The sequence below is a fragment of the Nitrobacter sp. MLSD-S21 genome, assembly GCF_058809865.1.
The window spans coordinates 55,154-110,376 of record NZ_JBXASZ010000008.1; the positions used below are offsets into that span (position 1 = coordinate 55,154).

Annotated in this window: 58 protein-coding genes and 8 pseudogenes (1 of these 66 cut by a window edge); 39 read left to right on the forward strand and 27 right to left on the reverse strand. The window is 59.2% G+C overall.

Features of this window, described 5'->3' with window-relative positions:
* Positions 1-178: 178 nt before the first annotated feature.
* Positions 179-439, forward strand: a complete 261-nt coding sequence (locus AC1RT6_RS17900; protein WP_472791893.1) for a hypothetical protein — start codon at positions 179-181, stop codon at positions 437-439.
* 372 nt (positions 440-811) lie between these two features.
* Here AC1RT6_RS17900 and AC1RT6_RS17905 read toward each other — a convergent pair whose 3' ends face one another.
* Genes AC1RT6_RS17905 through AC1RT6_RS17915 form a run of 3 tightly spaced genes read right to left on the reverse strand, consistent with a single transcriptional unit; the run spans position 812 to position 1,530 of the window.
* On the reverse strand, positions 812-1,087 hold the full coding sequence (locus tag AC1RT6_RS17905; RefSeq protein WP_472791892.1) for a Fic family protein: 276 nt from the start codon (positions 1,085-1,087) through the stop codon (positions 812-814).
* 18 nt (positions 1,088-1,105) lie between these two features.
* Positions 1,106-1,348, reverse strand: coding sequence for a hypothetical protein (locus AC1RT6_RS17910; RefSeq protein WP_472791891.1), 243 nt, complete (start codon positions 1,346-1,348; stop codon positions 1,106-1,108).
* 8 nt (positions 1,349-1,356) lie between these two features.
* Positions 1,357-1,530 carry a hypothetical protein gene (locus tag AC1RT6_RS17915; protein WP_472791890.1) on the reverse strand — a complete coding sequence of 58 codons (174 nt, stop codon included), beginning with the start codon at positions 1,528-1,530 and terminating at the stop codon, positions 1,357-1,359.
* Positions 1,531-2,003: 473 nt separating this feature from the next.
* Between AC1RT6_RS17915 and AC1RT6_RS17920 the strand changes: the two genes are divergently transcribed.
* From AC1RT6_RS17920 to AC1RT6_RS17960, 9 genes and pseudogenes are all read left to right on the forward strand, one after another.
* Positions 2,004-2,372, forward strand: coding sequence for a hypothetical protein (locus tag AC1RT6_RS17920; RefSeq protein WP_472791889.1), 369 nt, complete (start codon positions 2,004-2,006; stop codon positions 2,370-2,372).
* Between the two features lie 99 nt (positions 2,373-2,471).
* Positions 2,472-2,864 carry a FixH family protein gene (locus AC1RT6_RS17925; RefSeq protein WP_472791888.1) on the forward strand — a complete coding sequence of 131 codons (393 nt, stop codon included), beginning with the start codon at positions 2,472-2,474 and terminating at the stop codon, positions 2,862-2,864.
* A 78-nt stretch (positions 2,865-2,942) separates the two neighbouring features.
* Entirely contained in the window at positions 2,943-4,370 is a 1,428-nt protein-coding gene (locus AC1RT6_RS17930) for an efflux RND transporter periplasmic adaptor subunit (RefSeq protein ID WP_472791887.1), read from the forward strand.
* Positions 4,367-7,540 (forward strand): efflux RND transporter permease subunit, encoded by a 3,174-nt coding sequence (locus AC1RT6_RS17935; RefSeq protein ID WP_472791886.1) that lies wholly within the window; start codon positions 4,367-4,369, stop codon positions 7,538-7,540. Before AC1RT6_RS17930 ends, AC1RT6_RS17935 begins: the two co-directional genes overlap by 4 nt.
* 1,107 nt (positions 7,541-8,647) lie before the next feature.
* A pseudogene (locus tag AC1RT6_RS17940) lies at positions 8,648-8,852 on the forward strand (efflux RND transporter permease subunit); the annotation flags it as partial.
* A 242-nt stretch (positions 8,853-9,094) separates the two neighbouring features.
* Positions 9,095-9,373 carry a metal/formaldehyde-sensitive transcriptional repressor gene (locus AC1RT6_RS17945; protein ID WP_472791885.1) on the forward strand — a complete coding sequence of 93 codons (279 nt, stop codon included), beginning with the start codon at positions 9,095-9,097 and terminating at the stop codon, positions 9,371-9,373.
* Entirely contained in the window at positions 9,370-10,311 is a 942-nt protein-coding gene (dmeF, locus tag AC1RT6_RS17950) for a CDF family Co(II)/Ni(II) efflux transporter DmeF (RefSeq protein WP_472791884.1), read from the forward strand. Before AC1RT6_RS17945 ends, dmeF (AC1RT6_RS17950) begins: the two co-directional genes overlap by 4 nt.
* 120 nt (positions 10,312-10,431) lie before the next feature.
* Positions 10,432-10,926 carry a recombinase family protein gene (locus AC1RT6_RS17955; protein ID WP_472791883.1) on the forward strand — a complete coding sequence of 165 codons (495 nt, stop codon included), beginning with the start codon at positions 10,432-10,434 and terminating at the stop codon, positions 10,924-10,926.
* Positions 10,927-10,960: 34 nt separating this feature from the next.
* Positions 10,961-11,107 carry a hypothetical protein gene (locus tag AC1RT6_RS17960; RefSeq protein WP_472791882.1) on the forward strand — a complete coding sequence of 49 codons (147 nt, stop codon included), beginning with the start codon at positions 10,961-10,963 and terminating at the stop codon, positions 11,105-11,107.
* 18 nt (positions 11,108-11,125) lie between these two features.
* Here AC1RT6_RS17960 and AC1RT6_RS17965 read toward each other — a convergent pair.
* Positions 11,126-11,371: pseudogene (locus AC1RT6_RS17965) on the reverse strand (transposase); the annotation flags it as partial.
* Positions 11,372-11,456: 85 nt separating this feature from the next.
* Here AC1RT6_RS17965 and AC1RT6_RS17970 point away from each other — a divergent pair.
* Complete coding sequence (locus tag AC1RT6_RS17970) at positions 11,457-12,482, forward strand: IS110 family RNA-guided transposase (protein ID WP_472791881.1); 1,026 nt, start codon at positions 11,457-11,459, stop codon at positions 12,480-12,482.
* On the opposite strand, the gene AC1RT6_RS17975 is transcribed toward AC1RT6_RS17970, so the two are convergent.
* From AC1RT6_RS17975 to AC1RT6_RS17985, 3 genes are all read right to left on the reverse strand, one after another.
* Positions 12,455-13,054: a transposase gene (locus AC1RT6_RS17975; protein ID WP_493029579.1), complete on the reverse strand. Its 600-nt coding sequence runs from the start codon at positions 13,052-13,054 to the stop codon at positions 12,455-12,457. The genes AC1RT6_RS17970 and AC1RT6_RS17975 overlap by 28 nt on opposite strands.
* Positions 13,051-13,434, reverse strand: a complete 384-nt coding sequence (locus tag AC1RT6_RS17980) for a helix-turn-helix domain-containing protein (protein WP_472791879.1) — start codon at positions 13,432-13,434, stop codon at positions 13,051-13,053. The genes AC1RT6_RS17975 and AC1RT6_RS17980 overlap by 4 nt, the downstream gene beginning before the upstream one ends.
* Before the next feature lie 558 nt (positions 13,435-13,992).
* Entirely contained in the window at positions 13,993-14,535 is a 543-nt protein-coding gene (locus AC1RT6_RS17985) for a chlorite dismutase family protein (protein WP_472791962.1), read from the reverse strand.
* A gap of 141 nt (positions 14,536-14,676) precedes the next feature.
* On the opposite strand from AC1RT6_RS17985, the gene AC1RT6_RS17990 reads away from it, so the two are divergent.
* The 5 genes from AC1RT6_RS17990 to dmeF (AC1RT6_RS18010) all read left to right on the forward strand — a co-directional run bounded on the left by AC1RT6_RS17990 (position 14,677) and on the right by dmeF (AC1RT6_RS18010) (position 18,376).
* Positions 14,677-15,135 (forward strand): recombinase family protein, encoded by a 459-nt coding sequence (locus AC1RT6_RS17990; protein ID WP_493029567.1) that lies wholly within the window; start codon positions 14,677-14,679, stop codon positions 15,133-15,135.
* Between the two features lie 33 nt (positions 15,136-15,168).
* Entirely contained in the window at positions 15,169-15,315 is a 147-nt protein-coding gene (locus AC1RT6_RS17995; RefSeq protein ID WP_472791877.1) for a hypothetical protein, read from the forward strand.
* 735 nt (positions 15,316-16,050) lie between these two features.
* Positions 16,051-16,251, forward strand: a complete 201-nt coding sequence (locus AC1RT6_RS18000; protein ID WP_472791876.1) for a hypothetical protein — start codon at positions 16,051-16,053, stop codon at positions 16,249-16,251.
* A 559-nt stretch (positions 16,252-16,810) separates the two neighbouring features.
* A complete protein-coding gene (locus AC1RT6_RS18005) occupies positions 16,811-17,089 on the forward strand; it encodes a metal/formaldehyde-sensitive transcriptional repressor (protein ID WP_472791875.1) in 279 nt (92 codons plus the stop codon).
* Between the two features lie 9 nt (positions 17,090-17,098).
* Complete coding sequence (dmeF, locus tag AC1RT6_RS18010) at positions 17,099-18,376, forward strand: CDF family Co(II)/Ni(II) efflux transporter DmeF (protein ID WP_472791874.1); 1,278 nt, start codon at positions 17,099-17,101, stop codon at positions 18,374-18,376.
* Between the two features lie 510 nt (positions 18,377-18,886).
* Here the strand turns inward: dmeF (AC1RT6_RS18010) and AC1RT6_RS18015 are convergent.
* Both AC1RT6_RS18015 and AC1RT6_RS18020 read right to left on the reverse strand, forming a co-directional pair.
* Positions 18,887-19,096, reverse strand: a complete 210-nt coding sequence (locus tag AC1RT6_RS18015) for a hypothetical protein (RefSeq protein ID WP_472791873.1) — start codon at positions 19,094-19,096, stop codon at positions 18,887-18,889.
* The gene (locus tag AC1RT6_RS18020; RefSeq protein WP_472791872.1) at positions 19,086-19,358 is read right to left on the reverse strand and encodes a nucleoside phosphorylase-I family protein; all 273 of its coding nucleotides are present in this window, start codon (positions 19,356-19,358) and stop codon (positions 19,086-19,088) included. Before AC1RT6_RS18020 ends, AC1RT6_RS18015 begins: the two co-directional genes overlap by 11 nt.
* A 279-nt stretch (positions 19,359-19,637) precedes the next feature.
* On the opposite strand from AC1RT6_RS18020, the pseudogene AC1RT6_RS18025 reads away from it, so the two are divergent.
* Positions 19,638-20,257: pseudogene (locus AC1RT6_RS18025) on the forward strand (class I SAM-dependent methyltransferase).
* A 64-nt stretch (positions 20,258-20,321) separates the two neighbouring features.
* Here the strand turns inward: AC1RT6_RS18025 and AC1RT6_RS18030 are convergent.
* Complete coding sequence (locus tag AC1RT6_RS18030; RefSeq protein ID WP_472791871.1) at positions 20,322-22,733, reverse strand: heavy metal translocating P-type ATPase; 2,412 nt, start codon at positions 22,731-22,733, stop codon at positions 20,322-20,324.
* A 52-nt stretch (positions 22,734-22,785) separates the two neighbouring features.
* Here AC1RT6_RS18030 and AC1RT6_RS18035 point away from each other — a divergent pair, with 52 nt between their 5' ends.
* From AC1RT6_RS18035 to AC1RT6_RS18100, 14 genes and pseudogenes are all read left to right on the forward strand, one after another.
* Positions 22,786-23,061, forward strand: coding sequence for a metal-sensitive transcriptional regulator (locus AC1RT6_RS18035; RefSeq protein ID WP_472791870.1), 276 nt, complete (start codon positions 22,786-22,788; stop codon positions 23,059-23,061).
* An 86-nt stretch (positions 23,062-23,147) separates the two neighbouring features.
* On the forward strand, positions 23,148-23,624 hold the full coding sequence (locus AC1RT6_RS18040) for a hypothetical protein (RefSeq protein WP_472791869.1): 477 nt from the start codon (positions 23,148-23,150) through the stop codon (positions 23,622-23,624).
* Between the two features lie 77 nt (positions 23,625-23,701).
* Positions 23,702-24,001, forward strand: a complete 300-nt coding sequence (locus tag AC1RT6_RS18045; RefSeq protein WP_472791868.1) for a hypothetical protein — start codon at positions 23,702-23,704, stop codon at positions 23,999-24,001.
* A gap of 9 nt (positions 24,002-24,010) precedes the next feature.
* On the forward strand, positions 24,011-25,471 hold the full coding sequence (locus tag AC1RT6_RS18050; RefSeq protein WP_472791867.1) for a TolC family protein: 1,461 nt from the start codon (positions 24,011-24,013) through the stop codon (positions 25,469-25,471).
* 11 nt (positions 25,472-25,482) lie between these two features.
* Positions 25,483-26,844 (forward strand): multicopper oxidase family protein, encoded by a 1,362-nt coding sequence (locus tag AC1RT6_RS18055; protein ID WP_472791866.1) that lies wholly within the window; start codon positions 25,483-25,485, stop codon positions 26,842-26,844.
* Between the two features lie 436 nt (positions 26,845-27,280).
* A complete protein-coding gene (locus AC1RT6_RS18060) occupies positions 27,281-27,910 on the forward strand; it encodes a c-type cytochrome (RefSeq protein ID WP_472791865.1) in 630 nt (209 codons plus the stop codon).
* A 388-nt stretch (positions 27,911-28,298) separates the two neighbouring features.
* A complete protein-coding gene (locus AC1RT6_RS18065) occupies positions 28,299-28,964 on the forward strand; it encodes a GNAT family N-acetyltransferase (protein ID WP_472791864.1) in 666 nt (221 codons plus the stop codon).
* A 261-nt stretch (positions 28,965-29,225) separates the two neighbouring features.
* A complete protein-coding gene (opgC, locus tag AC1RT6_RS18070; RefSeq protein ID WP_472791863.1) occupies positions 29,226-29,438 on the forward strand; it encodes an OpgC domain-containing protein in 213 nt (70 codons plus the stop codon).
* A 236-nt stretch (positions 29,439-29,674) separates the two neighbouring features.
* On the forward strand, positions 29,675-29,749 hold the full coding sequence (locus tag AC1RT6_RS18075; RefSeq protein WP_472791961.1) for a hypothetical protein: 75 nt from the start codon (positions 29,675-29,677) through the stop codon (positions 29,747-29,749).
* Positions 29,750-29,923: 174 nt separating this feature from the next.
* Positions 29,924-30,364: an IS66-like element accessory protein TnpA gene (tnpA, locus tag AC1RT6_RS18080; protein ID WP_472791862.1), complete on the forward strand. Its 441-nt coding sequence runs from the start codon at positions 29,924-29,926 to the stop codon at positions 30,362-30,364.
* Positions 30,361-30,717: an IS66 family insertion sequence element accessory protein TnpB gene (tnpB, locus tag AC1RT6_RS18085; protein ID WP_040674336.1), complete on the forward strand. Its 357-nt coding sequence runs from the start codon at positions 30,361-30,363 to the stop codon at positions 30,715-30,717. Before tnpA ends, tnpB begins: the two co-directional genes overlap by 4 nt.
* 70 nt (positions 30,718-30,787) lie before the next feature.
* Positions 30,788-32,320 carry an IS66 family transposase gene (gene tnpC / locus AC1RT6_RS18090; protein ID WP_493029569.1) on the forward strand — a complete coding sequence of 511 codons (1,533 nt, stop codon included), beginning with the start codon at positions 30,788-30,790 and terminating at the stop codon, positions 32,318-32,320.
* A gap of 88 nt (positions 32,321-32,408) precedes the next feature.
* Positions 32,409-32,862: pseudogene (locus AC1RT6_RS18095) on the forward strand (multicopper oxidase domain-containing protein); the annotation flags it as partial.
* 1,172 nt (positions 32,863-34,034) lie between these two features.
* A complete protein-coding gene (locus AC1RT6_RS18100; protein WP_472791861.1) occupies positions 34,035-34,364 on the forward strand; it encodes a hypothetical protein in 330 nt (109 codons plus the stop codon).
* A gap of 463 nt (positions 34,365-34,827) precedes the next feature.
* Here the strand turns inward: AC1RT6_RS18100 and AC1RT6_RS18105 are convergent, their stop codons facing one another.
* The 3 genes and pseudogenes from AC1RT6_RS18105 to AC1RT6_RS18115 all read right to left on the reverse strand — a co-directional run bounded on the left by AC1RT6_RS18105 (position 34,828) and on the right by AC1RT6_RS18115 (position 37,424).
* On the reverse strand, positions 34,828-35,232 hold the full coding sequence (locus AC1RT6_RS18105) for a four-helix bundle copper-binding protein (protein ID WP_472791960.1): 405 nt from the start codon (positions 35,230-35,232) through the stop codon (positions 34,828-34,830).
* Positions 35,233-35,496: 264 nt separating this feature from the next.
* A pseudogene (locus AC1RT6_RS18110) lies at positions 35,497-35,676 on the reverse strand (ATP-binding cassette domain-containing protein); the annotation flags it as partial.
* Between the two features lie 299 nt (positions 35,677-35,975).
* On the reverse strand, positions 35,976-37,424 hold the full coding sequence (locus tag AC1RT6_RS18115) for a calcium-binding protein (protein ID WP_493029570.1): 1,449 nt from the start codon (positions 37,422-37,424) through the stop codon (positions 35,976-35,978).
* Between the two features lie 349 nt (positions 37,425-37,773).
* On the opposite strand from AC1RT6_RS18115, the gene AC1RT6_RS18120 reads away from it, so the two are divergent.
* Complete coding sequence (locus AC1RT6_RS18120; RefSeq protein ID WP_493029571.1) at positions 37,774-38,121, forward strand: hypothetical protein; 348 nt, start codon at positions 37,774-37,776, stop codon at positions 38,119-38,121.
* 12 nt (positions 38,122-38,133) lie between these two features.
* Here AC1RT6_RS18120 and AC1RT6_RS18125 read toward each other — a convergent pair whose 3' ends face one another.
* Together AC1RT6_RS18125 and AC1RT6_RS18130 are read right to left on the reverse strand one after the other, a co-directional pair.
* Positions 38,134-38,298, reverse strand: a complete 165-nt coding sequence (locus tag AC1RT6_RS18125; protein ID WP_472791857.1) for a hypothetical protein — start codon at positions 38,296-38,298, stop codon at positions 38,134-38,136.
* 45 nt (positions 38,299-38,343) lie between these two features.
* The gene (locus tag AC1RT6_RS18130; protein ID WP_472791856.1) at positions 38,344-38,613 is read right to left on the reverse strand and encodes a hypothetical protein; all 270 of its coding nucleotides are present in this window, start codon (positions 38,611-38,613) and stop codon (positions 38,344-38,346) included.
* Between the two features lie 236 nt (positions 38,614-38,849).
* On the opposite strand from AC1RT6_RS18130, the pseudogene AC1RT6_RS18135 reads away from it, so the two are divergent.
* From AC1RT6_RS18135 to AC1RT6_RS18145, 3 genes and pseudogenes are all read left to right on the forward strand, one after another.
* Positions 38,850-38,997: pseudogene (locus AC1RT6_RS18135) on the forward strand (NAD(P)-dependent oxidoreductase); the annotation flags it as partial.
* Between the two features lie 177 nt (positions 38,998-39,174).
* A complete protein-coding gene (locus AC1RT6_RS18140) occupies positions 39,175-39,345 on the forward strand; it encodes a hypothetical protein (RefSeq protein ID WP_472791855.1) in 171 nt (56 codons plus the stop codon).
* Between the two features lie 103 nt (positions 39,346-39,448).
* Positions 39,449-39,899, forward strand: a pseudogene (locus AC1RT6_RS18145) (DUF411 domain-containing protein).
* 52 nt (positions 39,900-39,951) lie between these two features.
* Here AC1RT6_RS18145 and AC1RT6_RS18150 read toward each other — a convergent pair.
* The 11 genes from AC1RT6_RS18150 to AC1RT6_RS18200 form a co-directional block, all read right to left on the reverse strand.
* A complete protein-coding gene (locus tag AC1RT6_RS18150; protein ID WP_472791854.1) occupies positions 39,952-41,097 on the reverse strand; it encodes an acyltransferase family protein in 1,146 nt (381 codons plus the stop codon).
* A 420-nt stretch (positions 41,098-41,517) separates the two neighbouring features.
* Positions 41,518-41,919: a copper-binding protein gene (locus AC1RT6_RS18155; RefSeq protein ID WP_472791853.1), complete on the reverse strand. Its 402-nt coding sequence runs from the start codon at positions 41,917-41,919 to the stop codon at positions 41,518-41,520.
* A gap of 146 nt (positions 41,920-42,065) precedes the next feature.
* Complete coding sequence (locus AC1RT6_RS18160) at positions 42,066-45,263, reverse strand: efflux RND transporter permease subunit (RefSeq protein WP_472791852.1); 3,198 nt, start codon at positions 45,261-45,263, stop codon at positions 42,066-42,068.
* Complete coding sequence (locus AC1RT6_RS18165; RefSeq protein ID WP_472791851.1) at positions 45,260-46,780, reverse strand: efflux RND transporter periplasmic adaptor subunit; 1,521 nt, start codon at positions 46,778-46,780, stop codon at positions 45,260-45,262. The genes AC1RT6_RS18160 and AC1RT6_RS18165 overlap by 4 nt, the downstream gene beginning before the upstream one ends.
* Positions 46,781-47,164: 384 nt before the next feature.
* Positions 47,165-47,458, reverse strand: coding sequence for a hypothetical protein (locus AC1RT6_RS18170; RefSeq protein WP_472791850.1), 294 nt, complete (start codon positions 47,456-47,458; stop codon positions 47,165-47,167).
* 333 nt (positions 47,459-47,791) lie between these two features.
* Positions 47,792-48,433 carry an NrsF family protein gene (locus AC1RT6_RS18175; RefSeq protein WP_472791849.1) on the reverse strand — a complete coding sequence of 214 codons (642 nt, stop codon included), beginning with the start codon at positions 48,431-48,433 and terminating at the stop codon, positions 47,792-47,794.
* On the reverse strand, positions 48,430-48,984 hold the full coding sequence (locus tag AC1RT6_RS18180; RefSeq protein WP_472791848.1) for a sigma-70 family RNA polymerase sigma factor: 555 nt from the start codon (positions 48,982-48,984) through the stop codon (positions 48,430-48,432). The genes AC1RT6_RS18175 and AC1RT6_RS18180 overlap by 4 nt, the downstream gene beginning before the upstream one ends.
* A 280-nt stretch (positions 48,985-49,264) precedes the next feature.
* Positions 49,265-50,074, reverse strand: a complete 810-nt coding sequence (locus tag AC1RT6_RS18185) for an IS5 family transposase (protein ID WP_472791847.1) — start codon at positions 50,072-50,074, stop codon at positions 49,265-49,267.
* A 474-nt stretch (positions 50,075-50,548) separates the two neighbouring features.
* On the reverse strand, positions 50,549-51,058 hold the full coding sequence (locus tag AC1RT6_RS18190) for an outer membrane beta-barrel protein (protein WP_472791846.1): 510 nt from the start codon (positions 51,056-51,058) through the stop codon (positions 50,549-50,551).
* Complete coding sequence (locus AC1RT6_RS18195) at positions 50,994-51,425, reverse strand: outer membrane beta-barrel protein (RefSeq protein WP_493029580.1); 432 nt, start codon at positions 51,423-51,425, stop codon at positions 50,994-50,996. Before AC1RT6_RS18195 ends, AC1RT6_RS18190 begins: the two co-directional genes overlap by 65 nt.
* A complete protein-coding gene (locus AC1RT6_RS18200; protein ID WP_472791845.1) occupies positions 51,320-51,574 on the reverse strand; it encodes a hypothetical protein in 255 nt (84 codons plus the stop codon). The genes AC1RT6_RS18195 and AC1RT6_RS18200 overlap by 106 nt, the downstream gene beginning before the upstream one ends.
* Here AC1RT6_RS18200 and AC1RT6_RS18205 point away from each other — a divergent pair.
* The gene (locus AC1RT6_RS18205; RefSeq protein ID WP_472791963.1) at positions 51,470-51,721 is read left to right on the forward strand and encodes a hypothetical protein; all 252 of its coding nucleotides are present in this window, start codon (positions 51,470-51,472) and stop codon (positions 51,719-51,721) included. The genes AC1RT6_RS18200 and AC1RT6_RS18205 overlap by 105 nt on opposite strands.
* Before the next feature lie 334 nt (positions 51,722-52,055).
* Here AC1RT6_RS18205 and AC1RT6_RS18210 read toward each other — a convergent pair whose 3' ends face one another.
* The gene (locus AC1RT6_RS18210; protein ID WP_472791844.1) at positions 52,056-52,313 is read right to left on the reverse strand and encodes an SPW repeat domain-containing protein; all 258 of its coding nucleotides are present in this window, start codon (positions 52,311-52,313) and stop codon (positions 52,056-52,058) included.
* Positions 52,314-52,798: 485 nt separating this feature from the next.
* On the opposite strand from AC1RT6_RS18210, the gene AC1RT6_RS18215 reads away from it, so the two are divergent.
* The 3 genes and pseudogenes from AC1RT6_RS18215 to AC1RT6_RS18225 all read left to right on the forward strand — a co-directional run.
* Positions 52,799-53,449 (forward strand): methyltransferase family protein, encoded by a 651-nt coding sequence (locus AC1RT6_RS18215; RefSeq protein ID WP_472791843.1) that lies wholly within the window; start codon positions 52,799-52,801, stop codon positions 53,447-53,449.
* 108 nt (positions 53,450-53,557) lie between these two features.
* On the forward strand, positions 53,558-53,881 hold the full coding sequence (locus tag AC1RT6_RS18220) for a hypothetical protein (protein ID WP_493029572.1): 324 nt from the start codon (positions 53,558-53,560) through the stop codon (positions 53,879-53,881).
* Positions 53,882-54,414: 533 nt separating this feature from the next.
* Positions 54,415-55,223, forward strand: a pseudogene (locus tag AC1RT6_RS18225) (MBL fold metallo-hydrolase) (it continues 73 nt past the right edge of the window).

A 55,223-nucleotide genomic window follows, 5' to 3' on the forward strand; every position in this document is an offset into this window, starting at 1 on the left:
CTCGGGGGCCGACTGCTATCAGCCGCGATGGCCCACCGTGACCGCCCCATAGAGGCCCGTAGCGCGGCTGGATATGTGGCCCTGCGGCGCGCTCCTATTGCTAGGCCACTTCTGGCGGGTGCCCGTGGCACGGCCTACGGAAAGGCGCGTTCATCGAGGGCGTATAAAGAGGAAAGACATGCCCAGCGAAAATCTGATCTTCAAAATGAATTTCGAGCGCGAGCTGACCGAGTTAATCGACAAGTATCTCAGGCCCGACACATCAAGCCTGCAGTGGTCGCTGGTTAATGATGTGCTGGATGAAACGTTACGGAAACTGGAAGAGGAGTACCACGAACGCTTCCCAAGCGATCCCGAGGCTGAGATTGAGGTTGATGACAAAGAGTTCGTTCGCGTTTGCGAAGAAGAGGAGGCTCTTAAGGCGAAGAAGGAGACCTAGCTGTCGCCTGACCTGTCACCGATAAGGTGGTGCTGGCGACCATGAAGCCACGCCGGTTTACTTAATTTTGACAGGCATCGTAGGGCTTAATGGCCTTTATAATTTCATCCGAACCGGCGTGTGCGGGTTCAACCAAGGGGGAAACATCAATCATAGCTGCCAAAGTTTATCGACTGGATATCTCCGCCGGCGGCTGCTTGATGCAGGCAGAGCGACAGATTCGATCAAGTTTATCCCGCCGAGAGGATCGCGCTCGCCGCTGTTGATGCTGTGTCCGGCTTGGAAGCAAATACAGTGCTGGGAGGGGTGTCCAGAAACGGACAGTAAAGAGAAAATAAAACCCCTCTCCCTTAGGCCTTATCCTTACTTCCCTTAAACCTTGGAAACCAGCCGACAGAGCATTGGACGATTCGGATTGAAGCTCGCAGGCTTCACGACGGCCAACAGCAAGCTGTCGAGCTTGATGCTCATCACGACATAGGCCACCGCGCGTGCGGTGCGGCCGTTGCCATCAGCAAACGGATGGATCCAGTTCAGCTTCCAGAGCACGTAGGCGCCGAGGTGATCGGCGGGCTTAGACCAATTTTCATACGTAATCGCATAGGTACTGGATTTCGTCGGAAACGAATGGGGTCTCCGGTGGTACATGATCGCTTTTGCCGATGGTCACCTTGGTATTGCGCCACGTCCCAGCCAGCGGATGAATGCCTTCAAGTGCTGCTTTATGCAGTAGAGGATCAGACTTGCGCGCAATCGAAATGGCCGATCCTTGTCCTTGACAAAAGACCGGATCATTTCGAGTGCGAGATCGAACTGCTTGATGCCATTCTCGGCTTCGCGCAGTGCAATTTCGACGGGGTCTTTGAGAAGTGATGCTGTCTCGGCAATGCTATGCCGGTCGTCGGACACCGTGACAACTATTCGCTGGCGTGCAGCTTCTTATCCAGATCGGCGACCATCTCACGAGTTATGTCTTTGTTCTCGATGTGGGTGTTGCCGTAGGCGAAGCTGCGGCGCTGCTCACCCAACTGAGCGGGCGTCATCTCGATTTTTCGAGTGCGCTCAACAAGTTCTTTCAGGTCGTTGGTCATTGAGCCTCTCCCGCGCGTTTCACGGCATCATATCGAACTTGGACCTAAAGGCCCAGCCTGATTACGGCAGCGGCTTCTCCGTCACCGGCGTGCTGCTCGGGCGCTGCGGTTTCTCTTTGGTCGTCTGAATTAATGCTCAGTTTAAAAATACATGGGCGCGATGCAGATAACTAATTGAAACTCAATCGATATAGGTAATTTTGACGCAACTATTATTGAGTCCCTTAGAGGGTTCCTGGCAGGTCACAGGTACCGAACACTCGATCCAAGAAGGCTATCGAGCGGCCTTTCGCCCAGTAGGCATTCTAAGTGCGAGGTCCAGCGTCGCAAGATCGCGGAACTGATGGACGTCGTGGGTCGGGTGGATAGGTAACCACTCGGTGGTCACGAATGCTTGAGCGGGATCAAAGACTGTTTCTGCGCCCAGATATGTTACTCAAGCTCCGTTGGCGCCCGAAAGGTAGGTAGATTGAATGCGGCTCGTCCGTACCATTCTAGCACTCGCAATTGCCGTTTCGCTGGCGATGCTGCCGCTCGGCGCATCGGCCGCCGTTGGTCACGCGATGCCGTCGGACGACATGCAGACCGCCATGCACATGGCGGATCACGGCGACATGTCGATGGACGATTGCTGTCCGGACGCCATGAAGGGAACGAAGTCGCACAAGGACGGCAAGTGCGGGATGGGTTTCTGCTGCATCGGCGGAGCCCTCGCGCTAGGTGACGTTCGGCCCGGTGCACTCGCGCTCTTCGCTGTCGCCGCGGACAAGATCGCAATTCCAGCCGACCAGGTCCTCTCCTACTGCGGCAGCAGTCCTCCCTTCCGACCTCCTCGAAGCTGATCTCGCAAAATTCGGCGCGCGCACGCTTGCTCGCGCCGACGACTGACGTGCGCGCGCCAGAAGCGCCATGGCGGAAGATCAATTCATGAGGACAAGACCATGCTTTCGAAGTTCACGACCGCGGCTGTTGTCGCCACCCTTTTACTTGCCGCTTCTGCCGCCATGGCAGGCGTCGGCGATTACGCTTTCGAGCCGGTCAATCCGGAGATGAAGAAGGGCGACGACGTCACGCTCGCCGTCCGCCTGACCAATAAGCAGACCGGCAAGCCGGTGTCGGACGCAGTCATCTTCAGGACCCGCGTCGATATGGCTCCCGACGGTATGGCTGAGATGGAGTCGGCGGTCGCACCGCTGCCCTCGAAGGAGCCGGGTGTCTACGCCTTCAAGACCGACCTGCCGATGGCCGGCCGATATCAGGTAACGCTCTCCGCGAAGGTGCAGGGCGAGTCCGAGACCGTCACCGGCAAGGTGATCGTCAACGCGACCAAGTGAGCCTGCGGGCGCCGCTGGACGGTGCCCGCACTCCTCTTTCAATTCACATGATGCGCGCCCAGCGCGCTGGATAACGCCATGAACACGCAGCGTCTTCTGACGGCACTCGCACTGACGGGCGGTCTTGCCTTCGGCGGCTTCGGGTACTGGGCCGGCGAACGCCGGTCCGTTCACGCCGAGCCGACCACCGCGGCGGCCACGGACCGAACTCCGCTCTATTATCGCGATCCGGACGGGGCGCCGCTCTGGTCGGCAGGTCCTAAGAAGAACGACAGCCGGCGGGACTACCTGCCGGTCTACGACGACGAGAAGGCCACACCAGACCCCCTCAAGCCGAAGCAGCAGGCGGTTCCCTCGCGAAAGATTATGTATTACCGCAATCCCATGGGCCTGCCGGACACGTCCCCAGTACCGAAGAAGGATTCGATGGGGATGGACTACGTCGCCGTCTACGAAGGTGACGAAGTTGACGACGGCACGGTGAAGCTATCGCCCGGCAAGATCCAACGCACCGGAGTGAAGTCGGAGCCTACCGAACGGCTCCCGATCCATGTCTCAGTCAAGGCTCCCGGCACCATCCAGCTCGACGAGCGCCGGGTGTCGGTGATCGCGATGCGCGCCGAAAGCTTCTTACAGAAGGTCGCCGACGTGACCACCGGCACCCGCGTGAAGGCGGGGCAGCCGCTGATGGAGATCTACAGTTCGGCGGTTGCCTCCGCCGCGGCGGATTATCTGGCGACGATCACTTCAAATACGGTGGGCGGTGTAGAGAGGTACAGGCGCGGGTCGCGACAACGGCTGACAAATCTGGCCGTGCCAGAGCAGGTCATCTCCGAGATTGACAAGTCTCATGTTGCGCCCGTTACCGTGCAGTGGTCGGCGCCGCGCGACGGCATCGTGCTGGAGCGCAACGCCATCGAGGGGATGCGGGCCAATCCGGGCGACGTGCTGTTTCGGATCGCCGACATCTCGATGGTCTGGGCTTTGGTGGACGTGGCCGAACGTGATCTCGGTAGCATCACGGTCGGCCAGCCGGTCTCGATACGCCCCCGCAGCTTCTCGGGTCGGACCTTCTCGGGAAAGATCTCGGTCATCTATCCTCAGGTGAACCGCGACACCCGCACGGCCCGCGTCCGGATCGAATTGGCCAACCCCGACTTCGCGCTGCTGCCCGACATGTACGTCGATGCCAACATCGACACCGCGGATGGTGCGCCGGTGCTGGCGGTGCCGGAGAGCTCGGTGCTCGACACCGGCAGGCGCCAGGCCGTTCTCGTCGATAAGGGCGAGGGGCGTTTCGAACCGCGGGCAGTGAAGGTCGGCCGTCGCGGCGGCGGCTTCATCGAGATCAGAGACGGCCTAACCGCCGGTGAGGCGGTGGTCACCTCGGCCAACTTTCTCATCGACGCGGAAAGCAATCTGAAGGCCGCGCTCAAAGGTTTCGCTGAGGCGACGCAGCAGCCGTCGGACGGCGCGTCAGGTTACGCGATGGGAGATCACAAATGATCGCCCGCGTCATCGCATGGTCGGCCCGCAACCTGCTGCTGGTGCTGTTCGGCACCGGTTTCGCGGCCGCCGCCGGCCTTTACGCACTCGTCCATCTTCCGCTGGACGCAATCCCCGATCTGTCCGACACGCAGGTCATCGTCTACACCGAGTACCCCGGGCAGGCGCCTCAGGTGATCGAAGATCAGGTCACTTACCCGCTGACGACTGCGATGCTGACCGTGCCGAAGTCCAAGGTGGTGCGGGGCTTCTCCTTCTTCGGCGTGTCATTCGTCTACGTGATCTTCGAAGACGGCACCGACATCTATTGGGCGCGCTCGCGCGTTATGGAGTTCCTGAACGGCGCTGCCTCGAGACTTCCGACCGCCGTTAGACCGACAATCGGGCCCGACGCGACCGGCGTTGGCTGGGTATACCAGTACGCCGTCATGTCCAAGGAATTGGACTTGGCGGACACCCGGACAATCCAAGACTGGAATTTGAAGTTCGCGTTGGCCAAGGCCGAAGGCGTCGCCGAGGTTGCCAGCATCGGGGGCTTCGTCAAGCAGTACAACGTGGTTCTCGATCCTCAGCGGATGCGGGACCGCGGCATCAGCTTGCAAAAGATCCGCGACGCCATCCGCGCCAGCAACGCCGACGTCGGCGGGCGCACGGTGGAGTTGTCTGAGTTCGAGTACGTCATCCGCGGCAAAGGCTACGTCAAAAGCATCAACGATCTTGGCAACATCGTCCTGAAGACCGCCAACGGCACGCCCGTGCTGCTGCGGCACGTCGCCCACGTTGAATTGGGCCCGGACGAGCGACGCGGAATCGCCGAACTGAACGGCGAGGGAGAGGTCGCAAGCGGGATCGTGCTCCAGCGTTTTGGGGTCGATGCCCTCAACGTGATTGAGAATGTGAAGAAGCGGTTCAAGGAAATCGCGAGCAGCCTACCCAGGTCCGTCGAAATCGTGCCCGTCTACGACCGATCCAGCCTTATCTATGCGGCCATCGACACGCTCAAGCACACCCTGCTCGAAGAAAGCATCGTCGTCGGGCTTGTCTGCATCGTGTTCTTACTGCACGTCCGCAGCGCGCTGGTAGCGATCCTGATGCTGCCGGTCGGCGTCCTGATGGCGTTCGGCGCCATGAAGCTGCTTGGGCTCGGGTCCAACATCATGAGCCTAGGCGGCATTGCGATCGCGATCGGCGCGATGGTGGACGCCGCCATCGTCATGATCGAGAACGCGCACAAGCACCTCGAACGGGCCAAACCAGATCAGTCGCGTGTGCAGATTCTGATCGATGCGGCCTCCGAGGTCGGGCCCGCGCTGTTCTTCAGCCTGCTCATCATCACCGTATCGTTTATGCCGATCTTCGCGCTGGAATCGCAGGAGGGGCGGCTGTTCAGCCCGCTAGCGTTCACCAAGACATTCGCGATGGCCGCTGCGGCCCTGCTGTCAGTCACCCTGGTGCCGGCGCTGATGGTGATCTTTGTCCGAGGCAGGATCGTCCCGGAGCACAGGAATTTCATCAACCGTTTCCTGATCTGGACCTACCGGCCCGTGATCAAAGCCGTGCTGCGGATGAAGATCGTGGTGATCCTCGCCGCCGTAGCGGTACTGGCCGTCACGATCTGGCCCGCGCGGCAGCTCGGCACCGAATTCATGCCGACGCTTAACGAGGGCACGCTGCTGTACATGCCGACGACGCTGCCCGGCATCTCTGTCACCAAGGCGGCCGAACTGATGCAGACGCAGGACCGGATCATTAAGTCGTTCCCAGAGGTCGCCTCCGTCTATGGCAAGGCGGGACGGGCTGCGACCGCGACCGACCCGGCGCCGATCGAGATGTTCGAGACGGTGGTCAACCTGAAGCCGAAAGAGCAGTGGCGCCCCGGCGTGACCATCGACAGCCTGGTCGCGGAGATGGACAGGGCGCTGCAATTCCCCGGCGTCTCCAATGCTTGGACGATGCCGATCAAGGCCCGCATCGACATGCTATCAACCGGCATTCGCACGCCGGTCGGCGTCAAGGTTATGGGCACAGATCTGGTCGAGATAGATCGCCTAGCCAAGCAAATCGAGAGCGCCATCAAAACCGTGCCCGGCACGTCCTCGGCCTACGCGGAGCGCGCGATCGGCGGGTACTATCTCGAGATCGTGCCAGACCGCGAGGCACTCGCCCGCTACGGGATCCTGGTCCAGGACGTGCAGGACACCATTGCGGCCGCGCTCGGCGGCCAGATGGTCACGACGACCGTCGAGGGCCGGCAACGCTTTACGGTAAACATGCGCTATCCGCGCGATCTCAGGGACAATCCAAAGGCCATCGCCAGCGACATCCTGGTGCCGATGCCGGCGGGCGGTGCCGTCCCGTTGGGCGAAGTCGCCAAGGTCGAGCCGGCGCGTGGACCTACGTCCATCCGAAGCGAGAACGGGCAGCTCGCGACCTACATCTACGTCGACATCCGTGATCGGGATTTAGGCAGCTACGTCGCCGACGCTCAGCGCGCCGTCACCGAGGCCATCCAGTTCCCGTCCGGCTACTACGTGGTCTGGAGCGGCCAGTACGAATATTTGCAGAGGGCTGCCGCTCGCTTGAAAATCGTGGTCCCCGTCACGCTCGCGATCATCTTCCTGCTGCTGTACCTAAACTTCAGGGCCATGACTGAGACCTTGATCGTCATGCTCTCGCTGCCCTTTGCGCTGGTCGGCGGAATCTGGATGATGTGGTGGCTTGGCTTCAACCTGTCCGTAGCCGCGGTGGTCGGGTTCATTGCGCTCGCGGGCGTCGCCGCCGAGACCGGCGTCGTAATGCTGATCTATCTCGACCATGCTCTAGCTGAGATGAAAGCTAAATGCAGCGGCCATGGCCGCGCCCTCACCAAGCGAGATCTCCACGAGGCCATCATCGTGGGCGCTGTCGACCGCGTCCGTCCCAAGATGATGACGGTGGTTGCGATCATGGCGGGTCTTCTGCCCATCATGTGGAGCACCGGCAATGGATCTGAGATCATGCAGCGCATCGCAGTGCCGATGATCGGCGGGATGACCTCGTCCACGCTCCTCACCCTCATCGTAATACCGGCCATCTTCGGCCTCGCGAAGGGGCGCGGATTGCCCCGCGGCGGCAAGGCCGCTGACGCGCTGTCGAAGGCCATGCTAGAAGACATACCTAAGGCGGCTTGAGCATTGAATGAAAACAGATGACCAGGCTGTGAGCCTAGTCACCGGGTGCCTTGCACCGCTCCTAGCAGTATCTGTGTTGCGGCACGCTTCATCCAATTGCTCTTGTTAAATTTTTGGCACGGCTGGGGGCTGCGGCGACGGGGGCTGGTTGCGGTTCTGGCGCGCGCTCGTGGATTCTGGACGGTCGTTGCGCGGGCGACGCGCGTCGGTCGTTCGTACAGGCATCTGTTTGTGCCGCACGATCGGGCTCGGACCGTCACGGTAATTCCCGGCAGGGGTGTCGATGCGGCTGTTAACGCCGCACCCTGCGCCATTGCGCCGTTGCCCGTCTAAATTATAATTGCCGCTTAACTATCTCCCAGGCTGTGCGCACTTCTTGGGCGTTAGGGTCGTCGGAAATGGTCCGCCGTTCCCTTCTCGTTGGCTTGCGCAGCCCGCCCCGCTTCTTGCTGTCAAACACGCCGAACTGGCCGCAAGCGGTGCATAGGGCGATGGCACCGTCTTCGGAACGAAAGTCAGGCTGCGACAGTGCGGTGTTGGCGTCGTGGTGTTGGCCACAGAACGGACAGGTTGTATCAAAAGTCATTGCTGCTTAGCCGCCTTCCACGCGGTCAATACGCCTTGCGCAAGAGAGCCTAGTGAAGCCTGTGCAGCTCTTCTGGGTCGGCTTGCGTAAGATGGCCTCGCTGTCAAAGGCGGAGAACTGACCGCAGCAGAAGCATAGCGTCAGGTCGCCATCTTGAGGACAGATGGCTTCACTTACTTTTGTCTTATCGTGGGTCTGCCTGCAGAACGGGCATGTTGTATCAATGGTATGCCGCTCAAGGCGCCACAACCTCAGTTCAATTTTGTCCACCACCGCTGTCCCCGTCGATGCTTCGCCCCCAAGCGCCCGCTCGATATTCAGCAACGAGTGTTGGCTCCATCGTTCCTTTCGTATCCTCATGCCACTCGCCATCGCTGGCAAAAACTTGTCAGTACGTCGGATGAGTTGTAAGCGCACCATTGACCTTAGTTTCCCTGCCGCGCGGTCGCAATAAGCGCGAAAGGCGGCGCGCCATAGGAGTGCGGGTCGATCCAGGCAACGCTGACCTTGTGGCTTGTCACGTGTGGAGCACCGGCAACGGATCTGAGATCATGCAGCGCATCGCAGTGCCGATGGATCAGCGGGATGACCTCATCGACGCTCCTCACCCTCATCGTAATACCGGCCATCTTCGGCCTCGCGAAGGGGCGCGGATTGCCCCGCGACGGCAAGGCCGCCGACGCGCTGCCGAAGGCCACGCCGCAAGACATACCTAAGGCGGCTTGAGCATGATTTTTTTGAATGAAAACAGATGACCAGACTGTGAGCTTGGGCATCTGGTCCCTTGCCACCGCACCTAGCTGCAAGGTTTACGACCGGCGAGCTCGCATTGCTGCGGATGGTCCCAAATGCCGTGCGGGACAACGGACATATCTCAAGTTCTTGCCTTCAAATTGCATCAAGCCACGCTTAGATCGCCCGTAATGGAAGTTTGCCTTCTAACCGATAATAGGGTACCCCCCTATATCATGTCTCATACTACGAAGAACAAAACCAAGCTTCTCGCACGTGTGCGCCGCCTCAAAGGGCAGATCGAAGCTATCGAGCGATCCTTGGAGGCCGACGCCTCCTGCGGCGAGATTCTAAACCTCGCGGCTTCGGTGCGCGGCGCAGTCAGCGGCCTGACGGCCGAGTTGATCGAGGATCATATCCGCGAGCATGTTTCCAACCCCGACAAAGACGGTAATGCAGCGCGGGCGCAAGGTGCGGCCGAGTTGATCGAGGTCGTTAGGGCGTATCTAAAATGACCGATCATTCCGCGCGGCTTTCGAGCCCACACGAGCATATTTTCTTGGGCGACAATCACGAGCGCAACGAGCGCAGGACATGGATTGTCATTGCGATCACGGCAACGATGATGGTGGCCGAGATCGCGGCCGGGTCGATATACGGCTCTATGGCCCTTGTGGCTGATGGCTGGCACATGTCCACCCATGCCGCCGCGATGCTTATTGCCGCGCTCGCCTATCTCTATGCCCGCAAGAACGCGAGGAATCCACGCTTCACCTTTGGAACGGGCAAGCTTGGCGAACTGGCCGCCTTTGCCAGTGCCGTTGTGTTGGCTCTTATTGCCCTGCTGATCGGATGGGAAAGCCTGCTGCGCTTCTCCAGCCCGGTGGCGATCAATTTCCCGCAGGCGATCAACGTTGCCGTCATTGGCCTAGGGGTGAACCTACTTTGCGCATGGCTATTGCGTGATGACCACTCGCATCATGGACATAGCCATCACCATGGGCATTCGCACGATCATCACGGACATGCAGGCGACAACAATCTGCGAGCGGCCTATCTCCATGTGTTGGCGGACGCCCTAACCTCTGTGCTGGCAATTGTCGCCTTGGTGCTTGGAAGCCTCTACGGCTGGAACTGGATGGACCCTGCCATGGGCCTTGTCGGCGGTCTGGTTATCGCCCGGTGGTCTTGGGGCCTCATCCGCGATGCAGGCCGGGTGCTGCTCGACTATGTTCCGGCCGACGAGGAATTGCCGGAGGAAATCCGTGAGGTCATCGAGAGCGAGGGTGACAGGATTACCGATCTGCATGTCTGGCAGCTTGGCCCCGGCCATCATGGGGCTATCGTGTCAATCCGCTCTGCTGCCCCGCAAGAGCCATCTATTTATCGGGAAAAGCTGGCCCATATTCACGAGCTTTCGCATGTGACTATCGAGGTCGAGAAGGCCGCCTGAGTCACGCCCGCGCGAAAATAATCAGGAAAACACAATCCACGACGTAGGCGCGGCCCTTGCAAAGACGTCCTACGTTGTATGCTTTTCTCAAGAAATCATACAGAACTAAGGATCAAGGCTTTGGCAGGAAAAGGTAAAAAGATAGAAGCTGTCGCCTATATCCGCACCTCATCAGCCGCAAATGTCGGCGCCGACAAAGACAGCGAGAAACGACAGCGGGCCGCTATCGAGGGCTACGCCAAACGGGCAGGGTTCGTTCTGATCGATGAGTTCAACGATGCCGCTGTGAGCGGCGCGGACACGATTGAGATTCGTCCCGGTTTCGCCGCCTTGCTGGACCGGATCGAGGACAATGGCGTCAGGACGGTCATTGTCGAGGACGCATCGCGGTTCGCCCGCGAGCTGGTGATGCAGGAGCTGGGCATCCTGGCGCTGATCAAGCGCGGGGTCCGCGTGCTCACTGCCAACGGCGATGACCTGACCGACAGTAGCGACCCGTCGCGCAAGATGATGCGCCAGATCGCCGGCTCATTTCGCCGAGTACGAAAAGGCCAGGCTCGTTGCAAAACTCAAGGCAGCGCGCGAACGCAAACGGCTCACGACTGGCAAGTGTGAGGGCCGCAAGAGCCATGCCGAGATCAATCCGGAGATGGTGAAGATCGCCAAGGGGCTGCGCCGGCGCAAGCGCGGCAATTCCCTGCGAGCCATCGCTGCCGACTTGGCAGCCCGCGGTTATGTCAACGCCAACGGAAGAACGTTCTCAGCGGCGTCGGTGGCCTCAATGCTGGGCCCCTGAAGCTAGAGCATTTTCCGATCAGGTTGCGTCGTATCCAGCGGCGGCGAGATAATTCTGACATTCATCGGGTGAGAAGCGTTTGAGAGCGTTGGCGATTGCTTGCCAGAGATCTGGCATGGTGCGCGCGGCAGCGGCGCGCAACAGCGCCTTCAATTTAGAGAAGGCCATCTCGATCGGGTTAAAGTCCGGACTGTAGGGCGGGAGATAGAGCAGGCTTGCTCCGGCCGCCTGAATGACCTCTCGAACGCCGTGGACCTTGTGTGAGCGGGCAAGTTGATGGGGTGGACGCCCCTGACGGCATCGCTGTGCCAAGGTGATGTCGTTGATCATCACTGGAACGGAGGCGTCCATGTTGGAAGTTAACACAATCGGATTGGATCTGGCGAAGAACATGTTCCAGGCGCACGGTTCGGATGCGTCGGGAGCTGTACTGTTCAGGAAGAAGCTTCGCCGCGATCATGTACTTCGGTTTCTTGCTGCTCAGCCGGCCTGCACGGTTGCCATGGAAGCATGCGCCGGCGGCCATTATTGGGCGCGGGAGATTGCGAAGCTGGGGCACGATGTCCGGCTAATCGCTCCGGGATACGTCAAGCCTTTCGTGAAGCGGCAGAAGAACGATGCCGCTGACGCCGAAGCGATCTGTGAAGCAGCCCAGAGGCCTACTATGCGGTTCGTAGCGGCAAAGAGCGAAGAGCAGCAGGCCGCGGCAATGGTGTTCCGCGTTCGCGATCTTATGGTTCGTCAGCGGACCCAGACGATCAATGCAATACGGGGTCATCTTGCCGAATTCGGACTCGTGGCTGCACAGGGTCTCTTCCATGCCGCCAGGCTTGTCGCGGCGATTGAGGACGAAGATAACGCCGTCCCTGAAGCCGCGCGCCCGATCCTGTCCCTGCTCGTTGCGCAGTTGCGGTCGCTGGGCGAGAAAGTGGCCGTGCTCGACCGCGAGATCGCCCGGCGCGCCAGGGAGGATGCAGAAGCCAGGCGATTGATGACCATTCCCGGCATAGGACCGATCACGGCAACGGCACTTGCTGCGCTGGCCCCGTCGGCGACAACCTTTAAGAGAGGTCGCGACTTCGCGGCGTGGCTCGGCCTCACGCCGCTGCAACGCTCCTCAGGCGGCAAGCAGAAGCTCGGTGAGACGTCCCGCATGGGTGAACGAACCCTGCGTCGGCTGCTAATCATCGGGGCGAGCGCCGCCGTTCGCTGGGCCATGCGGAAGGGATCGACAAGAGATTCCTGGCTCTCTCGAATGCTTGAGCGCAAGCCACCCATGCTGGTAATCGTCGCCCTGGCCAACAAGACCGCACGCATCGTGTGGGCATTGATGGCTAAAGGCGGAACTTATCGAATGCCGGCCGTAGCAGGATAGTCTGCTCCTCGAGCAGGCTGCCAAGGTGTGAGAAGGTCGAACGGAGAGTATGGCGCTACGGTCACGAGACGGGAGCGGGAGAACCAGATCATGGACATGCGCCTCGAGCGCGCCAAGTTGAATTGGACCCGTTCCGCGAACTCCCATACGGGCCCGCGGCATGTGATAGCTGCATCAGAGGCCGGACACATGTCAGCACCCGACCACGCTCTGTGCTGTTCGAAAAGATTCTTCTTGCACCAACGGGGGCGTCCACACATGTCCATGATGACGGTGTCGCCCGGTTGCAACGATGGGGCGAGTAATTGTTCGACGTAGGCCAAGAAGACTTCGCCATCCATGGGACCGTCCAGGACAAGCGGTGCGATCAGGCCGCTGGAACGCAATCCAGCGGTGAATGTCGTGGTCTTCCAATGTCCGTGAGGGACAGCAGCACGACATCGCTCGCCGCGCGGCGAACGTCCGTAAAGTCGCGCCATTTTGGTATTGGCGCTGGTTTCGTCGATAAAGACGAGGCGCTCAGGGTCAAGATCGACTTGCCCTTCGAACCACTCCTCACGCGCGGCATTTATATCGCCGCGCCGTTGCTCGGCGGCGTGCGCTGTCTTTTTTTAAGTGTGATCTTTCTGCGCTGGAAGAAACGCCAGAGCGAAGCGATGCCGGCCGATATTCCACGACGTTTCAACAACTCTTGCAACTCGGCGAGCGTGATATCCGCCTTCACCGTCACCGCGTCCAAAATCAATTGTGAATGTGCTTCGATCCGCTGCGATCTGCGGTCACCGCCCGGTCGTTTAGGAACGACGTCGCCAGCTTCCTTGAGACGACTGCGCCAGCGGATCGCGCTGGCCGCACTGATACCAAAACGCTCGGCGGCCCGCCGACAGGACAAGCCATCGTCAATCGCGGCGACCACCCTTTGGCGAAGATCAACGGAAAGCGCCCTGGTCATGCATGCTGACCTCCCTCGCCAGCATCCAGCTTGAATCTGACTCGCGCCGTTTTGGGAATCCCAACCGATTCATTCCGGTCGGAAAATGCTCTAGTGCGATTTCAGGACCCAACAGAGCTCAGCGATCATGTCCGAACTTGTCATCACCGCCTTTGCCACTCTGTTCCTGTATGGGGCCGATCGATACGGCAATCGTATTCGGCGGCCTGACCGCGGGGGTTCACCGGCCGGAGCGGTTTCGACTAACGTAGCCGCAGGCTGCTAGATCGGCAGCGATGGCTCGGTCAACCGTTGGCCAGCTTTCGCGTCGCTTGCCGCTTTCGTCTGAAACCCGCCAGAAACTAGCGGGTTTGTCCCGCCACTGCCGGGCAGAATCAAAGAGAACAACAAATAAAGTATCCCTTATCCCACGCGGCCAAGATAGAAATTGTGGATACCCAAACCGCCTAAAAGGATGACAAAAACTTCCTTCCGTGAATGCGCCGGGCTTCCCGACAGGGCGATTGCCGGAGGGCTTAAAAAGGCCCTACTGGCCTCCAGAGCCTTCTTCGAGACGCTTTATCGGCTCAGGCGGATGTCGACCTCTCGCTCGACGAAGCGCCATTCTGGGATAGAGCGTAGCTGAGCTACGAGGACCTCGAACGCGGCTGCGTCTTCGGGGGTGTATTCGAACCATGTGAGAAAATCGAACGGCTCGCCGAGATCGCGGCAATGATAAAGACGCCGCGCGATCGCCGGCAAGTACTTAAGTCCAATGTCTATGTGGTGGGATTGCTCTTCGAAGATAGCGCGACGCTCGTCCTGAGCTAGCGCCCACCAGGCTTCGTTCTTTCGAATCGGGATAAGCGCCGCGCGCGTCGCATTTGGACGGCCGAGGCCCTCCTGCAGGGCGGCCATGGAGTCTGCTTCCCGGCGGCTGGTGTAGCGGGTGTTGCTGGTGAAACCCTTCAACCTCCAACCTTTTTGAAACGTATTTGAGAAGCCCTCGCCTTCCAAAACCTCCAGTCGCTCCGCGTTCGGAAGTGTTTCCCCTATCACCCCTTTTATCTGCTCGATACGCCACGCCCCGGTGTCGCCTGCACGAAATTCTGTAAATTGCATCATTGCCCTTGCTTCGGTTCTAGTTGCAGTCATCATTCCCAGCGCGGCTCCGCCAGTTTAAAAATCGCGACGCTTCACTCGTTACTCTCTTTCCTCACCGATATCCCGAAATAGGCGGCGTGGCCATAAACGGAAAAAATGTTGAAGCAGTCGCTTATATCCGCAAATGTCGACGCCGACAAGGGCAGCGACAAGCGACAGCGGGCCGCCATTGAGGGTTACGCCAAGCGGGCAGGGTTCGTCCTAATCGATGAGTTCAACGATGCCGCAGTTAGCGGCGCGGACCCTATTGAAATCCGCCCCGGTTTCGCAGCCTTGCTGGACCGGATTGAGGGCAACGGCGTCAGGACGGTAATTGTCGAGGGCGCATCGCGGTTCGTTCGCGAGCTGGTGACGCAGGAGCTGGGCATCCTGGCGCTAATCAAGCGCGGTCCGCGTGTGCTCACTGCCAACGGCGATGACCTTACCGACAGTAGCGACCCCTCGCGCAAGAGGATGCGGCAGATCGCCGGTTCGTTCGCCGAGTATGAAAAGGCCAGGCTCATTGCAAAGCTCAAGGCCGCGCGCGAACGCAAGCGGCTCACCACGGGCAAGTGCTAAGGCCGTAAGAGCCATGCCGAGATTAACCCGGAAATGGTGCAGATCGCTAAGGGACTGCGCCGGCGCAAGCGCGGCAATTCCCTGCGGGCCATCGCTGCCGACTTGGCGGCCCGCGGCTACGTCAACGTCAACGGCAAAGAGTTTTCAGCGGCGTCAGTGGCTTCAATGCTAGGCGCTTAATGCTTCAACGTGGTCGCGCCGCCGCCCGGTCGCCCTGGGCTTGTAGCATCAAAGTGGAGAAGCTTCTCTGACGGTGCCGCGTTAACCCCCTGGCCGCGCCCTGCACGATCGAATGCGGGCAGGGAGGTGATCAGCACCGCTTATCAATAATCCGAATTACAATGTCACCTCCCACCCTCACCGCGTGGCTCCTATCGGTGATGGGATGATCACCGGCCAAAGTCCAAGGACCGCTGGATTCCTCCTAACCGGCCTTATCCGGAACCGGGCGCCGCGCCTTGCGTTTGAACCCATCACCGCGCAGCCCTTGGCAACCATCGGTGATGAGAACGCTTGATTGCGCTCCCGCTTTCTTTTCACAGAAAGAAGCGCGCCATGCAGAAGCGGCGCCGTTTCAAGCAGACCGAATCATTGGAAAACCGTCTCAGGGTATTCGCCCGGCTCATGCGGAAGCGGGCTGAATTGATGCCTCCTGGCCCCGAAAGAGCAGACAAGTTTGCGAAAGCCGACCAAGCCGATGCTACGGCGAAACTGGACCGCTGGCTCAGCTCGCCCGAATTGAAGCGGCGGAAGTGATGGGAACGAACTGGCCCGGTCAGGGCGTTCCAGCCTAAAAATGATCACCCGTGCCTAGAAAATTGACTCGCGCATTGTCAGATTACAACCAACAATATTTTAAAAGGGCGAAAACGCCTGCATCAGGCTCCGCTTCCTCTAACGGAAAGAAACAGCGTTATGAAGCCGCGTATCCGCGTCAAGCGCGGTAAGACGCTTCCAGAGCACCTCGACGAGCAGGCGCAGCGCCTCCTACGGGAGGCCGCGGAAACCCCTTCCGAAGCCTACCGGGACCTCCTCATGCGCCGCGTCAGCAAGCTCGAAGAGGCTTCGCGCGTGGAGAAATGGCTCGCGTCACCCGAACTGCGGCGGCCGACATGACCGACCAACCCCAGTCTCCGATCATATTGCACGCGGCCGACGCCCTTCGGCGCGCCCGCAAGCTCCCCGCCGGCGCGGCAAGGAACGACCGTCGGAAGTTGGCGAGAGGATTGCGAGAGCTTCACCTAACAGGCGACGACCATCTCCAAAGTATCGAGAGCCCCGCAATCGACTCCGAAAACATGGGTTGAGGCAATGGAGGGCGTAGACAGTCTCAAATGGATGTCCGACCAGAACATCGGACGATACCGCGCGATGGCGGACGAGTGCCGCGCCTGCGCCGAGTAGGCCAAATATGAGCTCGACAAGCAGACATGGCTGAGGCTCGCCCCGACTGGAACGCGCTTGTCGAAGGCGCGCTGCGAAGGCGTCCTGATGGGTAAGCCTCACCGAGCATGACGCGACGAAGATGGCCCTCGGCTCGCTTCAACCGTTTGACGATTTTGGGATGGGATTCGTGAATGTGAACTTTTGCCATCCTTTGAACTTATCCTCCCTGGGGGGATAAACCAACCTAAACCGAGGTTGATAAGGCTAGGGGGGTAGGCTATATTGTCGCATGAGCCATACCCTCCGAGAGAAAAAGAAGCTGCTCGCGCGCGTCCGTCGTATCCGAGGCCAGGTCGAGGCCATCGAGCGCGCTTTGAGCGAGGAGGCCGAGTGCGAGCGCATCATGCACATGATCGCCGGCATCCGGGGTAGCGTCGCGGGTCTGATGGCCGAGGTGGTCGAGGATCACATCCGCACCCATTTGGTCGATCCTCAGAAGAACCCCGGTGCACTCAACGCCGATGCGGCGGATCAACTAATCGAGGTCGTTCACACCTACCTCAAGTAAGGACATGCCATGACCGTCGACCGAACGATCGATCGTTTTGCCGCACATGATCACGTTTTCCTGGGCGAAGATCATGACAAGGCCGCGCGCCGGACCTGGGCGGTCATCGTGCTGTGTGTCGCCATGATGATCGCAGAGATCGTCGGCGGGGCACTGTTCGGATCGTTGGCCCTGATCGCAGATGGTCTGCACATGTCGACCCATGCCGGAGCGCTTCTGTTGGCGGCATTGGCTTATGCATACGCGCGCAAGCATGCCAACGACCGGAATTTCACCTTCGGCACCGGAAAGTTCGGGGATCTCGCCGGATATAGCAGCGCCATCATATTGGCGATGATCGCGTTGCTGATCGGTTATGAGGCGGTATCGCGTTTTCTGTCCCCGGTCGCCATCAGTTTCAACGAGGCGATTCCGATTGCCGTGCTCGGTCTCGCGGTCAATCTGGTAAGCGCGTGGCTGCTGTCCGGCGGTCATCATGGCCATGGCCATGGCCATGGTCATTCACTCGGTCACGAACATCCTCACTATCACGGCGAGGATGTTCGGCGGATCGACGTGGGAGCTGGCGTGATCGAACTTGAGGTTTTTGAAAACGGTGTGCCGCCTCGTTTCCGATTGCGGCCTTTGGATAGCTTAGGGTTGCATGCTTCGCACGCCGCCATTGAAATCATAAGACCTGCTGGCGGCAGACAGATGTTCACGTTCGCAGATCGCGAAGGATATCTGGAATCGCTCGACGAGATTCCGGAACCTCATGAGTTCGTAGTCAAACTCCGTCTGAAACAGGACGAACAGTTCAAGGAATTCGAAGAAAGTTTCGAAGAGCACGGTCACGAAGCGTCCGGGAGCGCCCACCATCGCGACAACAACATGCGGGCCGCAATTGTCCACGTCGCGGCCGATGCGGCAGTTTCAGTGCTTGTGATTGTCGGACTTCTCCTCGCGCGGACATTCGGATGGCTGTGGATGGATCCGCTTGCCGGTCTGATCGGCGCCGTCGTTATCGCCAACTGGTCGTTCGGTCTGTTGCGCGACACTGGTGGCATCCTGCTCGACCGCAATCCGGACCCGCGGATGGCGGAAAAGATCAGGCAGACGATCGAGAGCGAGGGAGATCGGGTGACCGACCTTCATCTCTGGCGGCTGGGGCCCGGACATCTCGGAGCAATCGTCGCCATCACGACCGAGAAACACCGCGGGGCCGAATATTATCGCCGCAATCTTGGCAAGTTCGGCGACCTATCCCACCTCACGATCGAGGTGAGCAACCATGCATCCGCTGGTTAGCGTAACGGATCAATGCGAAATTTGCACCTCCTGTGCCTACAAGAGCGGACAAAATGGACGCTCGTTGTAACATACCGCTCATGCATTCAACGAGGCGCTCCTGGAAGTCTTCAAAATGGAGCAGCCGGTGACTTCAGATAAGGCCGATCTCGTTCGCCTGCACATTCCCAAATACCAGGGGCACGAGTACGGCGGCGATTTTAAGGTCGAAGCAATTTCAACAAACAGGCACGCGGCTCCAGCTTAATTTACGCTATATCGGTAAAGCTCAGGTCAAGCGGCTGGATTTTGCGATCATTTCGTTGGTGCCGGAAATTCTCTTGCCGCTTTGTGAATACTAAAGAACACGATGATCCGTTAGATCGCGGTTTGCCGCAGGGGACCCTCGAGGTCCAACTGCGTGAATCATCGCTCCCCTCTCGAAGGGACAGCAAACGGAAACGGTCATCCAGTTGAGAGCTTCAGGACCGGCGTTGCGATACGGAATGTACAGCAACGGTCACGCGCAAGTTACGCCGCAGGTGTATGGATTGTATGCGAAACAGCCTCGACCACGCGTTCAAGCATTTTGATGGCGTCCGTCGTGCCATCGGCCTCGCCCTTTTCGAAATCGGATCCGCCTTGTCCCATCGTATTTGTGACATGGGCGAGACAGAGAAGCTTTGCGCCTGCCGCCTGGGCGAAAGCGTAGAGCGCGGCCGCCTTCATCTCAACGGCCAATATTCCTTTCAGCTTTGCCGCTCTGATCGCTTCGGCGGTCTCGCGAAAACGGTGCATCGGTTGTCCAGCTCGTCCCTTCATCACGCAGCGCGCGATCGATGATGATGAAATAGGGCATCGGCCCGCAGGGGACGATCTGTCCGGCCGAAGTCAGACTGATCAGCACGCGGCAACCACTTGCGAACAGCTCTTCCGCTACCAGAACGGCAAAGGATGCGCCGACCACGCGTCCAATGATCCCGATTTCACGGCCGGCGAGCATGAACGTATCCAGCTCGGTGTGATAACATGGCCAAGAAGCGAAGCGCTTGGCCTGACCCGTAGGCCGAAGTTTGCCAACGAGGTCTCCGTCGGGATCAGCAGGCAGACGGGCGGGACCTGGGAACAGGAAGAGTCTGAACAGGAAGAGTCTTTTGTCGCCTCGATTCACGCAGCAGAGCCAACGGCAGGAAAACGGAAGGCGCGGAGGTGTTCTTATTGTCAAGGATCGGGGACGTCGCCATTGGTCGCACCTTAGTCGACTTTAGAAGGAAGGCAATTCATGGACGAGATCGATCGGCAGGCCCACTGGGAAAACCTGTACCGCACCAAGCGTGACCACGAAGTCAGCTGGTTTCAGGAGGACCCGGCGCCGTAACCTTGAGCTTATCGCACGTGCCGGCTTGTCCACCGAAGCGGAGATCATCGACATCGGTGGCGGCGCCTCACGCCTGGTTGATGGTCTCACGACCGACGGTTTCGTCGCATCACTGTGCTCGATCTCTCGGCCGCCGCTCTTGCCGGCGCGAAAAACACGTCTTGGCCTCGCCGGCGCCGGGGTAGAGTGGGTTGTCGCGGATGTTACGCGATGGCACCTAACGCGTACCTACGCTCTGGCACGACCGGGCTGCGTTCCATTTCCTGACAGACCCGACTGATTGTGAGGCTTACGTTGCGTGCCTCAAAAAGGCCGTCGGCCCAGGCGGGCATGTCGTCATCGGCACGTTTGCGCCGGACGGTCCGGAGCGGTGCAGCGGACTGCCGATCATGCGCTACGACGCCAATGCTCCTGCCGCCGTGGTGGGGACGGAATTCACATTGGTCGATTGTCCGCGGCACGATCATCTGACGCCGGGCGGCAATACGCAGCATTTTCAATTCAGCATTTTACAAAGAAATTGAGTCCGTGTCGTATGCTTGTCCGGCAATCGTCACGGTCGGCTCCGCCTTGCGGTCGACCGACGAATCAAAGCTTGGCCATCCGCAAGCGCAGCGCGTTTCCGACCACGCTTACCGACGAGAGCGCCATGGCCGCGGCGGCAATGATCGGCGACAGCAACAGGCCGAACACCGGATACAGCACGCCCGCCGCGATCGGTATTCCGGCGGCGTTATAGATGAAGGCGAAGAACAGGTTCTGACGGATGTTGGCCATCGTCGCTTCCGAGAGGAGGCGCGCGCGGACGATGCCGCCGAGATCGCCCTTCAACAGGGTTACGCCCGCACTTTCCATGGCGACGTCGGTGCCAGTGCCCATCGCGATCCCGACTTCGGCCGCGGCAAGGGCAGGGGCATCGTTGACGCCGTCACCCGCCATGGCAACGATACGGCCAGCCTTTTGCAGCTTGCTCACGACGGCACTCTTCTGGTCGGGAAGAACTTCCGCCTCAACCTCCGAGATGCCGAGCCGCTTTGCGACCGCATTGGCCGTCGTCCTGTTGTCTCCGGTCAGCATGATGACCTTGATGCCGTCCGCGGCTAGCGCCTTCAAGGCGTCGGGCGTCGATGGTTTGATGGGATCGGCGATGGCGAAGAGTCCGGCGAGCTTTCCGTCGACCGCGACGTTGATGACGGTGGCGCCGTCGCCGCGGAGCGCTTCAGCCTGCGCTTCCATCGATCCGGTTTCGACGCCCAGCGACTGCAGGTAGCCGACGTTGCCGAGCAATACATTCCTGCCGTCGATCTTGCCGGTCACGCCCTTGCCTGTGGGGGAATCGAATTCCTCCACGTTTGCCAACGCCAGATCGCGCTCCTTGGCCGCGCGAATGATGGCGTCGGCCAGCGGGTGCTCGCTGGCGCGCTCGACGCTGGCTGCGAGACGCAGCAGGTCGTCCTCCTCGAATCCGGGAGAAGTCACGATGGAGATGACCTTGGGTTTGCCTTCGGTCAGGGTGCCCGTCTTGTCGACGACGAGCGTGTCGACCTTTTCCATCCGCTCGAGCGCTTCGGCGTTCTTGATGAGAACGCCGACCTGCGCGCCGCGTCCGACGCCGACCATGATCGACATCGGGGTTGCCAGGCCGAGGGCGCACGGACAGGCGATGATCAGCACGCTGACGGCGGCTACCAGACCAAACGCCAGGCGAGGCTCGGGACCAACCATGGCCCAGACCACGAAGGCGACGAGCGCGGCCACGATCACCGCAGGCACGAACCAGCCCGCGACCTGATCGGCGAGGCGCTGGATCGGCGCCCGCGACCGCTGCGCCTGCGCGACCATCTGCACGATCTGCGACAACACCGTATCGCGGCCGACCTTCTCGGCTTGCATCACGAAACTTCCGGATTGATTGAGCGTACCGGCGATCACCTTGGCGTTGGTTTCCTTGGTGACGGGCATGGATTCTCCCGTCACCAGGGATTCATCGACTGATGAACGCCCCTCCAGAATGACACCGTCGACCGGGACCTTTTCGCCGGGACGCACGCGCAATCTGTCGCCGACGTTCAGGCCATCGAACGGGACTTCGTGATCGGTGCCGTCCTCCGCAACGAGACGCGCCGTCTTCGGCGCGAGATCGAGCAGGGCCTTGATCGCGCCCGACGTTGCCTCGCGGGCACGCAATTCGAGCACCTGGCCTAGCAGCACCAGGACGGTGATCACGGCCGCCGCTTCGAAATAGACAGCGACCGCGCCGTCATGGCCGCGGAACGCGGGCGGAAAGCCCTGCGGGGCGACCGTGGCGACCAGGCTATATATGTAAGCCACACCGGTCCCCATCGCGATCAGGGTGAACATGTTGAGATTGCGGGTCACCAGCGATTGCCAGCCGCGCACGAAGAACGGCCAACCCGCCCAGATCACGACCGGTGTCGCCGAGACGAGCTGAATCCAGTTCGACAACGTTTGGTCGACCCAGCTGTGGCCGCCGACCAAATGCCCGCCCATCTCGAGGACGACGGCGGGCAGCGCCAGCACGAGACCGATCCAGAACCGCCAGGTCATGTCCGCCAGTTCGGGGTTCGGCGCGGCGTCCAGGGTTGCCACTTCGGGCTCCAGCGCCATTCCGCAGATAGGGCAACTGCCGGGTCCGATCTGCCGGATCTCTGGATGCATCGGGCATGTGTAAACGGTGCCTTCCGGAACAGGCTCTTTCGGCGCGGCCTTGGACTTGTCGAGGTAGGTTTCCGGGGCGGTCGTGAACTTGGTGCGACAGCCTACCGAACAGAAATGATAGGTGCGACCGTGGTAATCGAACCGGTGCTTGCTGGTCGCCGGGTCGACGGTCATCCCGCAAACCGGGTCGAGGATTTTCCCCTTTTCCGCGGGAGGTTGATGATGCCCGTGATTGCCGTGGGCGTCGCCGCCATGCTGGTGTGTTGCCATCGAGGAGGGAGCCGGCTGGCCCGTGGGACTTGCGTTTTGCGACCCGGTCATTTAGGCCTCCTCTCGACTTGTAACAGGTACCCGGTATGGGTATATAAAACGAATGCGAAAAGACATCAAGACGTCATGCCAGAAACGCCTCAGCCGAATCGAGGGGCAGGTGCGCGGCCTCGCCAAGATGGTGGAGGAGGATCGCTATTGCATCGATATCGTAACGCAGATCTCCGCCGTTCGTGCCGCCCTGCGCCGCGTCGAGGAAGAGGTGTTGAAGGACCATGTCGCCCATTGCGTCGAGCATGCGATCGCGAGCGGCGACAAGGCGGATCAGCGCCGCAAGATCGCGGAATTGATGGCGGCGGTCGGACGGGCGGAACGATGAACCTCTCGGTTCCGTCTTGGCGGCACGAGATTTCGCGTTTATGATTCCGAATTCGGGTACGGCAAATCGAAAGCATTGACGCGTTTATGTTGGTCGGACTTGCCAGGATGCAACGGCGGAGAGCAGGGTGGTTCGTCGCCTTGGCTTATCTGTTCTGCGTGCTGGCGCCGACGCTGTCCTTCGCCTTGCCCGGCAGTCAGGCCGCTCCTTATTGCCTGACCGACGAGGATCATGTGCCGGGCATGGTCCATATGCATCATGAAGGCGTGATGCATATCCACAAGGGCGGACATGACCATCATCATTCCGGCGTTCAGACCCACGCGGATTCATCCGCGGATCATGATGCAAAGTCTGTCGCGCTGAAGAGTGACGCCGATCCGGCAAAAGCGCCGCATTCGGCGGACGGCAAGTGCTGCGGACTGAAGAGCGTCACCGCTCTTCCCGCAATCCTCGTCACGGTGGCAAAGCCATCGGTGCTGCACGCCGTTCGCGTATCTGACATCCATCGGAAACTGGCAGATAACCCGCCTCCGCGGCTTTATCGCCCCCCAAATTCCTGACCTGACAACAGCATGACGCGGTGCGTGCCGTGCGGGGCACGTGAGCCTGTGGTCCATCGTCAGTTTAGGGAATTTTTATGTCGGCGCAAATTGGGGCGAGTGTCGTCACCGTCGGTTCGGTGGTGCGCGGGATATTCGGAAGAAGGTTTAGGACATTCGCAGGTATGGCTTTGACGGCCATGATCCTGGGTGGCTGCTCGGTACCGCTGGCGCCGCTCGGCAGCGCGGACCCCGCTGATCCCGGGGCAAAGGTCGCGGGTGTCAGCTACCGGTCGACCATCGCCCCTTACGACAGCCTTCGTCCGACGACACCCTCCGGCTGGAAGGAGCAGAACCAGAGCGTCGCGCGGCCACCCAAATCGGGGCATGAGCATTAGGAGCACGTCATGAAAATCATCAGTGGCGTGTGGTCGCGTCGGAGCCGCTTCCGACACCATCGGTCGGCTTTGGCGCTCACCGTTTCCATTCTTCTTTCCGGTTGTGCGACGTTTTCGCCGGATCGAGGAATGGGCGTCGTGTCCGATATCGCCGGCCATACGATTAAGAAAGACGTGGTCGCGATCCGCTTTGTGGATGAAGCCCAGCATGCGGACGATGCCGTCAAGCGACTACTGCGCCGCGCTCTCAACGTTGATACCGCCGTCCAGGTCGCGCTGCTCAACAATCGTGGCTTGCAAGCCGCTTACAACGAATTGGCGTTGGCGGAAACAGACCTCGTCCAGGAAAGCCTTCCGCCCAATCCGATTTTTTCTATTTCCAGAATCGCGGGTGGCGGCGCGGTCGAAATCGAGCGTCAGGTCGTCGGGGACATTCTGGCGCTGGCGACGTTGCCCTTCCGCTCCGAGATCGCGCGGAGGCGATTCCGTCAGGCGCAATTGCGGGCGGCATTGGAGACCTTGAGACTCGCGTCCGATGTGCGGCGATCCTACTACCGCGCTGTCGGCGCCAACGAAATGGTCGGGCTTCTGACAGACACCAAGTCCATGGCGCAAGCGACCGCGAAATTGGCTGCGAAGCTGGGTGAAACCGGTTCGCTCAACAAGCTCGATCAGGCTCGTGAGCAAGTCTTCTACGCGGAGACGACAGCCGATCTGGCCTCTGCGCGGCAGGAGGCGATGAGCTCGCGTGAACGCCTCGCACGGTTGATGGGTCTTTGGGATGGCGACCTCACGTTCCGCCTTCCGAAAACGCTCCCTGCGCTGCCTCGGCGTCCCTCTGCGTTGCCGTCGATCGAAGTGGATGCGGTAACGCACCGGATCGATCTTCAGATCGCTCGCATCGAACTGGATGCGTTGGCGAAAGCGCTCGACCTCACGAAAGCAAGCCGTTTCGTCACGCTGCTCGACGTGGCCGGTATTGACCGCAAAACGCGCGATCCGCAAGGCGCGCCATTTCGGGAACGCGGTTTCGACATCCAATTTCAAATTCCGATCTTCGGCGGCGGCGAGGTCCGGGTGCGGCAAGCGACCGAAATCTACCATCAAGCGTTCAATCGCCTGACCGAAAAGGCAGTTAACGTCCGTTCGGAGGCAAGAAACGCCTACCGCGTCTATCGCTCCACTTATGACATCGCCACCCAATACCAACGTGAAGTCCTGCCGCTGCGCAAGATCATCATCGAGGAAATGCAGCTGCGGTTCTCCAGCATGCAAGCGAGCGTCTTCGCTCTGTTGATCGAGACACGGCAGCGAATCGCCGCTCTGCGCGCATCAATCGCGGCCAAGCGCGCCTTTTGGCTGGCGCAATCGGACCTGCAATCGGCCGTCAACGGTGGCGGCACCGCAGACGCCCAAAATGAAACCGGTCTGACCGCGACCGCCCAGGTGGGCGGTGGCGGTGGCCAGTGAAGGAGAGAGGCATGCTATCGCGAAGAGGATTCCTCGGAACGGCGGCGCTGGTCAGCGCGAGTGCCGTCAGCGGCCGCGTGCAGGCGGCCAGCATTCCGGAAGCACCGCTCATGGACAAGGTGACGATGCAGCCGCCGCTGCACCCGACCAGCGGACCGGACTATCGGCCTGTCGTGACGCTCAACGGCTGGACCTTGCCATGGCGGACGAACGGCGACTGGAAGGAGTTTCACCTTGTCGCCGAACCGGTGGTTCGCGAATTCGCCGAAGGCATGAGGGCAAATTTATGGGGTTACAACGGCCAGGCCCCGGGTCCGACGATTGAGGCTGTGGAAGGCGACAAGGTTCGCATCTTCGTCACCAACAAGCTTCCCGAACACACCACGGTTCATTGGCATGGCATGTTGGTACCTAATGGTATGGACGGAGTGGGGGGAGTGACTCAGCCTCATATTCCTCCCGGGAAAACCTTCGTATACGAGTTTGAATTGAAGACGAGCGGAACGTTTATGTACCATCCGCACTCAGATGAGATGGTGCAGATGGCGATGGGCATGATGGGGATGTTCGTGGTGCACCCGCGCGACCCGTCCTTCCGCCCGGTCGATCGCGATTTCGTCTTCGTCATGAGTTCGTACCTGATCGATCCCGGCACTTACCTTCCTCAGGTCAGCGAGATGACCGACTTCAATATGTGGACTTGGAATAGTCGCGTGTTTCCGGGTATAGATCCAATGCCGGTGCGGCTTGGCGACAAGGTGCGCGTTCGCATGGGCAATCTCACCATGACCAATCATCCGATTCATCTGCACGGCCACCACTTCGCGGTGAGTTGCACTGATGGCGGCTGGGTGCCGGAGAGCGCGCAGTGGCCCGAAACCACGATTGATGTCCCGGTCGGGGCCATCCGCGCCTTCGACCTCATCGCCGACAATCCGGGTGACTGGGCATTCCATTGTCACAAGACGCATCATGCTATGAACTCGATGGGTCACGAGGTCCAAAATTTGATCGGAGTATCCAAGAAGGATTTGGCGAAGGCGGTCGGCAAACTCGCCCCGGACGCAATGGTGATGGGTTCGACCGGAATGGCGATGGGTGCAATGGAAATGCCGATGCCTGACAACACACTGATGATGATGACGGGATCCGGCCAATTCGGCCCCATCGAGATGGGTGGTATGTTCACAGTGATGAAAATCCGCAAAGGGATGGCGCGCGATGACTATCGTGATCCAGGGCCATACAACAACCCCGAAGGCACGGTTGCTTACGAGGTCGATGCGACGGGCGATCCCATTCCTCCGTCGTCAAAGCCCAAGGCAATGCCCCACGATATGGAAGGCATGAAAGGAATGAAAATGAAAGAATGAAAAGATACGAGGAATGTAGCAGATTCGACATTCTTCCTGCCATCCTTACGAGGAGCCTCGTGAGAGCGGATCAGCGTTGGCAAAGGTCGTGAAGTTTTAAGCCAGAATGTTGGCTGCCGCCTTTCGCTTGAGGTGTTCAGTATGATTGTTTCCCTTCGTTTATCGCTCACTTTGTTGGTTGAGTTGATCGAGGATGCAGATCGGGGCCAGCGTCGGCGGAATAGTGCTGATGACAATCGTGACCCGGATTAGTCGTGGTCAGTTGACCCGGAAAATCTGCCTACGCGAGAATTTTCATGGTCCAATTCTGACAATCGACTTGGCACAGCCGTGTGAAGCAAACATTGAAAAGCTCCTCCGACTGACAAGCCCCGACAAGCTGTTCTTGAGCTCAATCATAACTGATGTGCAAAGCAGGGCGTATGGAGATCCATAAATGAACCGAATGATACTCGGGGCTGTCTTTCTCGGCATGATACTGCTTCTCGGAGGCGGTGCATTCATCTTCTCCGGAGCTTACGACATTGGCGCCGATGTTCCGCATTGGAATCTGACCAGCAAAATCCTGGAAGTTGCCCGCGACAGGGCCATCATGGTTCGTGCACGGGAAATCAAGGTGCCCGATCTGACCGGCGATCGGCTAATTCTGAAGGGAGCGGGACAGTATGCCGCGATGTGTGTGGGTTGCCATCTTGCACCTGGCAGAAAGGATTCAGAGATCCGATCCGGTCTTTATCCGCAGCCGCCAAATCTATCGCGGGTTAAGATTGATCCGCAGAGGACCTTTTGGGTGACGAAGCACGGCTTGAAGATGAGCGGAATGCCGGCATGGGGGTTGGGGCATGATGATGAAACGATCTGGAGCATTGTTGCCTTCGTTCAGAAATTGCCGGATATGTCGCCGCAGAAGTACAAGGAAATTGTGGCCAAGGCACCACCGGACGAACAGATGGAATCTATGGATCAAGACGGCGCAGGCCACAAACATCAGCACGTTAACGAGCCACATCAGCACGGCGCCGAGTCTTCAGAGGATGCGCAACGGCCGCCTGATCATTCTCGCTAGTGCTCGTCGACCAGAGATGAGCAACCGAGCGTTGTCACGCAGGTCGGTTTGGGGCTGATGTGACGGCTAGGCCTTAAACTGTCCGCCGCTGAACTTTGAATAGGCGTCGGAGCCGACGCCAGACGTTGTTGACGGACCATCGGAGGTCAGTCATTTATGACGCTGCGCTCGCATTTGCGTCCGAGCATCCGAGGATCGACTGCAATCGATCTGCCAGGGCGTTGCCGCAAAGCTATGAAGATTAGACTGGCTTTGACGACTTGCCCCGTCTTGATTTGGATCTTAAAGCATTGGATCAACTGAAGTATCGTTCGATTGGTCAGAATGTTTTCGTCACGAAAGGCCCGCTTTGGAGGCGCGCCTCTTATTCGACGAGGTGGACCTACCGATGATGGATAGAAACTCATCGCATGAACTGGACGATCCGCTAGCCAGTGGAGATCAATCTGAAGGTAGCGCGCAGCGCAACGTACGGGGTTTTGTTGTCCGAAAGGCCACTGCGGCGGATTACAATGAGCTTGCCGATTTGGCGAATCTCGCGGGCGGAGACACGCTTTCGTTCATTGCGAAGGGAATCGATCCGACCGCGGACGCTCGCTTAATTTATCGCGACATGATCGCAAGCTCCGCAGGACTCTTTTCGTACCAGAACTGCTTTGTCGCTGAGTTGGATGGCAGCATCGTCGGCCTTGCAAACGGGTTTCCGGCGAAAGCCATTGAGAATGAAAGGATCGGAATAAAATTGACGGCGCGCGAGGAATACCTTGAGGCACGAACCCGTTTGAACGACCCTCACAGCTATTTGCTTAACAACATCGCCGTGGATCCTGCATATCATAGGAGAGGCGTCGGCACTCGACTTCTCGAAGCCGTTGTTGAGGAGGCACGGCAGCAGTACTTTTCTTCGATAACACTTCATGTCTGGGCGGACAATGCCGATGCGATCCCGTTCTATCAGGAGCGTGGCTTCCGGATCGATGGTAGCGCAATGATACAGTGGCATCCCGAACTTCCTCACGTCGGTGGAAGCCTCCTCTTCAGATTGAACCTGTGATGATTACTGAGACAGCATTGTTCTGTGCGTTCTCTGCGGCGAGGGCGGCTGAAACAGAATGCAGTCGCGACAGGCCGGAGGACGCGATGAGCCCTGCCATTGGCCCGTCCACCCGTATCGATGTCAACGGAGAGACCGATCGCAAAGAAAGGTCGCGCCAGCCGCGACCTCCGGTTGGCTTGGCGAACTCGGCGATCTTCCTGAATACGTGGGTGCCTGGATAACCACGAAACCGGCTTCAGCGATGCCGCGGACGTTTCGTTGTTCATTTCCGGTTATACCGCAGCGTTCATCTACCCACGCTGGATGGTCGCGCAGAGATACCTCGCGGGAACGGCTCCTGCTGATCCGCCGGTTTGGCAGCTCGATGCGGCGCATGTTTTGTTGTTCGTGTTCTACGTCGCGGCCATGGTTACGTGGCGCAAGACTACGGTCATTCCCATTTGCTGGACGAGTTCAACGTGGACGCACTGACCGAGCAACCGGTGGCAACGCTTACGCAGGAACTCCTCCTCTAGCCGCTTCAACCTGGACGTTCTGCCATTACACATAGTGCTGATGGCGGGCTTTGCCCCGTTACCGATGATGAGGATTCCGGACCCGGCGCTCGCCGCGGCGATCATGGTTTATGTGCTGGCGTTAATAATGCCTGGAATTTCCCTGCGTATTCCTTCGGCAGGTAGTACTTCAATCCGTTCGCATGGCAGCTTCTGTTCACGATGAGCGCTTGGGCGGCGTTGGGCGGCGCCTCATGCGCGCAAGCACTCGGTCCCGAACGCTCCTGATTCCGAGCGTTGCTTTCGTGGTTGTCGCATTCGTCGTGACCGTCGACGCTCGCCTTGGCCTGTCGACGTTGTAACCGGTGTCCAGTGAGAAAACCGTAAGCGCTGTGGTGGTCCCACCTTTTTCTGACGCCGCTGATCAGCGAGGGTGATGATCTCTGAAGGGGAGATCGTCTTGTGTCTAAGCACCATACGCTTAAGCCGCAGGCTTTGCACCGGCTTGAGGTGATCGCGGGCACTGGGCGTCGGCGTCGGTTCTCGGATGATGACAAGGCCCGCATTATAGAAGAGACACTTGTTCCGGGCGCTGTAGTTTCGGAGATTGCGCGCCGTCATGGGTTATCGCCGCAACAGTTGTTCGGCTGGCGCCGTCAAGCACGGCAGCCTGCATCGACGAGCACCGAGATGGCAGCGCCGCTTTTTGTTCCGGCGCTCGTGGAAGCTACATTGCCGGAGCGCGCGGTTCGCCGCCGCGGTCGCAACCGTCCGCTCGATGCGGATCGTGTTGCCGGAATGATCGAGGTTGAGATTGGCAGCAGCGTGACGGTGCGCGTCGGCCGCGGGGCCGACGCCAGGACGGTCGCGGCGGTGATCCGCGCACTAAAGGCCAGCGCGTGATCGGTCCGACCGGCGCAGTTCGGGTTATGATGGCGACCAAGCCGGTCGACTTCCGGAAGGGCGCCGAGGGTCTCGCGGCTCTGGTGCGAGACGGGATGAAGACCGATCCGTTCTCCGGTGCTGTCTACGTGTTCCGCGCCAAGCGGGCGGACCGTGTGAAGCTGATCTTCTGGGATGGCACTGGTGTCTGCCTGTTTGCCAAGCGGCTCGAAGATGGCGCATTCCGCTGGCCCAATGTACAGGACGGCGTCATGCATCTGACTGCGGCGCAGCTCTCGGCGTTATTGGAAGGTCTCGACTGGCGCCGTGTCCACGTCGCGCGCGAGACGACGGTGCCGACGCAGGCCAGTTGATCTGCGACACAGTGAATCGTCTTCATCGGATCGCTCGCGACGCATTGAGGTTCGTGATTTAATTGCTTCCATGACGGCTCTGGCAGACGCGCTTCCCGATGATTCCGGCACGCTGAAGGCGATGCTGCTGGCGGAACGGGCACGCGCCGAACGGTTGGAACAAATCATCAGAGAGTTGCGCCGCCATTGCTTTGGCCGGCGCGCCGAGACGCTGCCGGAAGATCAACTTCTGCTCGGGCTTGAAGAGGTCGAGCAGGCTGCTGCGAGCAGCGAGGCGGCAGGTGAAGCCGTCGCTCCGGCCGAGCGAGCACGTTATGCCGTCAGGCGCCGCATGAACCGCGGATCGCTTCCGGCACATCTGCCGCGCATCGAGATGGTGGCCGATATCGAGGACCACAGCTGTCCATGCTGTCGTAACGCGCTGCATCGGATTGACGAAGACCGGAGCGAGAGACTCGACATGATCCCCGCGCAGCTGCGCGTGCTCGTCGTGCGCCGGCCGAAGTATGCCTGTCGGGCCTGCGAAGAGGTGGTGGTGCAGGCTCCGGCTCCGGCACGGCTGATCGAGGGCGGATTGCCGACCGAAGCGACAGTGGCGCAGGTCCTCGTCTCCAAATACGCCGATCACTTGCCGCTCTACCGCCAATCCCAGATCTACGCCCGGCAGGGCATCATACTCGACCGCTCGACATTGGCCGACTGGGTCGGCCGCGCCGCCTGGTTGCTGCGGCCGGTGCATGAGCGCCTGCTCGCTACTTTGAAGACCTCGACCAAGCTGTTCGCCGACGAGACCACGGCGCCGGTGCTCGATCCCGGCCGCGGGCGTACCAAGATCGGCCAGCTCTGGGCCTACGCACGCGATGATCGCCCTTGGGGCGGGGCCGATCCGCCGGGCGTAGCTTACCTCTATGCGCCCGACCGCAAGGCGGAGCGGCCGATCGCTCATCTCGCCGGCTTCACCGACATCCTGCAGGTAGACGGCTATGTCGGCTATCGCGCCCTCGCTGAACGCGGCGACGTGCGGCTCGCGTTCTGCTCGGCCCACGTGCGCGGGCGCTTCTACGAGCTTGCCGTCGCCGGTCCGGCGCCGATCGCCTGCGAGGCGCTCAAACGCATCGTCGATCTCTATGCCGTCGAGACCGAATGCCGGGGCCGCTGTGCCGATGAGCGGCGCGCGCTTCGGCAGGAGAAGAGCCGCCCCGTTCTGGAAGCCCTCGAACCCTGGCTGCGTGCCAAGCTCGACCTGATCAGCCAGAAGACCAAACTCGCCGAGGCGATCCACTACGCGCTGTCGCGCTGGAAGGGGCTCACGCGATACCTCGATGACGGCCGCATCGAGATCGACAGCAACATCGTCGAACGCTCAATCCGGCCGATTGCGCTCAACCGCAAAAACGCGTTGTTCGCCGGCTCCGACGGCGGCGGCGAGCACTGGGCCATCATCGCCTCGCTGATCGAGACCTGCAAGCTCTGTAGCATCGAACCGCATAACTATCTGGCCGACGTCATCACCAGGATCGTCAACGGCCATCCCAACAGCCAGATCGACGACCTGCTGCCTTGGGCCTATACCGCTGCGCTGGATACCAGGAAAGTGGCCTGAAAACACCGCTTACAGAAAACCAACCTTGCATCCTACAGGATTGTTCATTTCTGGCGCTTGCGGTGATTGTGGTTACTCGTTCTACCGGAAGGACTCCGGCGCGGAGGTCACGGCTGACCTCGACTATACGATTCAGCTGCAGGAATGGCTGAAACGCGAATGGCTGACCTATCCGGCCATGCTGATGGAGGGGTTTCACCATCAACGGCAAGGCCTATCCCTCGACCGATTCCGTCGCCATGAAAGCCGGCCAGACGATCAAATTGCGATTCATCGGCACCAACAACAATTTCGTGCACCCGATGCATGTCCACGGCGGGCCGTTCGAAGTCGTTGCCGTCGATGGCGTAACCCTGAACGAAGGCGCCCGATATCAGGCGGACACTGTCAACGTCGGACCTGGCCAGCGTTATGACGTCATCTGGACGGCCCGCAAGCCCGGCAAATGGTTGGTGCGTTGCCACATCCCGCATCACACGGCGAACAACAATGTCGAGCAGAAGGGCGGCGGAGGTCTGATGCTCGTTCTCGACGTGAAATAAGCTTCCGCTTCACCGCAAACAGGAAAACAAATGTTATACGAAGAAGGGGAATTCCCGGCGTTCTTCTCGGGCTGATAGCGCCCATTGCCTATTTGCGGGTGCAGCTTTTGTCGCGCTCGGTGCGAGGAAGCAAGACTGACACACTACCGCTCGGCAAAATGGCTTGAGTGGCCGCGGTGAATAATTTGCGTTGGGCGGGCGGGCGATACTGACCCGTTGGTTCGGAGCGTTGGCGCGCTCCGGTTCTAGCCACCTCGCAAGTGGTTCGTTTATTTAGCCTCGCGCGGTGCAGGTCAGGGGCATTAAGATGCGTTCCCACTTAGCGAGCCTTATGCAACGCACCACCTTGCAGGATTCCTTTCGGCAGGGTCGACGAGGTTCGAGAGCAGACAGAGACGATGCCGTCCGGGCCGGAACAAGACGCGTTATTCAAGAAAATCGCTCAGGCCGACCAAGACCAAAACCTTACAATTGGATCAGCTCGCCGGAGCTTCAACCGCGGAAATGATTACGGGCCCGCGCTCTCGCCGACTTTCAGCCCGATCGACGACGCAGTCGGCAACCTCCCGGCTCGACTGGGAGTACCGGAACTACTCAGTCGGCTTTAGACGACGGTTGACAAGTCGGCAAACGCCATAAGCAACGAGCAGGGGAAGCCCCGCCGCGCCCAGCAAGGGCTCTGGAGCTCCATGGACGCCTCCAGGCTTCCAGCCGTGCGGAGATCCACTCTGAAAGGCGTCCACGATCAACTCCACCATATACCCCGTCGCGGCAGCTGTGACTATGGCCACGATACAGAAAGCGGCCTTGGCCAACAAATGCGAGCACCTTAACCCTCCGGAAAGCCTTAAACAATCCGGACCAGGGAAATTCGACTGAGGAAACTGATCCAATAATCCTGACCGTTGGGGGTCCCTCGCCAGGGGCGCCGTCCGACTCGCTTTAGGCCTTCCCGGCCTGGCCTCTGCTTTTGCCCCGAACAAAACGCTGACTGTGAGTTACTTTTCCTAGCGGTGGTCCAATCCACCAGCATCAGAGCGGGATTTTTGCTGCTGCCGATCGTCCCCGTTAACGCCGCGGAAACCATCAATGGTTTCCTAATGAGGAGTGTCAAACTTTTCATGATCTAGCGACTTATCGTGTCGACAACCGGAATAAAGCGGGACGGTAAGATGCAGCGATATTCAATCAACCAGACTGAAAAGCAGGACGTTGGAGTGTCACCGGACATCAGCGGGCAGAGTTATCGAAACGCGGTATTAACTCGGTCTACGGCTGAAGGATCACCGAATACCAACGCCGATGTGCTCGCCAAGGTAATCTTGGATATCAAGATTATTTTGGAAATTGAGAAGGCGCTTGCGGATGACTTAGACTTCGGAAAGCCTCGAAGCACACGACCATTACACGATCAGATCTTGCTCATTATGGACAAGGCAGGTGCTGTTGGTGCTGCCAAGAGAATACAGGCGGGATACACCGAGCTCAGGGTGGTGAAGTAGCCTTAGGCTTTAACGCTGCGGTCGGCCGTTATGTAAGGGGTTGCCTATCGACTGCATGGCAATCGAGTGACGAGCCATGCCAAGTAGATCGCGGAACCGACCTTAGAGGAAGCCTTGGTTGATATTCAAATTTTGGCCCGCGTCGCTTTACAGAGCGGTCACCGGGCCGTCATGCGCACGCCGATCACTGAACCGGGCTTAGTCGCCCGCCTTGATGGCGGCGCTTCGGCAAACCTGGCAAGGGCAACGACAAGGTGGAGGGCCTGGTTGGCTATGTCCGGCGTCGAAACTTTCCGCGACAGGAAGAGGCGTCATGAAGTTGCCGCCTGCACGAAGCGCGATCAACGTCGAGAAGCCTTTCTGCTACACTTTGTGCCCGCGATTCATACCTCTCTTGCCGTCATTGCGCCACGCGCGGCACTGGCGAGCAGCAAATTCGAGCTAAGGCGCCGATCCCAGCCACTCAGTGTGCCATGCTGTGACCGGCCTCTTCGCAGGTCCGCATGCAGCGCTGACAGGCATCGGCGCAAACACGGCAATGTTCGTGCATGCTGGCATGTCGTTGGCATTCATCGCCGCAGAGTCGGCACGCTGCACCGCAGGCGTCGAGCATCCGCCTGATGATTTCTTCATCGGACCCGGTTCGCCTTGTCGCGATGCGTCCGGTGATGTTGCAGATGTCGGCGCAGTCCAGGTTCATTCGTATGCACTGCGTTAGGTCACGCACCTTGGGCTCCGCGAGGCACGCATCCGCACAAGACGTGCAGGTCTGGGCACAAGAGTAACATTCCTCGATACAACGGATCAGGGCGTCATTGGGGCGCGCACGCGCGTCAGGGTGAGTGCTGATCATTTGCTGAGCTTGCATTGCCGTTCTCCAGTTGCGGCGGACGATGACCGTCAATGCGGCGTTGGATGGAAAGTTCACCTGTGCAACAAAATGTCAGCGCTCAGCCGCAACCACGCTCAGAGAGCGGAATGCCTGCGGACCACCGTTTCTTGTGGTGGGCCTGATTGCCTGCTTTAATCCTCCCTGAAAGCGCGTGCAATCTGGTCTGTCACAGGCTTTATCAAGTATGATAACACTGTTCGTGAACTGGTCTGGGCGTAAACGTCGGCAGGCATTCCGGGAAGAAGAGTTGGGTTCGTCGAGAACGATGAAGAATGGCTGGCGGTAAAGGGCCCGGGCAAGTGCTATGCGCTGTCGCTGTCCCGCCGAGAGTGAGGCTCCACCGTCTCCGATCTGCGTATCATAACCATCAAGCAGAACAAATGAGTCGTGGACTCCAGCTCCGCGAGCGGCATCGATTACCAAATCCGAAGAATCCCTGAAAGACATAAAGGCCGAGCACGAGGACACCTAGCCCGGCCAACGTCGGCAAACTACGGCTGGGTAACACCCGATCGTAGACTTCGAGCATAAAGAGCGAACCAGTCAAATAGAGGAGACTGACAAGTGCACTCAGCAGGCCCACTGCAATAAGTGCGCCAATTCCGGTCGTATATCCGATCGGAGTTGTGCGGGACGAACCGTCGAGGCGTGACTCCGCTCGGAGTGTCATGCTCGCGCCTCACCACAATGTTCCAAAGCTACGGCAAATGCGCCGCCACTCATGCCATCTGCCACTCGGGATGCGGGCCTTGGAAGATCGGACTGCTTCCTCCGGTACTGATTTGCGGATCGGGCACGAACGCACCGCCTTCCACGGCGTTGAACATGAAATCGTCCTGCGTCATCTGTGCTTTCGTAAGATCTTCAAGAAAGAGGGAGCCGTCCCCCCAACTGACGAGAACGCCGGTGTGATCATCACCGTGCGTGGAGAAGGAGTCCGCCACCGTCACTTCGTTAGGCAAGACGTCGCTGAATGCGATGTGATCAAAAGCACCTGGGCCAGCATCGAAACCGCCGACAACGACATCATTGCCGCTTCCGTGCGCGACAATGAAAGCGTCGGCTCCGTCGCCGCCATTGTAGACGTCGTTTCCGGGACCTCCGTCGAGCATGTCGTGCCCGGCGCCGGCACTCAGATAGTCCTTGCCGTCCTCACCCATCAGATTGTCGTTCATGAGCCCGCCGTAGAGCTTATCGTCGCCGGCGCCGCCGCGAAGATCATCCTGGGCATTGCCTCCGTCGAGTAGATCATTTCCCGCATCGCCAGCGAGATGGTCCCGGCCATCGCCGCCATGAAGTTGGTCATCACCTCCGAGTCCAAAGTAGAAGTCGTTCTTGTCGGTCGCTTGCAACGTGTCGCTCTGAGCGTCGGTGCCGAAGGCAACGTGATTGTCATCGAATGAGGTCTGAAACTGTGCGGCGGTTTGGCCGGGAGTAGCCGGAGATGCCTCGTTCCCTCCATCTTTCACGAAATGCTCTGCCGTGACCCGATCGGCTGTCGGATCAGTGGGGTTTATGAGGTGCCGGTCGTCAGCGAACATGAAGTCGTTCTGGTAAAGGTCGTCCTTGTAAACGCCCTCCAGCAGGACCGACCCATCTCCTTTGTCGGTATTCCAGCCGATGAGAACGCCGGCTGCCGTATCGTGCAACCGAAGCTGCTCGGGTTCGATGTCCATCACGGCAAGGTGGTCGAATATGCCGGGTCCGGCCACGAAATCCTTGATGATGTCGTGACCGCTGTCCGGCGCAATCATGAATGCATCGGCTCCGAGGCCGCCAACGAGGATGTCGTTCCCGAGGCCGCCATCGATATCGCCGTGACCGGCGCCCTCGTTGAGATAGTCATTGCCGTCCTCCCCCATCAGGGTGTCGGCTTCGCTCCCCCCCGTTAGCCGATCATTGCCGGAACCACCGACAAGGTGATCCGCTCCAGCAGATCCGGCCAACTGGTCATTCCCTGCACCCCCCATGAGGTCGTCGCCCATGCCGCCGCCGGACAAATGATCATTGCCGGCACGACCAAAGGCGATGTCCATCGCCGCGTGCGATTCCCGATCGTGATTGGAACGATCATTGCCGACGAACAACTGATACTCGTCAAACGATTGATAAGTGAGGCCATCAGTGTGGCGAATACCGTGATGGTGCATATGCCGTGTGTTGTTCATTGTTTACTCCAAAATGCGAGCGGCACCCCAACGGCCCACCGGGCAACCTTCGCAATCAATCAACGTTCCTTCGACGGGCGAAGAATCTACCAGCTGCGTTTCCAAACATAGATTGGGAAGACTGGGTAGCGTCAGCGTCGCCAGTTTGCTCGTGCACCGCTTGCCTACCCGTTTGGCCGCCGCCAGAAATAAGCCTGCGGCGACGCGAATCAGTTGCACAGGGCTTCAGCGAGGTCTTCATGATTGCCCTTCCTTATGACTACTTTTTGATCGTCTGGTTTGTGCTCGCGATTGCTATGCCCTGTCAGGTGGAATGCTCGCGGCGAACCGGTTCTGCCTCGTTCCGTCGATGGGCAGGATTCGAACGGATGCGGCCGAAGGATTAACGAGCGAGGTCGTCCGCAAGGCTGCGCAACCAAGGCATTCGCAAGTTGCTCAGTATCAGCGGCAGTACAAGGACACTGTGGCGAAGGCAAAGGAGCAAGCCAAGCAAGCCGCCGATGCAACAGCTAAAACCTTATCGCGCGGGGCGCTTTTCGGTGCGCTCGCGCTGATGCTCGGAGCACTCGCGGCATTTTTCGCCGGCAAAGCTAGCGCAGTTAATGCCCCGCGTTCCCGAGATCTTGCCGATCGGATGGCGGCACGGCGTCAGCAGGCCAAAGCGTTCCTGGATCGCTCATGGAAACTATTTGGTTGATCGAAAGCGCGTCTACGTTTTCTCAGCGCGATATCCCTTGGGGAGGACCTGATCGCCCGCTTCGTCAGCAACGGGGATGTCTTTTACCAAGCCTTCTTTCACAGCATTTTCCCAGACCTCCATTTCGGTCGGGAATGGCTGTCCGATTTGCCTGTTGCCATCAAACAGTGCGTACATCTCCTGAACCAACCTCCCGAGCACAGGTCATACGCCCGGCTAGATCTAACGGCTGTATCGATCGTAGTATTGTCGAAGACTGTTGCGCGGCGACTGAGACCCTTTGGTCAAGATCACGCCCAGCGCGAAGCCGACAATTCCAGCCATGATAAGGGCACTTCCGGGGGCTTTGGCGACAAGCTCGGAGCCCTGATCGTAAGCCGCTGAGCTCGCGGTCGTCACATTGTCAGCCATGCTTCGTGCGGCGTCCTTGACTTGGCCTGCCGCGGTTTGAAGTGCATCCTCAGCTTCCGTGCCGGCGTTACGATCCACCATAAAAAATCACGCCCTGTTGGAGCAGCAATAAGCCGTCCGCAGCACTATCGTTCCGGTAAAACGGAATTGTCAGCGGGCGCGGGTCGCGGTTACTGATAGGCCACTTCGCGCTCCATCGCGTATCTGCCGAGGAATTGGAACCTCCCGCGAGCGACGCGCTTGTTGCGTTCCGGAGAAGGAGCGCCGAGAGCCAGTCCGATCAGGATCAGATAGAGCCGCCCGGCACTGAAGCCAAAATGACGCCCCAGGCCGACCACGGCGAGGACAGCTATCGGGGCTGCGACAAGCTCACCGGGCGGGCGGCGGTGCCGGAGGGACAGCGGCATCGGCCGGGCCGTGGCCATCGCATATGCGCGAGAGGGCGCGGACATCCTGATCAGCTATCGTCGGCAGCGAGCGGTCTTATTGGTGGTTCGCTTAGCACTATGTCGAGTGCGTTGAGCGGAGCCGGAAATGCGATCGGCAGTTCAGTCCAAACCGCCGTGCAGACTGCTGCTCCCTCGTTGAATAATATGAACGATCCGATGGCGAGGATCGAGAATCAGATTCGAAGCACATCTGGTGGTCAAGATCCTGCTGCACTCCGTGATGCGGCAGCCTCCTCTGTACGTGCGGCACTTTCAGGTGATCCTGCTGAGCAAGCCGCCGCCAACGATAAAGCCGCTGAAGCTCTTGCAAAATCCCAGGATATTCCGGTCCACCAATGTGCTCGGGGAGCAGGTCTTGGGATAGATGGTTCTCCTGGCAGTCAGCATTCTCGGCACAATGCAGCCGGCCGCGGGGCAGTGACAATGGAATCGCGCAAAGGGATGACCGGTTTGGAAGGAGGTTCAAGATGAACACAGGTAATTTATCGCGGCGGAGTGCACTGGGAACTGTCGCGGCGGCGTTGAACGCTTCGACGGTTTCCGAGGCTGCTCAGACCCCCGCCATTCGTGTTCACAAAAATCTGCGTTGCGGTTGCTGCTCGGAGTGGGTGCGGCATCTGGAAGCTGCGGGTTCGGCGTCGCGGTTCAAGAAGAGAGAAACCTTCAGGACGTTCGAAAGCGCTTGAGCGTCCCGACGGATCTCGTCGCATGCCATACCGCCGAGGCGGGCGGGCACGTGATCGAGGAACACGTTCCGGCGCCGGCCATTCAGCGCCTATTGAAAGAGCGCCCCCTTGCGACAGGCGTGGCGGTTCCAGGAAGCCAGTGGGGTCGCCCGGCAAGAAGGGCGGCATGCCCGAAAAGTATGCTGTCATTTTGTTCGGCCCGAACGGTCGGCGCGCGGACATGGAATTCTAAGGCATGCGTCCCGTCGGCTGAAGTGGTGGGAGCAGTCAAAAACCCAGCTGACCTACTGGTCGGTACTTGGCTGCATTGACCTTGTATGTTGTGCCATCTCATGCATGTATTTTGATTTGAATCGCTGACGCAGACGGTCAATCCGCGCTTCAATCGAGACCGAGATGGTTTTGCGCGCGCGCATGGCAGGCCGCTCAATTAACAGCCACGATGGAAGCGCGACAGCGATGGCCAACACAAGCGAAAGCAGTGTTAGCGACCAAACGCTGATGCTTGGTTGCACTAACATCAATGTTTGTGTGATTGGCCAGCCGAATATGTAAATGCCATAGGAAAGATCGATGCGATTGGTGAGACTGCGCAGATGACCGGTGCGAAGCTTGCCAAGCCAGACAATTGCGTACCCTGTCGCAAAAAGCGAAACGATGCGCTCGAGAGGAGATCCAATCGTGAACCAAAACAAAACGGATACTGCGGCCACGCCGAAGATAGACAAAACGATCTGGTTCCGGAAAACATAAAATCCGACGCCTAGAGAAAAACACAACAAAAAGCGCGCCGTTTGATCGAGTGGGGTTGTGTCGTGTCCAAAACGAACGAGCAGAATTCCTCCCGCAATGGTCCAAGAGGGGCCGAACAGCCAAGTAAACCGACGTTTGGTTACAAATCCAAACCACGCGACAAATGCGAGTAACAAATAGCATGCGGCTTCATACTTCAGTGTCCAGATTGACGCATTCATCACGGAAGGATGAGGGTTTCCGTCGAACACGCCGGGCAATCCGGTGGCCGCGGAGCTCAGAAGCAGGGTGCTCACGCCGTATCGCCAAACACGGGTGTCCGAAAGGAATTGCGTCAGTGTGCAAGTCGTAATGATCGCTCCTACGAGGACCAGGAGAAGTGCGCAGGCTCCGAGTGCAGGAAATATTCTGAGACCGCGCGCAACCATAAACTCAGTGGTAGAGGGCGATTTAGCGAGACTTCCGGCAACCGTTAAGCCGGATAGAACGAAAAACACATTGACGGCGTGATCACCGAGATTGAAGTAGGTAATGCTGGAAAGGATTTCATCGGCCTTGTGACCAGAGTGTAAGAAGACGGCATGAGAAATGACGACGGCCGAGGCGGCCAGTAGACGTAATAGGGTAAAGTTGTTCTGTTTCGGATCAAGAATGTCTCCGAGTCGGGTTAGTGCCATCTTCCCACCTATTTGAAGAACGGCGTCATGTGCCGGATTGTTACGACATGAACTGCAGTTTCAATCATCAGCAAGGAACGCGCCAACGGTATGAGTCCTGCGGGGAACCGAGCGAGGCTAAGAGACCGGATCGGAAGCGGGTCGCCGACTTTTCTCATCGGAAAGGCGACGACCGAGCGCCCTCAAACCTTACCCGACAGGCATTTCTGAAAGTTGAATTGGAGGCACGCCTGTCCAGGCAGTCATTTGCCAAATATTCACTTTGGGCTTTCCAGCCCCAGCGTCGTTCCTGGCTTCATGCGATTGTCACAATTTGCTGCCTCTGATCGAAGCACCGCAGCCATGGCCGCGGTTTCTCGATTACGTCTCCTCTTTTGCGGCCAGGGCACGTGTACGATCAGATTCCGTTCGCCGCGTGCGTCAAGGCGCCGGCGTGATCGACTGGACGGTATAGGTGCCGCCGGAGCTGCTCAGGGTGAAATTGACCTTGTCGCCAGTCTTCACCTTGGCGAGATCGACGGACGGCGCAACGGCGAACTCCATCTTCATGGCGGGCCAGTTGATGGCGGGAATTGGACCGTGATCGAAGGTGATCTTGTGATCCGCCGCGTTCAGCGCCGTAACAGTACCGGACGCGGTCGCCGTCTTCGCAGCCTTCTTCTCGCTCATTGGCGGCACCTTCTTCATGTCCTTCATGTCGGACATGTCCGCGCCTCCCTGAGCGAGCGCGGTGCCCGCCTGCAGCGTCAATGCCGCGCCGAGCAGCGTGGCAGCAAGAACTCCGGCACGCTGGGCCCGGCGATAGTTATCGACAAAGTGCATAGATATTCTCCTGTTTGGCATGATGGTTGGCAATACCACGGCGGGCGTGGATGGCTGGGTGATGAACGATTGAACGGGAGGGGCTAAATCGCCCTCGCGCCACAGCCGCCGTTTCCGACCCGCAATCCTTGTGTGGCCGCTCGGCGTCACTGCACGTTCTCCGCACGATGCAGGTCGAACGTCGGCGTCAAATTCCGATGCTTGCCGTCTTTCTCTTCCCGGTCCCACGGCGAGTCGGGCAATCCGATTCCTTTGACCACCGCGAAGATCGCGGGAATGACAACGAGCGTCAGTACCGTCGACGAAACCATGCCGCCGATCATCGGCACGGCAATTCGCTGCATGACCTCCGAGCCGGTTCCCGTGCTCCAGAGAATCGGCACCAGGCCCGCCATGATCGCGACCACGGTCATCATCTTGGGCCGCACCCGGTCCACCGCGCCGACCATGATCGCCTTGTAAAGATCGGCGCGCGTGAAAGGCTCGCCCGTGGCCGCGCGTTCAGCCTTCAATTCGGCCATGGCCTGTTCGAGGTAGATCAGCATGACGACGCCGGTCTCGGCCGCGACGCCGGCCAGCGCGATGAAGCCGACGGCGACGGCGACCGACATGTTGAATCCGAGCCACCACATCAGCCAGATGCCGCCGACCAGCGAGAACGGCAGCGACAGCATCACGATCAAGGTTTCGGCCAGCTTTTGAAAATTCAGGTAGAGCAATAAAAAGATGATCAGCAAGGTGACCGGGACGACGATCTTGAGCCGCGCCTCGGCGCGCTGCAGATACTCGAACTGTCCGCTCCAGGACACGTAATATCCCGGCGGAAACGTGACCTTCTGCGCGACCGCCTGCTGCGCCTCGGCGACGTAGCCCCCGAGGTCGCGACCGGTAATGTCGACGTAGATGTAAACCGCGAGTTGGCCGTTCTCGGTGCGAATTGACGTGGCGCCGCGGGTCAATTTCACGCTGGCGACCTGGCCGAGCGGGACGCTCCCGCCGGACGCTAACGGCACCTGGACATCGGTGCTGATCGTTTGCGGGCTGGAGCGGAGCGCGCGCGGATACCGGATATTGACGGCATAACGCTCCCGGCCTTCGACCGTTGTCGTGACCGTTTCTCCGCCGAGTGCCATGGAGATCACGTCCTGGATATCGCTGATCGTGAGTCCGTAGCGGCCCAACGCCAAACGATCGGGGATGATCTCCAAATAGTATCCGCCAATCACGCGCTCCGCGTAGGCGCTTGAGGTGCCGGGCACGGATCTAACCACCCGTTCGACTTCGCGGGCGATCTGCTCCATTTCCCCAAGATCCTGGCCGAAAATCTTGATCCCGATGGGGGTACGGATTCCGGTCGACAGCATGTCGATGCGGGCGCGGATCGGCATCGTCCAGGCGTTCGAGACGCCCGGAAACTGGAGCGCCTTGTCCATCTCGGCCTTGAGGTTGTCGATCGTCACGCCGGACCGCCATTCTGATTTTGGCTTCAAATTGATGATGGTCTCGAACATCTCGGTCGGCGCCGGATCGGTCGCGGTCGAGGCGCGGCCCGCTTTGCCATAGACCGATGAGACTTCGGGGAACGACTTGATGATGCGATCCTGAGTTTGCAACAGCTCCGCCGCTTTGGTGATGGACAGGCCGGGCAGCGTCGTCGGCATGTACATCAACGTGCCTTCATTGAGGCTCGGCATGAACTCGCTGCCGAGCTGGCGGGCAGGCCAGATCGTCACCGCAAGCGCCACAAGCGCAAACATGATCGTTAATGTCTTGGTGTTAAGAACCCACCGGATCACCGGTCGATATACCCAGATCAGGAACCGGTTCACGGGGTTCTTGTGTTCTGAGATAATGCGCCCGCGGACGAAGATGACCATCAGGGCAGGCACAAGCGTGATCGAGAGCAGGGCGGCCGCGGCCATCGAGAATGTTTTGGTGTAGGCGAGCGGCCCGAACATGCGTCCTTCCTGCGCCTCCAGGGTAAAGATCGGCAAGAACGAGACGGTGATCACCAGCAAACTGAAGAACAGCGACGGTCCAACCTCGCTCGCCGCATTGATCAAGGTCTGCCTCCGTGGTGTCCCTGGCTTCGCGCGCTCCAGGTGCTTGTGCGCATTTTCGATCATGACGATCGCCGCGTCGATCATGGCGCCGACCGCGATGGCGATGCCGCCAAGGCTCATGATGTTGGCGCCGAGCCCCATGAATTTCATGGCGGCGAAGGCCATCAGGATGCCGACGGGGAGCATCAGTATGGCGACGAGGGCGCTGCGCAGATGAAGCAAGAAGATGAAACAGACGAAGGCAACGATGATGCTCTCTTCGAGCAGGGTGCCCTTGAGGGTCTCGATGGCCGCCTTGATCAGTTCGGAGCGATCATAGACTGAGATGATCTCGACGCCTTTGGGCAGGCTCGATGCGATCTCCGCGAGGCGCGCCTTGACGTTGTCGATAACGGTGAGGGCGTTGGCGCCGAACCGCTGCAGCGCGATGCCGCTGACGACCTCGCCGTCGCCGTTGAGTTCGGTAATTCCTCGCCGCTCGTCCGGACCGAGTTCGACGCGAGCAACGTCCCGCAATCGAAGCGGAGCCCCCGCGTCGGTCTTCAGAACGATGTTCTCGATGTCCTCGATGCCCCTGAGATAGCCGCGGCCGCGGACGACGAATTCAAACTCGGACAGCTCCACGGTGCGTCCGCCGACGTCCGTGTTGCTCGCCCGGACGGCACTGCGGAGCTTGTCCAGCGAGATTCCTTGGGCGCGCAATTTCTGCGGATTGACGACGATGTTGTACTGCTTGACGAAGCCGCCGACGCTGGCCACTTCCGCAACGCCTCCGGCTTTGGAAATGCCGTACCGCACAATCCAGTCCTGCACCGAGCGGAGTTCGGCGAGGGTCATGTTCTTGGCCACGACGGCGTACTGGTAGACCCAGCCGACACCGGTGGCATCGGGCCCAAGGCTTGGCGTGACCCCCGTGGGCAATCGTCGCGCAGCGGTGTTGAGATATTCCAGCACGCGGCTTCGCGCCCAGTAGGGATCCGTGCCGTCTTCGAAGATGACGTAGACGAAGGACACGCCGAAGAACGAGAAGCCGCGCACGACCTTCGATTTCGGAACCGTCAGCATCGCCGTGGTCAACGGATAGGTCACCTGATCCTCGACGACCTGGGGCGCTTGTCCGGGATATTCGGTGTAGACGATGACCTGCACGTCGGAGAGATCGGGGATGGCGTCGAGCGGCAGGGTGCGCAATGCGTAGATGCCCGCCGTGACCGCGAACACCGTCCCGATCAGGACCAAAATCAGATTCCGCGCCGACCATGCGATCAGGCGGGCGATCATTTGGCCTTCTCTCCGTCCCTAAACGCCCGCAACGCGGATTTCAGGTTGCTTTCGGCATCGATCAGGAAGTTGGCGGCAACAACGACGAGCTCGCCTTCCCCGACGCCTTCGCGGATCTCAGTGTAGTCTTCGCCGTGCGTGCCGAGCTTGACTTCACGCGGCTCGAACCGGCCTTCACCTTTGTCGATGAAGACGATCTGCCGCGCTCCGGTATCGATCACCGCGCCGTTGGGTACCGCGATCACGGACTTTTCCGCACCGAACGCAATTTCAACATCGGCAAACATGTCGGGAAGAAGCACGTCGTCCGGATTGGGTAGTTCGATACGTACCTTGGTGGTGCGCGTCTCGGTATTCACCTGGGGATAGATCAAGGCGACGGATCCCTTGAATTCACGCCCCGGCAGGCTGCGGACCTTGATGGTTGCCGCCGAGCCGACCTTCACTACGTCGATATCCTGTTCGGCGACGTCGGCGATCACCCAGATCACGGAGGTATCGGCCAGCCGAAACAACACGTCGCCCAACATCGCCCGCATGCCCTCGACGGCGGTTCGCTCCAGAATCACGCCGTCGCGCGGGGCCGTCCAGGTGATGGTCAGCGGGACCGTTTTGGTACGATCGATGTCGGCGATTACGTCGGCGGGCACCGCCAGATTCTCGAGCCGTCGCCGCGCGCCGTCGAGCAGTTGTTTGCGTCCCACCAGATTGGCCACGCGCGCACTGTCCCCGACAGTGGACAGATACTGGGCGCTCGCCGATGCAATGTCAGGCGAATAAAGCTTGAACAAGGGTTGTCCCTTAGTGACATGATCGCCTGTCGTGACGTTCTCGACGCTTTCGATGAATGACTGGGCCCGCAAGGAAATCACAGCCACGCGCCGCTCATCGAGCTTGATCGTTCCGGGCGCGCGGATCGGCCGCGTCACGGTGCGCAGAGCGGCGGGCTCGGAGCGCACACCGGTGCGCTGCAGCTTGCCCGGTGAAATCTGGATTGTTGAGGCGGCATCCTCGCCTTCGTAGACCGGAATGTAATCCATCCCCATCGAATCCTTTTTCGGGACGGGAGAGGTGTCGGGCAGGCCCATCGGATTGCGATAGAAGAGAATTCGTTTGGCTCCGGAGTTGGCGTCCTGGGCTGGCGCCGCACTTTCTGGAAAATTGTCGAAGCTGACGTCTTCGCTGGCATGGACTGCGGTATACGGACGCCCGTCCGGCGTTGTCTTGGCATCGGTTGAATAGAGCAGTTTGCCGTCGGGATCGCGGTAGTAAATGACCGGACCGGTTGCCGTAGGCTTGGCGGGCTGTGATCCGAGGAGGGCTGCGACACGAAGCGGGACCCAGTCGGGCAACGTTTGATTGGAGTGGCCGAGTCGATAGCCAACTCCCAGCATTGCGACGAGTGCGCTTGTAGCAAACGCAACGAGAACGATCCGTCTCGCGGTAGATCTTCCGGTTCGGGCGCGGGGCCCCACGCGTCCATCCTCGAATGGACGGTGTTCAGTCAACTTATCCATCGGTGTACCCCTGGCGCTGCTGCGGACTGCCGCAACTGAACCGGATTATGTCTTTCCGGCAGAACCGATGTCAGTCTGGGAAGCGATCGCAAGTGGGTCGCCCGTTTCTGGCGATCCCTCCGTACCCGACCGAGCCGTGCTCAGCCGGGCACATCAGTCCACCGGTCGAAGATCCTACTTGCAGACGAACCACCGATTAGTTCGCACCGGACGGCGGACCGGTTACAGGCTCACGCCGATGTGAAAAACCCACTTGAGTGGTCGTTCGATGTCCCGAAAGCCGATTGATGCCGAGCCGCACGATTCATGGACGCCCTTCCGAATGCGCAAAGTTCATCGATCGGCATGATGATCGGACGGTGGCTGTTTCAGCCGTGACGGTCTTTATTGTTTCGGTGCATTTTGCTTGTCGTGACGCTCGTTGCTGGCCTCCATCATTTGATTGCAGCTTTCCATCATCTGCTTCATTTGACGCATCATGCCCATCATTTCCTGCATGCCTTGTGAGCCGTTGCTCATCATGGGTTGATTGGTTTCCGTCGGCGTCTTCGGTGGCGTGGACGTTTCGTCCGCCTGGACGGCGGCGGAAGCCGCTAACGACGCAATCAATGCGAGCGGGATGAGAGTGGTGATCTTCATTTGGTTGCCTTTCAAAGAATGGCGCGCGTCGGTGGTCAACGCGTGCTGCGGTGCGGTTTGGAGCAGACTGCGACGCTTGGGCGCTCACCAGGAAAGCGAGCGTCATCTGTTAGTTCGGAAAGAGAGTATGTTCGGTTACAAGCTCACGATTTCGTGAAATCAGGCGGTCGACAGGAAAAGTCCATCGGCGTCAACGAACCCGAGGTCAGGTATCGTCTTCCGCACTTACGTCCGCCGATGGCACGGCTTTTCGTCTCGAGATGAAGCCAAGCTGGAATCTCCAAACACGCGGCCGATCTTGTCGAAGGTTTCCGCGGGTCGGATTCGCGCCTTCATTCGCGAGTTCCGCGATCTGGCGGGTGGTCAGTCGGTTTACCAATGCAGCAATTTGGGCCCGAGTACGGCGCCGGCGACCGTACATAAAACGATTGTGCCACCGTACCAGAGCGCAATGAAGGGAAACAGGTCATCCATGCAATGCAAAGCGTAGGCGGTTGCACTGACGCCGCCCGCGACGAGTCCTGCAAGCGCGCCGGTGCGGACCAGGTCCGTAGGCGCGGCAAGGCGGATCGCCGACATGACGGCGGCGAACGGCACGACCGCGACCGTTGGGATGGCGATCAGACACTCAAGCCAATAGCTGCCGAACACGATGGTTTCCCAGTGCGACCGCGGTGCCGTGGCCAGGCTGATGGCCGCGATGATCATGATCGCGAGAAATGGTAGGACAGTGAGGGCGAACCGGACCCGAAATTCGCCGCCGGGACGGATGTACTTGACCAGGTAATGCGAGGCCAAAATCACGACCGACAAGCTGAAGGCGAGTTTCGCGATCAAGAAGACCTGGGCATGTATTTCGTTAAGGTCAGTGCGAACGCCGAAAACAAAGACGACCGCCAACAGGGACGCCGCTGCGCCAACCAAGATTGCAATCCGGACGTTCCGGACAACTTCCCGCGTATCGACCGGGTCGACCTGCGAACTGAGCATGGAAATCAATTCATTGGTTTTCACGCTTTGGTCTCCCGTGCAATCAATGCGGTGAGGATCTTCAGCCCACGGTGAATGTTGACCTTGACGGCGGATGGCGACATCCCGCTACGATCGGCGGCCTCGGCCACGCTCAGGCCGTCGAGCTTCACGTATTGGAGCGAAAGTCTCATTCGTTCCGGTAACCTTTCAAAGAGCTTGGCGAGATCGAGTTGGCTTTCGGCGGCGGCGTTGTCGTCGGATGCCAGGATGTATTCGGCGTTTTCCAAGGGCACGTCCGCCGTCGTGGTCCTGGTGCGCCGCAAATGGTCGATAAGCTTGTAGCGTGCAATGGCGTAAACCCAAGGCGTCAGCGGCTGCTCCGGATCGTAAGTATGCCGCTGCGTATGGATGACAATTAGGGCCTCCTGCACGAGGTCTTCAGTTTCCTCTGCCGGGCGTCCAGGTCGCAAAAGTCTGCTCTTGTAGTAGCTCCGCAGATGTCCGCTCAAAGCCGTCAGCAGCGATCGATGCGCGTTGGAGTCGCCTTGGAGACTCGCCGTCATGAGCGCTTTGAGGTCGGACTCCTTCGTCATTTCTCCCTCTTTGAATTCGAATGAAGAATGCCCACGGTTACACGCTCACGAGATCGTGAGGTCCGCGCGGCGCGAAAGCCATGCCCAATCGCGAAGTGGGGGTCGAATGGAAATGCGTCCATTGATCAAACCGTTCCGGACTTCGAAAAGTCAGATGCGAGTATAGCTTGCATCTGACTGCGCGGGGGTTGCGGATTCGCAATGTCTCTGTCCGTCAAAGAACCGACCTACGTTAACACCATCTTCCATCTCACAGACCAAGTCAGGCGACTAGAGGCTGTTAGGAATTTGCGGCGAGTTGAGCTGCGTTTTTGAGCATGATGCAGACGAATGCGATGATGTAGATATCGGCGAGGGTCGATGCGCATCGCTCATAATCTCTGGCGAGGCGGCGGAAACGCGTCGCCCATGCGAAGGTGCGCTCGACCACCCAGCGTCTGGGCAGCAAGACGAAGCCGCGCTTGGCTTGCGGCAGTTTGACAACGCTCAGTTCGATGCCGGGGCCGGCTGCGGCCGCCGCGGCACGTTCGCCTGTGTAGCCTTGATCGACGAAAGCGATCTCGACGCTCTCGTCCGTTGCGGCCTGGATATCCCGGGCCATTTGGCCGACAGCGTCTCGATCTCCAACGCTTGCGGGCGTGACGTGGAGCGCGAGCATGTGGCCGAGCGTATCCACGGCCAGATGCAGTTTGGATCCCTTCTTGCGCTTGGCGCCGTCGTAACCGGCGCGGGCTCCGCTCTCGGGCGTGGAACGCAAGGTTCGGCTGTCGATGATCGCCGCCCTTGGCTGCGCTTCATGCCCGGCCGACAGACGCAGCAGCACCCGCAAATCCTCCGCGAGCGCTTCAAAGCATCCCGCGCGAAGCCAGCGCTGCGCCTGCTGATAAACGATCTCCCACGGCGGCAAATCGTTAGGCATCCATCGCCATGGCGCGCCTGTCTTCACAATGTAGCCCAGCCCGTTGAAGACCTCACGAAGCGGATAGCTCCGCTGTCCGGCGCTCTCTGGCAACAACGTCAGATAGGGCGCCACCAATGCCCACTCGTCGTCCGATACATCGGACGGATACAGCTTGCGTGATTCGCTCATCACGCAAGCCTCAGAAGCTACCGTTAATCAGTCCCTAACAGCCACTAGTCTCTAGGTGACGCACCGACCGACTTCGCACCGAGCGAAAGCTGCTAATCCGGCGTCAGTCGGGACGGCGTGTTGAATGCAGGTGTGGATGCGAAGTCGGCCGGGAATGATACCGTTCCGTCCGATCTCCCAACGTCTTTCCTTTCCCGCAACTTCCGTCTTCGCGGCGAGGAACTCAACCGCGCTCACATAGTCGTGACCTGTAACCGGCGCAGCTTCGTTTCCGAATTCATTCATGTCCGGTCCATTCAGGATCGGATGGCTGAGGAATCGTGGGAGTTAAAAATGCGCAGATCGAGCTTGGTTGCATTGTCGTCGTTGTTATTCGGTGCGATCCCGACCAAAAGACGCGCGTCCTTTTTGAGAACATGCGGCAACACCGCGCAGGGCATCAAACCAATGCGATGGGATCATCGCACTCGGGTCTTAACGATCGAGAATCTGATTCAATATCCGCTCTTTCGCGCAACCACTCGTGTCGCAATCATCTGATTTTGAACGGATGATGATGTCGCCGCCGAACGTGAATTGCGAACGCTTCGTTCCGGCGCCGAATCGCGTCGTTCCGTTCAACGAAGTATCGTAACGAACTTCGGGCCTGACAACCAGGCCGTCGAGTTCTTTGGGTACGAGGGGCTTGATCGCGAGTCCGACCGGCAGTGCGCCGTAGGTTGTCGCTCTGCCGCCGATCGCCGTCCCCAACGGATTACCATGCTCGACCCTGACAAAGTCCAGGTTGCCGGAGAATGCAGCAACGAAAAAACCACTGTTGTTGCGCCAGACTTCTCCGCGTCCGGTGATCTTGAGCCAATCGTTGAGGGCATAGGTGACGTATTGCGCGACGCCGCCCCCGACCGCATTGAAGCCTTCCTCACGAATATAGTTCAGGTCGGTGGTGAGCGTGAGCTTGTCGGTTGCCTTCCAGACGACTGTCACATCGTTGAGATAACGCAGAGCTATTCGGATTGACACCCGCAAGCACGACCGACGAGACATTGGGATTTTCCGGGCTCATGTGGGTCGTCGCCAGCACGGTCAGCGCGCCGTCCATCAAATTGAGTCCAATCCCACCGTGGAACGCCGCAGCCGCGTTGTTATCGCCGCCATTGAAGCGGTCGAACCTGTTGCCGAAGGTCGTATTCACGTCGGTGTCGACGCCAGCATAAACATCGAGGAGGGGGGTTAGATGGGTAGTCGTCATGATCCCGGTGTGCTTGAACGGAATGAAATTGAAGATGTAGGAGTGCGAGTAGAGCGCATTGTCCGGCGCGTAAATAATTTCGGCACCTCCAAGGTTACGTATTGTTCGACCTTGACATCCACGCCGCCCGAGGTGAGCCACGGCAAATGAAACAGAGCGTGGGCCTCGACGATGTCAAACTGATTGCGACCGCTGATCGACTGATCGAACTCACCCAGAAAGTGCGTGTACCGTGCATCCGAGCCGTACATCGCCTGGAACTTGAAGCCGAAATCGTATCCGCTCGCTTTGGGATCGAGCGGACGGGAACCGTCAGCAGCGTCTGGTTCATCAACGAGGAATTGGCCTTATCGGTGAAGAGGTGGCCAAAGTTAGTGCCGCCGGAAGGCCCTCGTTGAAAGGTGATCCCCGCTTGCACATGGCCGGTTATGGTGACGGTATCCCACCAGGACGGCAACGCCGGCGCGGGATTGCGCACCTTCGTAGTCAAATCTGCAGCCGCCGCGCCGCCGACCGAAAAAACCAAAACGACCAGTCCGAACAGTACGCCCTTCCGCATTGTAGGCCCCCGCGCAACTACTGCTTGCAATTTCGTCCTGTCTTGGAATTCGTCAAAGCCGTATCAGGCCACTTTTATGCGGGGTGGCGATGCATCACCCAGAGTTCGACCGCGGCAACGGTTGCGACGACGGCCCCACCACGAGATGCACCTGCATCGCCATGGTATCGTCGTCATATTGCCAACCAGGTACCGATCGTCAGATTGATCCATCCTTCCGATTCGAAGAAGGCCGGAACTGAAACGGAGTCGAAAAGGTCGGCGATCGAAAAGATCGCGACTATGCTGATGGCGTTGCCGGCCATCCAGGATGTATGCCATCCGAGTTGCGATTTGAATCCGAATAACCAGGGCGACAAGACCAGAAACCCGCCCAATGCGAGATTGATGATGAAATCGACGGCTTCGGTTTTCCGGTTTCGCTGGAACATGGCGACCTCGCTTCGTGAAGGCCAGACCACACTATTGTAACGACGTATAGTCTCGTTCGACGGAAATGTGCCAGCGGTTCTGCTTGGGAGTCCAGAGGACAACGCCATGTGGCTGCTCCAGTGCGGGGGTTCCTGCGATGACGGGTTTGAAGCCGATGTTCAAGAATCCGACGACGGCCTGTAACCATGCGTTCGCTCTGTTCGAACTAACTTAATAACAGGCGCGCGAGGAGAGATCGAGGTTCGCGAAAAGACGCGGCCCCGAGCGGTGAGGGCGCATAGCTTTGTCGTTTCGGGCGGCAGCCGAGAAAAGAAACGATATGCACTGTTTCTATTGTTCCGACCTCATTGATTGAAGCGCGAGGTCGAGCATCGCGTTGAGGCCATCGGATGGCCGTCCACAAACGCGGCGATTGCAGAGACAAACGCGCGCGTCAGGAGACGCAGGCGTTTTGGCCGATCAAGTATCGGTACGAGGCAAACAAATGAACGAAAGGATACTTTGGGGAGGTGCCACGATTTCAATCGTTGTCGTATCGTGGTGTTTCTACCGCCTTGTCGTGCCGAAGGGCTGGTGGGAGTGGACTCGCGCTGGAATCGTGCAGGCATTCGTCATCGCATTTTATGCCGAGATGTATGGATTTCCCCTCACGATTTACCTATTAGCCCGAGTCTTCAATCTGGACGTCGCGGGAAATCTTTGGGATGGCAATCTCTGGGTTTATCTGACGGGCAGTTGGTGGGTAATGCCAGCTTCCATGGCTCTCGGTTACACAGTTGTCTTTTTTGGAGCCGCTCTGATCATCGCCGGCTGGCGTGAAGTGTATCGAGCGAGAGCGAGAGGGCGGCTCGCCAGGGGTGGCCCTTACAGTTTGATGCGCCATCCACAATACGCTGGCATCTTTCTGGCGCTGTTTGGCGAAAGTGTTGTGCATTGGCCAACGCTATTCTCACTGACGGCCTTTCCTATCATCGTCGGCGCGTACTGGCTCCTGGCCAGAATGGAGGAGAAGCAGATGATCCAACAGTACGGTGATAAATATCGGAGCTACCAAAGACGGGTGCCGATGTTCTGGCCGGATCACCGCGGTTGGCGCGTAGCCTTTAGAAACTACTCGTTTCGACGGATGCTTTGATGGGGGCAAAGGACCGCTCAATCTGACCAGTGTTGTCGTCCAATGGAGCGTCGAGGCCGAGAACCAGCACCCTGACCTTCCAATTGTTGGAGAGATTACATTGTCCTCTTGAAAGGAGATGAAACAATGGAACTGAATAGAAATCTGACGACCCGATCTTCCGGCTCTCCGGCGGCCGGCAGAAAGCGAGGTTGGCTCAGTCGATGGACCGGGCCTGCGGTCTGCGCGGTCGCTTTCGTCGGTGCGATCCTTGTGTTCGGTGGCGCGTTCGGCACGCAGAGCACTGGAAAACTGCTGCCACTGCTGTTCTTGCTGCCGTGTGCAATCATGATGTTCATGTGCATGAAAAATATGGGTGGCAATCAGAACGACACGGGCAGTTCAAATGTCAAAACTGGTGTTCACAAAACCGATTCTGACGACCGACATTGACCCTGAGGCTCAGGAAAAACGTTGCCAGGTAAAATTGTGGCTGTCGGTCCGGAGAGAAGGCGTCGTGTCTCGTGAACGCGCGATCCGAGTGTCGTTTGCGAGGATTGCATGAACCCACTTTCCTCAAGCCGCTTTAAGACCGGGCAGGGCGTGCGTTCTGCGCAATCCGGCGTTGACATTGTGCTACGTGCTTATCATGCGCGTCTACAACCACACGGCGTCCGGGCTCGCGTTGACCAACGCACGTCGCCTATGCGGCTGCAGCTTCAACGTCTGGTTTGGTCATTGAACCTCCTGCGAATGCGTTCGCTGAGGCCACTTCTCCTCGCGAAAAATCGGCCTAAACCAGGCGCTCTGGACGGCTTTTAAGACGGAACGAGGCATCGAATATGCAACTTAGCCATTTTGGATTGGACTTACGCATCTCGGCTGCATTCCGCTCTCCGTCAGGGTGACTATGACGGCTGGTTCTGCCGTGCTACGGCTCGCAATACGACAGCGCTGGCCGGGTCCAGCGCCTGACGAAGATCCGGATCAGCCAAGGTACGCCCATCGTCGCCGGGTTCTTCGAAAAGCACACCTCAAGAGTTCAGTACGTTGTGTCAGATCCTAAGATCAAGAAGTGCGCGATCATCGATCCTGTTCTGGACTTTGATCCGAACTCCGGAGCCACGGCAACGCATTCCGCTGATGAGTTGCTGGACCATATCAAGCAGGAAAAATGTCAACTGCAGTGGATTCTCGACACCCCCCCCCACGCCGATCATTTCTCGGCGGCTGGCTACCTTAAGGAATTAAGACCGGAGTACCCACAGGCATTGGCGAGAAAGTGATCGAGGTTCAGAAGCTCTGGAAGGACATCTATAACCTCGGGATGCTTTCCCGACCGGCAATATGAGTGTCGAAGTCGTGCTCACACCAGGACATACGCTGGCATCCATTGCCTTTCTCGTGGGCGATGCTGTTTTCATTCACGACACCATATTAATGCCGGACGGCGGCACGGCTCGCACCGACTTTCCGGGCGGCAGCGCACGCGTTCTCTGGAACAGCATCCAACGGATCATGGCGCTTCCTGATGGCACTCGCCTGTTCACCGGGCACGATTACTGCTCTGCTGGACGTAAAAACCCCCTGTGGGAAAGCACCGTTGCTCAGCAACGCGCCGAAAATATCCATCTGCAAAGGCTAAAGACGGAAGACGCGTTCGTGAAGCTTCGCGAAGAGCGCGATCGGGAACTGCCGATGCCCATCTTGCATTAGCTGCAAGTGAATATCCGTGGTGGGGTGGCCGACTCCCAGAACCGGAAGGAAACGGCAAGCGCTATCTCGCAGAGGCACC

What these genes read in the sequence shown, in the direction of transcription:
- AC1RT6_RS17900 (WP_472791893.1), top strand. Translation starts at nt 179, where the DNA reads ATGCCCAGCGAAAATCTGATCTTCAAAATGAATTTCGAGCGCGAGCTG.
- AC1RT6_RS17905 (WP_472791892.1), bottom strand. Translation starts at nt 1,087, where the DNA reads ATGTACCACCGGAGACCCCATTCGTTTCCGACGAAATCCAGTACCTAT.
- AC1RT6_RS17915 (WP_472791890.1), bottom strand. Translation starts at nt 1,530, where the DNA reads ATGACCAACGACCTGAAAGAACTTGTTGAGCGCACTCGAAAAATCGAG.
- AC1RT6_RS17920 (WP_472791889.1), top strand. Translation starts at nt 2,004, where the DNA reads ATGCGGCTCGTCCGTACCATTCTAGCACTCGCAATTGCCGTTTCGCTG.
- AC1RT6_RS17925 (WP_472791888.1), top strand. Translation starts at nt 2,472, where the DNA reads ATGCTTTCGAAGTTCACGACCGCGGCTGTTGTCGCCACCCTTTTACTT.
- AC1RT6_RS17930 (WP_472791887.1), top strand. Translation starts at nt 2,943, where the DNA reads ATGAACACGCAGCGTCTTCTGACGGCACTCGCACTGACGGGCGGTCTT.
- AC1RT6_RS17935 (WP_472791886.1), top strand. Translation starts at nt 4,367, where the DNA reads ATGATCGCCCGCGTCATCGCATGGTCGGCCCGCAACCTGCTGCTGGTG.
- AC1RT6_RS17945 (WP_472791885.1), top strand. Translation starts at nt 9,095, where the DNA reads ATGTCTCATACTACGAAGAACAAAACCAAGCTTCTCGCACGTGTGCGC.
- dmeF (WP_472791884.1), top strand. Translation starts at nt 9,370, where the DNA reads ATGACCGATCATTCCGCGCGGCTTTCGAGCCCACACGAGCATATTTTC.
- AC1RT6_RS17960 (WP_472791882.1), top strand. Translation starts at nt 10,961, where the DNA reads ATGGTGAAGATCGCCAAGGGGCTGCGCCGGCGCAAGCGCGGCAATTCC.
- AC1RT6_RS17970 (WP_472791881.1), top strand. Translation starts at nt 11,457, where the DNA reads ATGTTGGAAGTTAACACAATCGGATTGGATCTGGCGAAGAACATGTTC.
- AC1RT6_RS17980 (WP_472791879.1), bottom strand. Translation starts at nt 13,434, where the DNA reads ATGACCAGGGCGCTTTCCGTTGATCTTCGCCAAAGGGTGGTCGCCGCG.
- AC1RT6_RS17985 (WP_472791962.1), bottom strand. Translation starts at nt 14,535, where the DNA reads ATGCAATTTACAGAATTTCGTGCAGGCGACACCGGGGCGTGGCGTATC.
- AC1RT6_RS17995 (WP_472791877.1), top strand. Translation starts at nt 15,169, where the DNA reads ATGGTGCAGATCGCTAAGGGACTGCGCCGGCGCAAGCGCGGCAATTCC.
- AC1RT6_RS18000 (WP_472791876.1), top strand. Translation starts at nt 16,051, where the DNA reads ATGAAGCCGCGTATCCGCGTCAAGCGCGGTAAGACGCTTCCAGAGCAC.
- AC1RT6_RS18005 (WP_472791875.1), top strand. Translation starts at nt 16,811, where the DNA reads ATGAGCCATACCCTCCGAGAGAAAAAGAAGCTGCTCGCGCGCGTCCGT.
- dmeF (WP_472791874.1), top strand. Translation starts at nt 17,099, where the DNA reads ATGACCGTCGACCGAACGATCGATCGTTTTGCCGCACATGATCACGTT.
- AC1RT6_RS18020 (WP_472791872.1), bottom strand. Translation starts at nt 19,358, where the DNA reads ATGCTCGCCGGCCGTGAAATCGGGATCATTGGACGCGTGGTCGGCGCA.
- AC1RT6_RS18030 (WP_472791871.1), bottom strand. Translation starts at nt 22,733, where the DNA reads ATGACCGGGTCGCAAAACGCAAGTCCCACGGGCCAGCCGGCTCCCTCC.
- AC1RT6_RS18035 (WP_472791870.1), top strand. Translation starts at nt 22,786, where the DNA reads ATGCGAAAAGACATCAAGACGTCATGCCAGAAACGCCTCAGCCGAATC.
- AC1RT6_RS18040 (WP_472791869.1), top strand. Translation starts at nt 23,148, where the DNA reads ATGTTGGTCGGACTTGCCAGGATGCAACGGCGGAGAGCAGGGTGGTTC.
- AC1RT6_RS18045 (WP_472791868.1), top strand. Translation starts at nt 23,702, where the DNA reads ATGTCGGCGCAAATTGGGGCGAGTGTCGTCACCGTCGGTTCGGTGGTG.
- AC1RT6_RS18050 (WP_472791867.1), top strand. Translation starts at nt 24,011, where the DNA reads ATGAAAATCATCAGTGGCGTGTGGTCGCGTCGGAGCCGCTTCCGACAC.
- AC1RT6_RS18055 (WP_472791866.1), top strand. Translation starts at nt 25,483, where the DNA reads ATGCTATCGCGAAGAGGATTCCTCGGAACGGCGGCGCTGGTCAGCGCG.
- AC1RT6_RS18060 (WP_472791865.1), top strand. Translation starts at nt 27,281, where the DNA reads ATGAACCGAATGATACTCGGGGCTGTCTTTCTCGGCATGATACTGCTT.
- AC1RT6_RS18065 (WP_472791864.1), top strand. Translation starts at nt 28,299, where the DNA reads ATGATGGATAGAAACTCATCGCATGAACTGGACGATCCGCTAGCCAGT.
- tnpC (WP_493029569.1), top strand. Translation starts at nt 30,788, where the DNA reads ATGACGGCTCTGGCAGACGCGCTTCCCGATGATTCCGGCACGCTGAAG.
- AC1RT6_RS18100 (WP_472791861.1), top strand. Translation starts at nt 34,035, where the DNA reads ATGCAGCGATATTCAATCAACCAGACTGAAAAGCAGGACGTTGGAGTG.
- AC1RT6_RS18105 (WP_472791960.1), bottom strand. Translation starts at nt 35,232, where the DNA reads ATGCAAGCTCAGCAAATGATCAGCACTCACCCTGACGCGCGTGCGCGC.
- AC1RT6_RS18115 (WP_493029570.1), bottom strand. Translation starts at nt 37,424, where the DNA reads ATGAACAACACACGGCATATGCACCATCACGGTATTCGCCACACTGAT.
- AC1RT6_RS18120 (WP_493029571.1), top strand. Translation starts at nt 37,774, where the DNA reads ATGGGCAGGATTCGAACGGATGCGGCCGAAGGATTAACGAGCGAGGTC.
- AC1RT6_RS18125 (WP_472791857.1), bottom strand. Translation starts at nt 38,298, where the DNA reads ATGTACGCACTGTTTGATGGCAACAGGCAAATCGGACAGCCATTCCCG.
- AC1RT6_RS18130 (WP_472791856.1), bottom strand. Translation starts at nt 38,613, where the DNA reads ATGGTGGATCGTAACGCCGGCACGGAAGCTGAGGATGCACTTCAAACC.
- AC1RT6_RS18150 (WP_472791854.1), bottom strand. Translation starts at nt 41,097, where the DNA reads ATGGCACTAACCCGACTCGGAGACATTCTTGATCCGAAACAGAACAAC.
- AC1RT6_RS18155 (WP_472791853.1), bottom strand. Translation starts at nt 41,919, where the DNA reads ATGCACTTTGTCGATAACTATCGCCGGGCCCAGCGTGCCGGAGTTCTT.
- AC1RT6_RS18160 (WP_472791852.1), bottom strand. Translation starts at nt 45,263, where the DNA reads ATGATCGCCCGCCTGATCGCATGGTCGGCGCGGAATCTGATTTTGGTC.
- AC1RT6_RS18165 (WP_472791851.1), bottom strand. Translation starts at nt 46,780, where the DNA reads ATGGATAAGTTGACTGAACACCGTCCATTCGAGGATGGACGCGTGGGG.
- AC1RT6_RS18180 (WP_472791848.1), bottom strand. Translation starts at nt 48,984, where the DNA reads ATGACGAAGGAGTCCGACCTCAAAGCGCTCATGACGGCGAGTCTCCAA.
- AC1RT6_RS18185 (WP_472791847.1), bottom strand. Translation starts at nt 50,074, where the DNA reads ATGAGCGAATCACGCAAGCTGTATCCGTCCGATGTATCGGACGACGAG.
- AC1RT6_RS18205 (WP_472791963.1), top strand. Translation starts at nt 51,470, where the DNA reads ATGAAACAGAGCGTGGGCCTCGACGATGTCAAACTGATTGCGACCGCT.
- AC1RT6_RS18200 (WP_472791845.1), bottom strand. Translation starts at nt 51,574, where the DNA reads ATGTACGGCTCGGATGCACGGTACACGCACTTTCTGGGTGAGTTCGAT.
- AC1RT6_RS18210 (WP_472791844.1), bottom strand. Translation starts at nt 52,313, where the DNA reads ATGTTCCAGCGAAACCGGAAAACCGAAGCCGTCGATTTCATCATCAAT.
- AC1RT6_RS18215 (WP_472791843.1), top strand. Translation starts at nt 52,799, where the DNA reads ATGAACGAAAGGATACTTTGGGGAGGTGCCACGATTTCAATCGTTGTC.